The organism is Caballeronia sp. LP006 (assembly GCF_031450995.1).
In the GTDB taxonomy this organism is placed as follows: domain Bacteria; phylum Pseudomonadota; class Gammaproteobacteria; order Burkholderiales; family Burkholderiaceae; genus Caballeronia.
Window position 1 is genome coordinate 2,286,113 of sequence record NZ_JARTVW010000005.1, and the last position, 57,671, is coordinate 2,343,783.

Sequence of the window (57,671 nt, forward strand, 5' to 3'; positions counted from 1 at the left end):
TCACGCCATCGCTCACGACGCCGAAGACACTCGCATGCACGACGTCGTCTTCATTCAATATCTTAGCCGCCGCCGACCGACACGCAAGCCCATGCGCCAGAGGCATCGACGCTATGACTTTGAGCGCAACTCTTCTGCTTATCATGATCGTTCTCAAGCGTTCTGCGTTGTTCCATACACCGCAACGGTCCGCTCGATCACGATCCTTTCGTCGAACTCTGCGAGCGCGCGAACGCGCGCATTGGCACCGATCGTTTCGCGCAACACCGGGTCGTCATGAAGACGCGCGATTGCATCTGTCAGCGCGACGCCGTCCTTCACCGAAACGCGCAAGCCATCGACGCCATCTTGACTCACGACCTCGCGACAACCCGGCGCGTCCGTCGTCACCAGCGCGATGCCGCATGCTGCGGCTTCGATCATCGCCTTTGGCAATCCTTCTCTATAACTGGGCAACACCATGATGTCGATGTCGCGTAGCAACGCCGGCATGTCACCGACATGACCGAGCCAAGTCAGCGTGCCCTCCTCGACCCAGGCCTCAACCGTTTTTGTCGGGACCGAAGCAGGATTGCCCTCGTCGGGATCGCCGGCGAGCAGGAATTCGAACGAGCGCTGGCTGTTTCGCAGCGCGCGAGCTGCTTCCACGTATTCCGCGATTCCCTTGTCCCAAAGCAGGCGCGCAGCCAGCAAAACGCGAATCGGTCGTGGCGTGCCGCTCGTGTCCTTCGCGCGTTGGGCGAACTTCTGTACGTTCACGCCCGATCCGGGAATGAGGTGGATGCAAGACTTGTCGACGATACCGGCGTTGATGAACATCGCGACATCGTCGGGATTCTGGAGAATCAGCGATGCGCCGCGGCCATTCAACGTCGCGCGCATCAATATTTTGACCAGCGGTCGTAAGACGCGCGCCTTCAACGAATCGTTCGTAAACACGAAGCCGAGACCTGCCACAGCGTTGACGCGCTGCCTGACGCGCGCGAGACGCGCCGCAAGCGAACCGTACACCGCGCATTTAATGGTGAAGCCATGCACGACATCTGGCCGCTCTTTGCGAAACAGGCGGCATAGGTGCAAGACCAGCAAGAGTTCCCGCAAGGGGTTCAGACTGCGTCGTTGCATCGGCACGGGAAGCCAGCGGAATCCGGCGTCCTCTAACCCCGCGACATAAGGCCCCGGCGGCGACATGAGCAACACCGACCAGCCATTGTCCCGAAGATTCTTCGCGAGCGACAAACGAAAATTGAAAAGGTACCAATCCGTATTGGCAAAGAGAACGACTTTTTTCATGACCTACCGACCTAACTCACGTCGAAACTTGAACCGCCAGTACAAATAAAGCGCTGATCCGAATGGCAGATTCAACAGCACCTGCAAGCGATGCCCGGACGCCATCGCGATCTGGTACACAGAACGTCGCGCCAAAAACTCGTAAGCAATGAGCCGCCACGTCATCACGATCCGCGTGCGCATGTTGACCGGCGGCGCGATTGCCCAGCGAATGCCGTGTGCGGACCCGACCGGGCACAGGACCGTCAGCGCCGCGCCGCCTCGCGTCAGACCATCGGACAGATACTCGCAAACATAGAAGCCGATGTTCACGTGCAGCATCCGATACCGCCGCCCGATCATTCCCCATACGGCGGACTCCATCATGAAGCGCTCGCCTTCGACTTCCGGAAAAGGAAACTGCTTCAAGATGTCTGCGCGCCAGACTTCGGCCTTGTCGCCACGCACCCCGCGATTGATGCGCATATCGATGTATGTCGCCCACTCGCGGTCCGGCTCGAAACGGTCACCGATCACGCGTCCATCCGCGCGCAGTCTGAGAAAGCTCATGCCGCATACGTCGGGAATGGTTCGACACGACGACCAGTTTTCGCGAATCGTCGCGATGGCATCGAGCGTGAGCGTGTCATCGCTATCGACCGTGATGATCAATTCGCCCTTCGCAAGTGCGAAGCCCCGATTCAGCGCGGTATGCTTCCCGCCGTTCGGTTTCTGAATGTAGCGCAGCGGCCAATCGACCTGGTCAGCCCAGCGCTCGCAAAGCGCGCGCGTGTTGTCGACGCTGCCATCATCGACGACTATCCATTCGAAATCTCTGTCGCTTTGTTTTTCGAGGCTGGCGAACAAGCTTGGCAACTGAGCCGCACGGTTATAGCTGGCGGTAATAACAGAGATGAACGTCATCGAGAAAACTTGACAATGCGTGGCATGCGGGTGAGGCGATTCCAAGTCGGCGATCGCGTCAGACAAGGCATCGGCGAGAAATCAGGCTCCATGCTCTTGCTCCATGTCCTCTTCCTCGTTCTCGTGGATGGAGAAAAGATAGAGAACGAACACGACGCCGGCCATGACAGCAGTGCCTACAGGAAGCGCGGCCAAACCGAGCATTGGTGTGAAGGCGAAGTTGGCCGCGACCTTGGCGACGAAGCCTGCGCATGTGATGAACGCGATCGACCGATAGCGCCCTTCGCTGGCAGCCATCTGCATCAACACTAATGTGGCAAATGCTGGCGCTAATTGCAGCGTGAACCAGCGAAGCAAGACCGCGACATGTTCAGTATCGACTGCCGTGAAAGCGCCTCGTTGAAACAGCACACGCACGATCAAAGGCGCGGCGAACGAAGCGACACATGCCGCCACGGCGCCGATTCCGAACATGACGTAGGCCCATTTGATCGCCATGGATCGAGCGCGCTCGCGTTCGCCATTGCGGATGGTCTGCGTCAACACGGGCAACGTCGCCCTTCCGATTGCCGATGCACCGAGACCCATCAGCAACGCAATCAGCCGATTGGCATAACCAAGCGTGGCGACCGCTCCAGCACCTTCACGGGTCGCCATGTATTGATCGATAGGCACGATACAAGCAAGGATGGCCTGACTGATGAGCATGACGCCGATCGAATGCGCCATGGCCCGCCACTGCGGCGAACTGAATCCGAAGCGAATGGGAGCGCGGACCTTATCCGCACGCCTTGCGAACATCGACAACAAATAAACTTGCAGCGCGAGTCCGAGCGTAACGGCCATGTAAAGCGGCTTGATCGACGAACCGGTACTGACGATCACCACGAAAAAGAGCACTGCAGCCGGCACGGCTTCGAGCAACGTGTTGATATGCCGCTCGCGTGCCTGCAAGCGCGCGGCATCGATACACATGAGCAAGGTGAGCGGCACGAGCGGCGACATGCCGACGATAAATTGCATCGCAAGCGATCTCGTATGCTCCGGCAGCGGTCCACCCACATAGGCGATCACCACGGGCGATGCGAAAACGAGCACGTTGGCGATGGCAAGACCGACGAGCCACGCCAAGCCACGCAATTCGCCGATGAAGTTGGCGAGCGTGTCCGTGTCGTCGTTGCGCATGCGCACGAGCACGGGAATCAGCACGGTACTGAGCACCGTGACGAGCATGGAAGGTATCCATGTGGCGAGCGTGAAGGACAACTGGTAGGCATCGACGATACCGCTCACGCCATAGCGATACGCGATCGCCATTTCCTTGAAGGCGCCGGCACTCTTGCCCATCAGCACGAAGAGTGACACCCATGCGGCGCCCTTCGCTATCCTGCGATGATCCGGATGCGCGTTCGCAAGCTTGGCCCGAAGCTTGGAGGCCAGTCCGAAGCTCATGTCCGCTTCTCTCTGCGACGCCGCGGAACGACCTTGCCCGCGCGCGCGGCGACTTCGCGCCAGGTCGACTCATACGCTTTCTGCATCCGCTCGAGACCGAAGTTACGCACAATGCGAGTGCGCGCGCGTTCCCTGCGCGCTTTACCTTCAGTCGTGCGGTTCATTGCAATTGCTGCACCAAGCGCCTTTGAAAGCGCGACTGAATGACCAGGCGGGACGACCCATCCTTCGCTACCGACTATCGTGGCAACGTCGCCTACATCGGTATTCACGCTCAACGTGCCGCAAGCCATCGCCTCGGCGACCACGTTCGGGAACGCTTCGCCAGCGCTCGGCAGCACGTGGATATCGAGCGCGTTCATGACGCCTGAGATATCGTCCGACGGTCCCGCCAGAAGCACGCGTTCGCGCAAACCGACAGCATCGAGCGATGCGAGAAGATCGGCGTTCGCGCATGTCATGTCGGCGCCGACGAGCACCAGCTTGAAAGCGACGCCATCATCGGCGAGCATCGCCGCGGCGCGAAACAGGTTCGGATGGTCTTTCTGAGGATTCCAACGCGCCACGCATCCGATAAGCGGCATATCGTCCGAGACTTGCCAGAGCTGTCGTTGCGCGGCCCTTGCATGAGGATCCGGCGAGAAGCGTTCGATGTCGTAGCCGTTCGGGATCCACGAGAACTTGCTGCCGTCATAGCCGATCTGTTGATGCGCGGCCTGGCCTCGTTTCGAGCAGCACACGATGCGGTCCGGCACGAAGCGCGAGAGCAATCCGCACATCTTCGCAATCCGGACCGTCATGCGTGTGTTCTTGTCGGAATCGAGATTCGCGTGGTGAACCGCCCAGCAAATCGGCTTGAAGCGCGTCAGATAGGCAAGCACGCCGCCGATGAGATCAGCGTGATACATCCAGGTCTGCACGACGTCCGGGCCGAATGCGCGCATGACCGACCAGAGACGAAGCAACGCGCGCGGCGTGATTCGGCCTTTCGAACAATTCAGCGCTTCGACTTCGATGCCTTGTTCGAGCAACTTCGCCGTGTAGTACCCTTCTCCGCGCATACAGACCACGCGATGCTCGATGCCGCTCGTGCGCCCGTGCGACACAACCTGGAACAACACCGCCTCTGCGCCACCGCGATCGAGGCTGCTGATGACATGCAGAACCTTCATCGTGATGTATTACCGTTGCTCGCATCGGAAGATTGGACGTGGTTTCGCTGCGTCTTCGTCGACGCGATATACCACGGCACGGCGGTCCGAATGCCTTCGTCGAGCCGCACGCCGTCGGCATATCCAAGCATCGACTTCGCCTTCTCTATACTGGCCTGCGAATTACGTACGTCCCCTGCGCGAAACGCGCGGTATGTCGGCGGCCGATCGTATCGAATGCCGTATTCTCCAAGCGTGTCACGCAGCAAGCCGAACAACTCGTTCAACGTCGTGCGATCTCCGAGTGCGACGTTGAAGACCTGTCCGCGCACATCATCGCTCGCCGTTGCTGCGAGCAGATTGACCTGTACCGCGTTATCGACGAAGCAGAAGTCGCGGCTCGTCTCGCCGTCGCCATTGATCTGCACGTCTTCGCCGCTCATCATCGTGGCGATCCAGCGCGGAATGACCGCCGCATACGCGCCGTTCGGGTCCTGGCGTTTGCCAAAGACGTTGAAGTAGCGCAAGCCCGTCGCCTTGAAGCCGTAGCAGCGCGCGAAGACTTCTGCATAGAGCTCATTCACATACTTCGTGACGGCGTAAGGCGAAAGCGGACGTCCGATATTCGCTTCCTCTTTGGGAAGCACCGGATGATCGCCGTATGTCGAACTGGACGCCGCGTAGGTGAAGCTGGATACGCCTGCATCGCGCGCGGCGACCAGCATGTTGAGGAAGCCACCGATGTTCACCTGATCGGTCGCGACCGGATCGTTCAGCGAACGCGGCACCGATCCCAAGGCGGCCTGATGCAGCACATGCTTCACGCCAGCGACAGCGGTCTCGCAATCTCGCGCATTGCGGATATCGCCTTTTATCAGCGTGAAGCGTGACCATTGCTCCGGCAACACCGAGGTCGCCACTTCGTCGAGATTGCGCCGATGACCGGTCGCGAAGTTATCGAGCCCGACGACTTCCTGATTCAGCCTGAGCAGCGTCTCGACGAGATTCGAACCGATGAATCCCGCCGCGCCCGTGACCAGCCATCGCACTGGATTCGCTCGCAACGCTTCGCAGATAACCTGATAGCGATTCATCGTGAGTATCCTTACAGGCGCAGATCCGAACCATCGGCCGGCAAGACATATTTGAGGTCGTAGAGAAGGTGCTCCTTCTTGCCGAAATCGCGCATGCCCTTTCCGAGCGTGACGAACTGCTCGTGAGCGACCGCGATAACGATCGCGTCATAAGCACCCGCCTCAGGCGACTCGACGAGATCGATGCCGTATTCGTCCTTGACCTCGTGCACAAGCGCCCACGGATCGCAGACATCGACATGCGCCTGATACTCTGCAAGCTCGCTGACGATGTCGATGACACGCGTGTTGCGAATATCCGGGCAGTTTTCCTTGAACGTGAGACCGAGAATGAGCACGCGCGCATCGGCGATAGCAATGCGCTTCTGCGCCAGCGCCTTGACGAGTTGCGCGACGACATACTGCCCCATGTTGTCGTTGAGGCGACGACCCGCGAGAATGATCTCCGGGTGATATCCGATCTCTTCGGCCTTATGCGTCAGATAGTAAGGATCGACGCCGATGCAGTGACCACCAACCAGACCCGGCTTGAACGGCAGGAAGTTCCACTTTGTACCCGCCGCGCGCAGCACGGACTCGGTATCGATATTCATGCGATTGAAGATGATCGCGAGTTCGTTGATCAACGCGATATTCACGTCACGCTGCGTGTTCTCGATGACCTTCGCGGCTTCGGCCACGCGGATGCTCTCCGCCATGTGCGTTCCCGCCGTGATGATCTCGCGATAAACGGCATCGACCTTGCGCGCGGTTTGCGGCGTCGAACCGGACGTCACCTTGCGAATGTCCACTACGCGATGCGTTTTGTCGCCGGGATTGATGCGCTCGGGACTGTAGCCGACGAAGAAGTCGACGTTCATCTTGAGACCAGAGACGCGCTCGAGCACGGGCACGCAGACTTCTTCGGTGGCGCCCGGATAGACCGTCGATTCGAACACGACGATGTCGTTTTTCTTCAGCACCTTGCCGACGGTCTGGCTTGCCGAAATGAGCGCGCCGAGGTCGGGCCGGTTGTACGCGTCGATTGGCGTCGGCACCGTGACGATGAAGAAGTTGCACTTGGCAAGATCCGCCGCATCGGCGCTGAAACTTAGCTGACTTGCGCGGGCGAGTTCCTCGGTACTTACTTCGAGCGTCGAATCGATACCCTGCTTCAGCGCATCGATACGCGTCGTGTTGATATCGAAGCCGACTACGGGACGCCCGCGACCAAACTCGACGGCAAGAGGCAAACCTACATAGCCCAGACCGATGATTGCAATACGGAGATTTTCTAACATTTCGTTTAACCAACCTTCAGTGTTTCTCGATGCTTTGCTTGAAACATCGACGCCGAATTCGTCACGGCGTGCTTTTAGCGAGTGCTGCGATCAGGAGCGGTCCTGGTAGTAACCGTCTCCGGTATAGCGATAGCTTTGGTATCGGCCGCCGTAGCCATAGATTCTTCCGCGCGGCTTGATTGCGTTGAACAGCAAGCCGGTGACTTGCGTGCCGGTCTGCGTCAGACGCTTGATGGATTCGCTGACCTCTCCGCCGCGGGTCACGCCAGAGCGCGTGACGAGGAAGACGCTGCCCGCCGAGCCAACGATGGTTTCCGCGTCGGAAACGACGAGTACTGGCGGCGCGTCGACGATGACGACGTCATAGGCACGGGATGCCGCCGAGATGAAATCGCCCCAGTTTTTATGCGAGAGCACTTCCGCAGGGTTCTGCGGATAATTGCCCGACGAGACGAAATCGAGATTGGGAAGAACGTCCCGATGCACGACAGAATCGACCGACCTGGCTTCGGATATCGCGTCGGACAGCCCGGCATCGCGCCCCAGACCGAAGTACCGGTTGAGATAACCCTTGCGCATGTCCGCATCGATGAGCAACACGCGGGCGCCGCTCGACGCCAGCACCGTCGCGAAGTTGACGGACACGAACGACTTGCCGATTCCCGGTGTCGGACCCGCGATCAACACGACGTTATTTTTTCCACCCGATGCGACGAACTTGAACGCGGTCCGAAGACTGCGCAGGCTCTCCACGGCTGGATCGTTCGGATACAGATTCGCGAGCACCAGCGGGCGCGAACCGTCGCTTCGCAGGTTACGGATGAGTTCGGCCTGCTTGTCGCTAACGGGAATCGTGGCGTAGACGCTGAGACCGGTGTGCTCTTCCAGCGAAATCGGATCGGTGACGCCCGTGAACAAGCGGTCCTTCACGAGTGCGAGCAAAGTTCCGAGGAACAGACCGACGATCGCCGCAGCGGCCATGACGATCAGCTTGCGCGGCTTGACCGGGCGCTCGGGAATATCGGCGGTATCGACGATCCGCACATTGCCGATCTTGCCCGCCTTCACCAGACGCAACTGCTCGACGTTGCTGCGCATGGCGACATACAGGTCCGTCGAAACACGCACATCCCGCTGAAGCTTGAGCATGTCCTGCTCGGTCAGCGGCATCTGGCGAATCTGCGCGGCGATGCTATCGATCTGCTTCTGGTTCGTCGCAATTTGTTCGTCGATAGCGAGCAACGACGGATGCATCGGACCGAAACGCGTCGCCAAGTCCTGGCGCTTTTGCTTCATCGCGATGAGGCGTGTCTCCGCGTCGGCCGATTGCTGCAAGCTGACCTTGCCGGCCTCGGACAAGTCCACGATCGTGTGACTGTTTTGATATTCGCTCAACTTCGCTTCAGCGTCTTCGAGTTGCTGCTTCATGACGGGAAGCTGAGCGTCGAGGAACGAGATGGAATGTTCCGCCTGAGCCGCTTTGCGGTCGGCATTTTGCTTGACGTATTGGCGGCCGAGTTCATTCAGCGTGTCGCTCAAAAGCACGGGGTCCGTGCTTTCGAGCGTCGCGGAAATCACGCCCGAGTGCTTGCCCTGCTCGATGATCTGCAACGACTTGATGAGGTCATCGGTCGTGAGTTGGCTCGAACGAGATTTCAGGACGAAGCTGGCGCCCGGTCTTCCGGACAGCTTGGTGACCTTCAGGGTGAGCGCGCCGAAGCTCGAGTTGAACTTCTCTTCGGTGCCGATAGAACCCGTCACTGGAGATTCCAGTCCGTAACCGCTCAGGCTGTACCGGTTGTCCTTCAGCACTGTCAGGTCGTAGCTGCGTCCCTGAAGCTTGCGGGGAACCTCGAAGGCGGCAAGCTCGATCGATTCGCTGCCCCAATCGAAACCGCCCCAACCGAATACCCCAGGATTCGACAGTCCGTCGTTGTGAGATGCCATCCATTTACCGAACACGGGAAAATAGCGTGGCTTCGCTTCGACATTGAGTTTCAGCGCGTCGACCGTTCCGGACGCGACGAGCCGCGAACCAAGAATCTGGATTTCGCCATCCGCTGACGATTTGACATCGAACATGGCGGAAACATCGCTAAGTAAGTTCTTAGCGCTGGCCGCATCGGAAGAATCTTCGACGGCTACCAGAATGCGCGAGCTATAAACCGGCGTCGCGAGAAACGCATACATTGCGCCGACGATCACGAACAGCGCAGCGACGATGGCAATCAGCTTTCTGTGATCCAACAGGGCGTCCAGCAACTCGACGATACTTAGTTGATCGCTGCTCTCGCCATGCGACATAACCGGTAGATTCTCTTGTTTCATAACTTCCAACGCGTTGATTCAATTCGCCCGACCCAGTCCGAAAGTCCTCTTTCGATCAAGTCAAAACAGTCTTCGAAAACATTCCGTTCTTTTCGGTACGGGTCCGGTACTTCAAAGTTACTGAATTGACCTAGCCTGAAGACGCGACCTTTTACAAACGGATATCGCTTCTCCAGATAGCGCTTTTGCTGTTCCTGCATTACGAGGATCAACTCGGCGCGCTTGCAGTCGAAGCCGCTCAACTGCGCGCCACGATGAGACGAGATGTCGATGCCGTGATCCATCATCACGCCTTGTGCGTATGGATCGGCCGGCTGTCCGGCAAGCGCGCTGATTCCGGCGGACCAGACTTCCAGCGACGGCACTTTCGACTGCAACCAACCCGCTGCCATCGGACTGCGGCAGATATTTCCCTCGCACACGAGGAGAACGGAGTCGATCATCCCGAGACTCCTGTGCGATCGTTCATGCGAGTCGTGCGTGAGGACATGATCAATAGCCCGCGACCTGGCGCCCGATGTTCGCGCCTTGCGCGCTCGGCAAGAGCAGATTGACAATGCGGTTCCAGCGAGCAAGACCAGTGGCGTCCACATAGACGACATCCTTTGGCTGCAGCTCGAAGTGCTCCGCGAGCGCCAGTGCCACCGGCGATGTGCTGTCGAGATGAAAGACCTGCGGCGCGGCCGGGTCTTCGGTCGGACGTACGACGTAAACTCCTGCCGCTTCGGCCGTCGAAGGATTCACGCCGGCAGCCGAGGCCAGTGCGTCATTCAAGGTAAGCCGACCGTCGTGCATCGACAGCGTCATCGGGCGCATTACTTCGCCGGTGACGAACACCTGGTTATAGGTCTGCGGCAAGACACGGACGACATCGCGGTCTTTCAGGAAGATCATCGATGCATCGAGTTTCTGTTCCGCGAGTTGCGGCAAGCTAATCTGGAAGGTCCGGCCGTTACGCAAGATCTGAATCCGGCTCGTGTCGCCCACGCCGGCGGTGACGCCATTGGCCTCGCTGAGCGCTTCCGACAGGGACATCGGGACATTCGTGATCGGCTTGATGCCAGGCTGATTGACTTGGCCCTCCACGAACACGCGCTGACTGCGATAGGCGACTACGCTTACCGTCAGTTGCGGATTTCTCAGATAAGGCGTGAGAAGGCGCTTCAACGTCGCTTGTAATTGAGCGACGGTTCCGCCAGAAGCCTTCACTTTTCCAACATATGGAAACTGAATGTCGCCGTTATCCCCGACGACGAAGCCGGGGACCGTCTGTGTGCTGAGACCCGGCCCATTGGGCAGCGTGCCGGCTGTATCGCCGATGCTGTAGGTCAGATTTGGAACGACCAGTTCGGGGTGATCCCAAACGATGATGGAAAGCACATCGGCCGGCCCGATGACGTAATGATTGGGATAGCCGATGAGCTGGCGATAATCGCCTTGGGACGTGGCATCGCGCTCAGCCTTTTGCTGCCTGACCAGTTGCGGCGTGATGGTCGCGATGTCGGGTGTTGAGGCTGGGTCGGAAGAGTCGACTGGTGCTTTGGGATCGAGTCGCATGCCGGGGGCAAGCGCGCATGCGCCAAGCAGGGCGGGCAGCATTGCGATAGCGAGAGCCAACTTGAGACGGCCGGAAAATTTCAAATCAACCATTGCTTGCGGGTGTTCAATTCAATTCGGTTCAAACACTGGCTTGACGCTGAATCGGCGTCGGCCTTAGTCCGTGTTCTCAATCAAAATTTCAGGGTTAAAAACAGAGACCTTTTTATTGTTCAGCGTGCACGACAATAGGTTGCTCCTTGACAGGCGCTGGCCGAAGCCAAGCCGGCACGTGAAATCTCACGATTGCGGCATACAACCAGACATAGGTGGCAATAAAGAGGAGTGCCGACGCGCCGAGAAGAACTGGAGATTCTGAAAACAAGGTTGCCGGAACGACCGCGCAAAGCGTCAGTGTCCACAAATAAGGAGATGCCCGGGAATTTCTGAGACTTAAGGCGCGTGAATCGCATCGATTCAATTCTCCGCCAAGCACGCGACGATAAACCAGTGTATGCAAATGAACCGCATCAGGCGCACCGGCAGGCAAACCACGCACGAGTTTTCTCCGGTAGATCGAGAAGACGGTTTCGAAGACTGGGTAGATCGTAACCAGAATTGCGTAAAGCGGCGAAATGCTGGGATTGCGCATGGTGAGCAAGATCAGCAACTCGGCGATTAGAAAACCGATGAAATACGCGCCGCCGTCTCCGAGAAAGACTCGGGAGATCGGAAAATTCCAGGCAAGAAAACCGGTAATCGCACCAATCAGCGTCAACGAGACAATAACAATTGTCGAGTCGCCCACATGAAACGCCACCAGGCCGATCGACGCTAAAATGATGATCGCAACAACCGATGCAAGCCCATTCAAACCGTCGATGATGTTAATCGCATGCACCACGCCAGATACTGAAAATACTGTCAGAGCAATCGCGATGGGCGAGAAAACAAGCACTGCATCGACGTAAGAAAGGTTCACTCGTGTAACCACCGCCCGGAGTGCGAAGCAAGCAAGCAGTGCCGCAATCATCGATGCGATCAAACGCGTTCTCGGGCTGATTTTCTTGGTCAGATCCTCCGCGAAACCTGACAGGAACGCGGGCAAGGAACAGCCAAGCAAAATCAGAGCTTCGCTACTGTTATGCGAAGGATTCAGAAAGGCATTCAAGAGTAACGAAGCAGCGACTGCGACGATGACCCCCGCGCCACCGATTCGTGGCACCGCAACCGCATGGACTTTTTGAATCCCATCCAGATCGCGGTCCATTGAGAAGGAACCATGCCAGCGCTCGAAGCGAACAATGAACAGTACCGAAACAAAGGAAACCAGAAGCGCGATCAACACAACCAACATCGAAATCACCACCAAGTCCTCAACCTAAAAATCGAAAGCCTTTCTGCGCAAGATCAAAATAAGCGTGAATATTGGCTTCTTCTTTCCTGCCAAACATGCGAGATAGTCCGCTTGTTTATGCTTTTCATTATCACCGCTTTCAGGCCCTAATGACCTATCAACTTCTAAAGCACTTTGTTTCACGCTGACCTTTCAAGGCGCTCCGCCATTTCCAGTAACGGCCTTTGAATCTATATCAACGGACGAGCCGCAAGCGTTATTGGGAAATGTCTTAAGAGGATGAACCATAGGGTGGCGGCTGCCCAATCGCCGTTACTAAAATTCACGGGCTTTGATGTAAATGCTAACAACGAGCAAGTGTACTAGCAGTTGTAAAAAGTCTGGCAGCGATCAGGACATAAACTGTGCAATTTCATCGCATTCTTAGGCTTAATCGACGTACGCGTAAGCTCTTTTACAGACATGTCTTAGTCTTCCAAGAAATTCCGAGACAAAATGTGCAAACCGTTAGGATAATTCCGTTTGTATCGAGGGATAAACATCGAGTTTCGGAGAGACGTGCGAAAGAAAGCGAGATGGCGCGATCCGGATGAGAGGTCCGGCTTCACGCGTTTTAGAGGTTAGATTTCTGCGCGGCGGACGTTTCGCGCGCTTACTGTTCGTGCGCGGCGGCTAAGGGTTCCGACAGCGCCGCCGGAGCATACTGCGATCAACGTGTGGATCGAATGGAGCGTGTGCGTGTGCGCGTTTTCGATGTTTGACTACGCGATCTCATCATGCCAGACGCGCGATTGCTCGAATTCAAGACGCGAACAACCCCGCGCTTGAAAAAGAGGGAGACAGTTCCGCGCGAGCACTGCTCTGGCAAGCGACATAGCGAATCGCCATGCATGGCTGCTAGAAGTTGTCAACGCAAGCCAAGATTGAATCTCACGCGACCGGGCCCGATCACCGCCCAAAAACAAAAAGCCCCGCAAGTTTTTAACCTTGCGGGGCTTTTCTACTACTACTGGCGGAGACGGAGGGATTCGAACCCTCGATCCAGTTTTTAGCCAGATGCTCCCTTAGCAGGGGAGTGCCTTCGACCACTCGGCCACGTCTCCCAAACTGTTCGTCGCACCGGGAGTGCAGTGCAACGAGATCGAGATAATAGCGTGTTCGCTCGCGCCGGTCAAATTCGCATAACGATTTTTTCCAATCGATTACGCATCGGCTCATGGCTTACGCGAACCGCAACAGTGCATGAGCCCTCGAACCCGTCGCAACGCTCAACGCCACACTCAAACAAGACTCAAGCAACACTCAAGCGCGATCGAGCTCGAACGCCTTATGCAGCGCGCGCACCGCGAGTTCGGTGTACTTCTCGTCGATCAGCACGGAGATCTTGATTTCGGAAGTCGAGATCATCTGGATGTTGATGCCCTCTTCCGACAACGTGCGGAACATGGTGCTCGCGATACCCACGTGCGAACGCATGCCGACACCCACCACCGACACTTTCGACACCTTCGGGTCGCCCAGCACGGTCTCGGCCTGCACGTGGCCCTTCACTTGGCCATTAAGGATCTCGAGCGCGCGCTGATAGTCGCCGCGGCCCACCGTGAACGTGAAGTCGGTCTTGCCGTTCACGCTCTGGTTCTGAATGATCATGTCGATGTCGATGTTCGCATCGGCGACAGGTCCGAGAATCTGATACGCGACGCCCGGCTTGTCCGGCACGCCCATCACGGCGATGCGCGCTTCGTCGCGCTGAAACGCGATGCCAGAAATCACTGCTTTTTCCATGTTCTCGTCTTCTTCAAAAGTAATCAGGGTGCCCGAGTGCATTTCCTTTTCGAGCGGCATAAGCGGGTCGGTCAGGCTCGAGAGCACACGCGTCTTCACCTGATACTTGCCGGCAAATTCCACCGAACGGATCTGCAGCACCTTCGAGCCCAGGCTCGCCATCTCCAGCATCTCTTCGAAAGTCACGCGGTCGAGCCGGCGCGCTTCTTCGACGACGCGTGGATCGGTCGTATAGACGCCGTCGACATCGGTATAGATCAGGCACTCGTCGGCCTTGAGCGCCGCGGCGATCGCGACCGCCGAGGTGTCCGAGCCGCCGCGCCCGAGCGTGGCAATGTGACCTTCCGGATCGACGCCCTGAAAGCCCGTGATGACCACGACCTTGCCCGCATCGAGATCCTTGAGCACGCGCTCGCCGTCGATTTCGCTGATGCGCGCCTTGGTGAACGCGCTGTCCGTCTTGATCGGCACTTGCCAGCCGGCGTAGCTCACGGCTTCGAGGCCTTCGGCGTGCAGCGCGATGGCGAGCAAGCCCACGCTGACCTGTTCGCCGGTGGAGGCGATCATGTCGAGTTCGCGCGGGTCCGGATTGGGCGTGATGTCTTTCGCGAGGCCGAGCAGGCGGTTGGTTTCGCCGGACATCGCCGAGGGCACGACGACCAGCTTGTGGCCTGCCTTGTGCCATTTGGCGACGCGCTTGGCGACGTTCTTGATGCGCTCGACCGAGCCCATCGAAGTGCCGCCGTATTTGTGTACGATGAGTGCCATTGTCGTTTTGAACTGGAAGGAAAACCGCGCTTCATGCGCTCGTTGCAATGCGCTTTAAGCGTTGTGGCCGATCACTTCGGGGATGATTTGAAGCTGGCGACGCGACGCGTTGGCGCATATGCCGCCGCGTGCTTGGGGTACCGGATTGCAATACCAGGCAGCAGTTGCGTTAGCCAATCGCGCATGAAAGTCGCGCGGTTGGTACGCAGCGAATTCGCGCGATGGCTGGCGATTTAACGTTGAATATCACGTCTTTTGGACGGAGATGACGAGCAAAACGCCAAGCGGACAAACGAGCTACGGTACCGGATCGAAGCCGAAATTACAAGATGAAGCGGCTGGGCGTCTATTTTAACGGGTTTGCGGCGGACCATCCCGAAAAGAGGCATGCGCAAGTTGCTGCCCTCCTGTACTGGAAACTCGTTGCCAGCCGGACACCGCAGCCCTCAGGCGATCAACAAATCCGGCCGCCAGATCAACCGCCGCCACGGCCCCTTCGCGTTTTCGACTTCGCGATTCACGCCGACGAGCGGCACGAACATCAGCAACGCGCCGATGAAGATGAGCGGCACATCGCGCTTCCACGCTGGCACGCCGCGCTCCTGAAAGAGATTCTTGAGCGTGCGGCTAGGTGCATCGGATGCAACGCGCAAACGCTCGCCGCCCGCGCGTGAACGCGCGCTCAACGGCGCGGCGCGCAACACGCTTTCGGCGATGACGTCATCGCCCGGTTCGGCGGCAGGCTCGAACACCAGCGACCCGCGCCACTGCGGCAAGCGCCAGACTTCCTCGCCCTGCCAGCGCAGTTCGACCAACGCTCTCGCTTGACTCGGACCGTCGTCGAGATCGGGTGCATCGGCGCTGTCGGCCTTCTCCCAGAACAACGCATTGCGATAAACCCGCAGCGCGTGTCCCACATGATCGATACGAAGCGCGTGCCCGTCGCGCGCGTCGGCGGCTGCGTGCAGTTGACGCAAAATGTCCGCGACACGCGCGGTGGATGCCGCCTGCAAGCCGCGATCTCGCATCCAATAACGCAGCAGATTGGTCGCGCGCTCGTCGTCGAGTGCGAGCAGCGCATTGAGCGCGAGCGCGCCTTCTTCCGCGTGCCGCGCCTTTTCCATGTCGATGCCCGCCAGCTCGTCGAGCAAGCGTTGCGCCGAAGCGGCATGCGACGCCGTGCGCGCGAGCGCATCGCGAAAGCCGGGGAAATGCACGGCGAGCACCGGCAGCACGTCATGCCGCAGCGCGTTGCGCGCATAACGCGTGTCGGCGTTGGATTCGTCCTCGATCCAGCTCAGGTCGCGCTCATGCGCGTATTGCTCGAGTTGCGCGCGCAGCAGCCGCAACAACGGACGCAGACGCATCACCTCGCTTGCGTGAAGACGCTGCGGCGCCATCGCCGCGAGGCCCGCGACGCCCGCGCCGCGCAGCAATTGCAGCAGCACGGTTTCGGCCTGATCGTCGGCGTGATGCGCGATCAGAAGCGCCGCCGCGCCTTGCTCGTCGCAGAGATCGTCGAGCGCGCGATACCGCGCATCGCGCGCGGCGGCTTCGAGACTCTCGCCGCCCATGCGAACGACATCGACATGACGCGACGCATATCGCACATCGAGCGAGGCCGCCAGCGCCTCGCAATGCGATACCCACGCATCCGCGTTAGGGCTCAGGCCGTGATGGATATGCAGCGCGATCACGCGCGATGCGCCGAAGCAGCGCACGGCGGCATCGAGAAGAACCGTGGAGTCGAGACCGCCGCTGAGCGCGACGGCCAGTAGCGAGTCGGCGGGCAGCGCCGCCTCCGACAAAGCGCCGCGCAACGCCTCGATAACGAGGCGGCCGGCCGGGGTTTCAGTGTCGAAGTTCGCCATGAGGAACGCGGATCACGCGCCCGGCAGCGTTTCCTTGAACTTGCCGTACGCCATCAGCTTGTCGAAGCGGCGCTCGCGCAGATCCTGCACGCTCATGCCCTGGAACTGGCGCAGGGAATCGGCAAGTGCGCGACGCAAAAGCGCCGCCATGCCCTTGGGGTCGCGATGCGCGCCGCCGAGCGGTTCGTTCACGATCTTGTCGATGAGACCCAGCGCCTTCAACCGATGCGCCGTGAGCCCGAGCGCTTCCGCGGCTTCCGGCGCCTTGGCCGCGCTCTTCCACAAGATCGACGCGCAGCCTTCCGGCGAGATGACCGAGTACGTGGAGAATTGCAGCATCATGACGGTGTCGGCCACGGCGATGGCAAGCGCGCCGCCCGAACCGCCCTCGCCGATGATCGTCGTGATGATCGGCGTCTTTAACTCCGCCATGACGTAGAGATTGCGCCCGATGGCTTCCGACTGCCCGCGTTCCTCCGCGCCGATGCCGGGATACGCGCCGGGTGTATCGACGAAAGTGAAGATGGGCAGATTGAACTTCTCGGCGAGACGCATGAGGCGCTCGGCCTTGCGATACCCTTCCGGGCGCGGCATGCCGAAGTTGCGCAACGCGCGCTCCTTGGTGTCGCGACCCTTCTGATGGCCGATCACCATGCACGGCTGACCATTGAAACGCGCAAAACCGCCGACGATGGCGAGATCGTCCGCATAGGAACGATCGCCATGCAGTTCATGGAAGTCCGTGAACAGCTCGTTCACGTAGTCGAGCGTGTACGGACGCTGCGGATGCCGCGCGATTTGCGATACCTGCCACGGCGACAGATTCGCGTACAGATCTTTGGTGAGCTGCTGGCTCTTTTTCGACAGCCGCTCGATTTCTTCCGAAATATCGACAGCGGAATCGTCCTGAACGAAGCGGAGTTCTTCGATCTTCGCTTCGAGTTCAGCGATCGGCTGCTCGAAATCCAGAAACGTGGTCTTCATGTGTTCGAGTCCTAGAACATCGGGCAGGGCGTATTTTAACCGCGTCCGTCCCTGATAAATGCGCGCGGGAACTATCGATTATAAATCAACGATAGTTCGCCAATCTTTTAGTCGGTTCTTAATGGTCCGCGGGAATCGGATTGAGACTGCGCCACATGTACCACGTTGCAACCGTGCGCCACGGCTCCCAGTTAGCAGCCACTTCGCGCGCTTCACTGCGCGTGACAGGTTCGCCGCTGAAGTAGTTGACGCTGATCGCCTGAATAAGACCGAGGTCGTCGAGCGGCAAAACGTCCGGGCGCGCCAGGTTGAAGATGAGGAACATCTCCGCCGTCCACCGCCCGATACCGCGAATCTGCGTCAGTTCGGCGATCACGGCTTCGTCGTCCATCGACGCCCAGGTATCCACGTGCAACGCGCCCGATACGAAGTGCTGCGCGAGATCGAGAATGTACTCCGTCTTGCGTTTGGACAAGCCGCACGCCTGAAGCTTCTCCGGGCCGAGCTTGATGAAACGCGCCGGCACGACATCCGGACAAGCGCCCTTCACGCGCTCCCAAATGGCTTGCGCGGCCTTCACCGAGATCTGCTGGCCAGCAACCGAACGCGCGAGCGTCGAGAAGGGATCGCCCAGATTCACGAGATGCATCTGGCCGAACTTCGGAATGAGTTTCTTGAGGATGCGGTCGCGCTTCATCAGGTCGGCGCACGCTTTGTCCCAGTAATCGGGACGCACGACTTCGCGCGTGAGTCCGCCGATCTGCACGGGCACCTCGGCATCCGCCGTGACGACGCGCGACTTGCGCACGACTTCACCGCGCTCCTTGTCGGCGACGAGCGCTTGCGCGTTCGTGGCATCGCCGGCATGCGCGCGTCCGTTCGCCTTGACGGGCGACGCTTCCGCTTCCTCGCTGCGCGTTTTTGTCACGCGCGCGGATGCGCGGATCGCTTTCGTGTCCGTTTTTGCATCCGCTTTTACGTCCTCACGGCTTACGCCGTTCAGACGCGTGCCGTCGCTACGTTTGAGTGCCGCGCGCTTGACTGCCTTCTGAGCCGAAGCTCTTGCACCATCACTCTTGAGCGTGCTTGTCGTCGCTTGCTCGGCGCGCGTTCGCTTCGTCGCGGGCGATGCATTCCTGACAGACGCGGGTCGCTTGACCGGCGTCTTCCTGGCCGTTGCCATCGTGCCTCCTGCCTGATGAGTCGATCAGAGGGTTTGAAGGGCTGCGTTCACACGCGGCGCCATTCGGTCGACCCACCCGGTTTGTCTTCAAGCGCAATACCGGCTTCGAGCAATTCGGCCCGAATACGGTCTGCTTCGGCATAGTTCCTTGCCTGCTTCGCGGCAACGCGTTCGGCGATCTTCGCTTCGATCTCTTGCGGCGCGAGGCCTTCGGTCGAAGCCGCGCCGCCTGCTTGCTGCAGGAAAGCGCGCGGCTCACGGCCGAGCAGACCCAGCACGCCGGCGAGACCCTTGAGCTGGCGCGCGAGAGAAGTGTCGCGTGTGCGGTTCACTTCGCTCGCGAGATCGAACAGCACCGAGACCGCCACGGGCGTGTTGAAGTCGTCGTTCATCGCAGACTGGAAACGCTGCGCGTTCGCCTCGTTCCAGTCAAGTTGCCGATTGTCCGGCTCGACATCTTTCAACGCCGTATAGAGGCGAGTCAATGCGTTCTTGGCATCGTCGATATGCACGTCGCTGTAGTTCAGCGGCGACCGATAGTGTGCCCGTGCAATAAAGAAACGCACCACTTCGGCATCAAATTTTTCAAGGACTTCGCGAATGGTGAAGAAGTTGCCAAGCGACTTCGACATCTTCTCGTTGTCGATCTGCACATAGCCGTTGTGCATCCAGTAGTTCACGAACGTCTGCCCGGTCGCGCCTTCGCTCTGCGCGATCTCGTTCTCGTGGTGCGGGAACTGCAAGTCCTGGCCGCCGCCATGAATGTCGAACCGGTCGCCAAGCAAGCTGCAGCCCATGGCCGAACACTCGATGTGCCAGCCTGGACGCCCGCGTCCCCACTTCGAGTCCCAGCCCGAGTCCTGTGGCTCGCCGGCCTTTGCCTGCTTCCACAACACGAAGTCGAGCGGATCTTCCTTCGCGTCGTTGGTGGCGACGCGCTCGCCCGCGCGCAAGTCTTCGATGGACTTGCCCGACAGCTTGCCGTAGTCAGCGAACTTGCGCACGGCGTAGTTCACGTCGCCGTCTTTCGCGTGATAGGCATAGCCGTTCGCCTGCAATGCATCGATCATGCCGAGCATCTGCGCAATGAAGTCGGTTGCGCGCGGCTCGAGGTCCGGACGCGCGACGCCGAGCGCATCGGCATCTTCGTGCATGGCCGCGATGAAGCGCGTGGTGAGCGCCTTGATGGGCTCGCCGTTGTCCACCGCGCGACGAATGATCTTGTCGTCGATGTCCGTGATGTTGCGCACGTACGTGACTTTATAGCCGAGCGTGCGCAGCCAGCGCTGCACGATGTCGAACACCACCATCACGCGCGCATGGCCGATGTGACAATAGTCATACACCGTCATTCCGCAGACGTACATGCGTACCTCGCCAGCGCGAAGCGGCGTGAAGGATTGCTTGTCACGCGCGAGCGTGTTGTAGATGCGCAGCGAATTCATAGAGAGACAGTGCGTGAACCCGGAACATTCGTGCATGGCATTGCATGCGGCGTGTCGATGCGGGCTTTACGGCCAAGGCGCACTCGCGAAAGCGACACGACGGTCATGCGACCAGAACGAAGACGGCCACGAGTGGCTGAAAAGGAAAGTCCAACAAGAAAGTCCAACGAGTCCGATGCCTCGCAACGCTGCTTCGATACACCGGGCAACACATGCACTTGCAAAGGATAGCTGCAAGCAGCCGGCGCGTGCGCGAAACGTACGGACCTTTTGTTAGAATGGGTCGGAGTATAACACCGGGGCCTGTGCCCATGAAGTGCCCGGCGTGCCGCGCGACGGACTTCGCGCGTGACGCTCGAGCCATGCCCGAGGCCTTTTGCGGCGGGCTTGTCGGCCAAGTTGCCGCATGCTTCGCTGACTTGCTTCGACACCTGGTTGTCCGCTTGCCGGCCGCTTGCCGGCCGCTCATCCATCAAGCCCGGTTATGATCCCTTCGCTGCCTCATTCCTTGAATCGATTCCAAGTGACTCACGCTCGCGCGCGCATGCCTTCGCACCTTTTCTCTCTTTCCCGCAACATCGCGAGGAACACGCTCATGCGTGCCGGCGCGATCGCGGTCATCGGCATGGCGGCTTCGGTCGGCATCTCGACCACGGCGTTCGCGCAGCTCGCGAAATCCACCACCGACGGCACGCCGCAAATCGACTCGACCATCGCCGGACAAGACTGGAACGCCGCGCTCAAGCAACTCGATGCGCGCATCGCCACCAATCCGACCGACGTGCAGGCGAAGTTCAAGCGCGGCACCGTGCTTGCGCGCCTGAACCGCGACGACGACGCCATCGTGGCCTTCACCGAACTCACGCAGGCGTATCCCGAACTGCCCGAGCCGTATAACAACCTCGCCGCGCTCTACGCCAAGAAAGGCCGCTACGAAGAAGCGCGCGCCGCGCTCGAAACGGCGGTCAAGGCGAACCCGGGCTACGCGCTCGCATACGACAATCTCGGCGATCTTTATCTGCGGCTCGCGAGCGAAGCGTACAAACGCGCGCAATCGCTCGGCTCGACGAGTCCGCTCACGCGTCAGCGCGTGACGGCCATTCAGAACATCATCACGCCGCCACCGGTTCGTCGCGGCGTTGCGGCGAATGGCGCCTCGGGCACGCGCGCCACGACGGCGCCGCAATCGCCATCGGGTGAATGGGCGCCCGCGCAAGGCTCGGGCAGCACCGACAGCGGCACCGGCCTGTCGACCATGCCCTCACCCGATTCGTACTCGCCGTACGGCGGCGCAACCGGGCCGTTCCCGACCGCGCCTTACGTCGCGCCGCAGACGCAGCCTTGAGACACGCGACCACGGCGCGGCGTCGGACAATGCCAATTGGCGCACTCGCGCGTGCAGGCGGTAAGCTGTCGGTCGGCCGCGATTGCGGCTGCTTATCTGCATTCGTTTGCATTCATCACCCGAGGACCGATCCTTCATGAAATTGCTGATGCTGGGGCTTACCAGCGCTGCCCTGATCGCTACCGCGCCCGCCTACGCACAGGCGGCGCAATCCGCAACGGGCGCGCATCCGACCGTGCTGTTCCATACCTCGCAAGGTGACTTCAAGGTCGAGCTGTATCCGGAGAAGGCGCCGAAGACGGTCGCGAACTTCCTGGACTATGTGAAGTCCGGTCAATACTCGGGCACGATCTTTCATCGCGTGATTCCGGGTTTCATGATCCAGGGCGGCGGCTATAGCACGAGTTTCGCCGAGAAGCCCACGCGCGCGCCCATCGCGCTCGAAAGCAAGAACGGCCTGAAGAACACGACGGGCACGCTCGCCATGGCGCGCACCAGCGACCCGAATTCCGCCACGGCGCAGTTCTTCATCAATACGGTCGATAATGCAGGACTCGACTTCCCGAATCCCGACGGCAACGGTTATGCCGTCTTCGGCAAGATCGTCTCGGGCATGGATGTCGTGAAGAAGATCGAAGCGAGCCCGACCACCACGCGCGGCCCAATGCAGGACGTGCCGCAAAAGCCGACCGTGATCGAGTCGGCTACCGTGGTCTCGCAATAAACGCACAACCCGGCAGCGTTCGTTCGGTGAACGCCGCTCATCGTCAATCATCAACATACCGGAGAAATCATCATGGTCGAACTGCATACGAACCACGGCGTCATCAAGATCGAACTGGACGCTGAAAAGGCGCCGAAGTCGGTTGAGAACTTCCTCAACTACGTGAAGAAGGGTCATTACGACAACACCGTGTTCCACCGTGTAATCGACGGCTTCATGATTCAGGGCGGCGGCTTCGAGCCGGGCATGAAGCAAAAGCCGACCGATGCCCCCATCGACAACGAAGCCAACAACGGCCTCACGAACGACAACGGCACGGTTGCCATGGCGCGCACGAACGACCCGCATTCGGCAACCGCGCAGTTCTTCATCAACGTGAAGGACAACGACTTCCTGAACCATTCGTCGCCGACGCCGCAGGGCTGGGGCTACACCGTGTTCGGCCGCGTGGTCGAAGGTCTCGACGTGGTGGAGAAGATCAAGAAGGTCAAGACCGGCTCGAAGGGCTTTCATCAGGACGTGCCGGTGGACGACGTCGTGATCGAAAAGGCCGTGGTGGTCTGAACACGGCACGCATGATCGACACGAAGTCTTTCAGGCAAGAGGTCGCGCAAAAAGCAGCGGGCGCAGCGCACAACGCGCGCCCGCTGTTTTTCATTTCCGACCTGCACTTGAGCGAGGCGATTCCAAAGACGGTCGCCGCGTTCGAGCATTTCATCGAAGTCACGGCGAGCGGCGCGGACTCGGTTTTCATCCTCGGCGACTTGTTCGAATTTTGGGTCGGCGACGATATCCTGGATGACGCCGTCGCCGACGAGCGCGCCCGCTTCGCGCGCCGCATGACGAAGCTTTTGCATACGCTCACCGAGCGCGGCATCGCGTTATATGTCATGCATGGCAATCGCGATTTTCTGCTCGGCAAGCGCTTCATGAAGGAAGCCGGCGCACTTCCGTTGCCCGATCCGTTCACCATGACCGCGTTCGGCACGCGTATCGTCCTCGCGCATGGCGACGCGCTCTGCACCGCCGATCCCGGTTATCAGCGCTTTCGGCGCTTTGCGCGCAATCCGTTCGCACAGCGCGCGTTTCTCGCGTTGCCGCTGAAGACGCGGCTCGGCATCGGGCAGCGCATGCGCACGAACAGCGAGGGCGCGCGCATGCAGGGCGAATCGCCGAAATACGACGTGACGCGCAAGGCGGTGTCGGAGCTTTTCATCCGCAGCCGCACGCATACGATGATCCACGGACATACGCATCGTCCGGCGATGCATTGGGAAGTGGAAGGCGCGCGCTGGGTGTTGCCGGATTGGGAACTGGATATGGATGAACCGCGCGGCGGGTATCTGCGGATCGACGAGGAAGGGATTCGCGCGCTGCCGTTGTAGTTCTGGTGCATGACTCTTGGGTTCGCCACGCAGCCGTTGCCGTGCGAGCGCGAAATTCGAACTGCACTCACGCTTTCACGCGCCGCAACGGCACAAAAAATTACCGCTGCGCGAGTTCGCTTTCCACCTTCCCTTCCATCGACGCGCACAAGCGCTTCAAGTCCACGAGCCCCGCTCCGCCGGCACCATTGAGCGCTTCCACGCGCGCGCCCAGACGTTCGAGCGCGGCGACGATTTCATCGACACGCTGCGTTTGCGTCGATGCGTGATCGATCAAACCGTGAATGGCCAGCGACACCGGATCGTCCGCGTTCGGCGTGATGCCGTACGCGCAAAAGCCTCCACGCGCGGTTTCCTTTGGCCGCTGCACCGCCGGCATCACGATGCGCGCCGGATTGCCCACCGCCGTGCCGCCCGCCGGAACCGGCTTCACGACGACCGCGTTCGAACCGATCTTCGCCTCCGCGCCGACCGTAAAGCCGCCGAGCACCTTTGCGCCCGCGCCGACGATCACGCCGCGCCCCAGCGTGGGATGCCGTTTCGCGCCGCGCGTGAGCGACGTGCCGCCAAGCGTCACGCCCTGATAGATCGTGCAGTCGTCGCCAATCTCGGCCGTCTCGCCGATCACCACGCCCATGCCGTGATCGATGAACACGCGCCTGCCGAGCGTCGCGCCCGGATGAATCTCGATGCCGGTGAGAAAGCGCGCCATCTGCGAGACGAAACGCGCGAGCCAGCGCCACTGCGCGCGCCAGCAAGCATGCGCGAAACGATGCAGCACGATGGCATGCAGGCCGGGATAGCACGTCACGACTTCAACGGCGCTGCGAGCGGCGGGATCGCGCTCACGGATGGCGGCGATATCTTCGCGAAGTCGTTGGAACATGTCGTGATCTCGATGGGGTCAGGCGCGAAGCCCAAATGACCGCGCGCGCAAAGCTTATATTTTTGGCGATTGTAGAGTCACTCGGACGAACTCTGCACGATTGTCCCCGCTGCAAGCACGGTTGCTTGCAGCCACATCGCGTTCAGGGTTTTTTGACGCGCGCGAGAATATGTTTGGCGATGCCGCGCAGGATATTCACTTCCTCGTGTTCGAGTCCCGAGCGCGCGAAGAGCCGCCGCACCCGCGACATCAGCTTCTTCGGATTGGCGGGATCCAGAAAGTCGAGCGCGACGAGCGCTTCTTCGAAATGCGCGTACATGCCTTCGATCTCATCGCTCGATGCACCCGCGACGTGCGCGGCCGGCTCGACGAGCGTGAGTTCGGACGCGGGCTCCTGAAACGCGACGCGCAATTCGTAGGCGAGGACCTGCACCGCCTGCGCCAGATTGAGCGAGCTATACGCCGGATTCGCCGGGATATGGGCAAGCGCGCTGCAACGCTCGACATCCGCGTTGGACAAGCCCGTGCGCTCGTTGCCAAACACGAGCGCGATGTCGCCATGCCGCACGAGTTCGTGCGCGCGTTCGGCGAGTGCGCGTGGCGGCATCTGCGGCGGACCGTACTCGCGCATGCGCGCCGTGAGCGCGACGGACCAGCGCACGCCGACGAGCGCATCGGCGAGCGTATCGACGACATGGGCGCTCGCGAGCACGTCGTCGGCGCCGCTTGCCATCGCGATGGCTTCGGGTTCGTTCTTGACGTCGGCCACTCGCGGCGCGACCAGCACGAGGCGCGCGAAGCCCATGGTCTTGAGCGCGCGCGCCGCCGCGCCGACATTGCCAGGATGACTCGGCTCGACGAGGATGAAACGGGTCGACGTGAAGCCGCCCGCGGGCGCGATGAATTGGTTGGTGTCCAAGGATGAATGGTGCTTTGCGTGTTGCTGAATGGTTCGTGCGCGTCGGTATTGCGTCTCGTCGCGCATCAATGGCGTACGGGTACACACAGTCCGCTATGTTAGCGATTGTCGGCGATGTTGGCGGCTTTTTGGTTCGCGCGCGCGGCCAAAAGGCGCGTTTCGGGTAAAATAGCGCGCTTGCGTTTCGCCTCTTCAACTTTGCCTGGCGCCGCGCCCCGCCCCGCTCTTATCCAATTCGTCTTTCGTCGACAAAGTCGTTGTCGCTCATTTAATTCGCCTGCTCGCGGTTCTTGCCCGTGCACGGCGGTCAAAGGATTTCGCTCATGCATCCGATGCTCAATATCGCTGTCAAGGCCGCGCGCCGCGCCGGACAGATCATAAACCGCGCATCGCTGGACCTGGACCGTATCCAGATCAGCAAGAAGCAGCACAACGACTTCGTGACGGAAGTCGACAAGGCGTCCGAAGCCGCCATCATCGAGACGCTGCACACCGCTTATCCCGATCACTCCATTCTTGCCGAAGAATCCGGCAAGGACGATCGCGACTCCGAGTTCCAGTGGATCATCGACCCGCTCGACGGCACCACGAACTTTATCCACGGTTTCCAGTATTACTGCGTGTCGATCGCGCTCGTGCACAAGGGCATCGTGACGCAGTCCGTAATCTACGACCCGACGCGTAACGACCTCTTCACGGCATCGCGCGGCCGTGGCGCGTATCTGAACGAGCGTCGCATTCGCGTGGGCAAGCTGGATCGTCTTTCGGATGCGCTCATCGGCACGGGCTTTCCGTTCCGTGACGGCCAGGGCCTGAACGGCTATATGCGCCTTTTCAGCGAAATGACCTTGTCGTGCGCGGGCCTGCGTCGTCCGGGCGCGGCGGCGCTCGATCTCGCCAATGTCGCGGCGGGCCGTCTCGACGGCTTCTTCGAGCAAGGCATTCATCCGTGGGACGTGGCTGCGGGCAGTCTGCTCGTCACGGAGGCGGGCGGTCTCGTCGGCAACTACACGGGCGAATCGGATTTCCTGTTCCAGAACGAGATCGTCGCGGCCAATCCGAAGGTGTACGCGCAGATGATCAAGGTGCTCGATCCGCATTCGCGCACGCGGTTGACGGGAGAGTAAGGGGCGGCTGGGTTGGCGGGCACGCGCGAGCGGCCCGCCGAGCGTTTTCCTCGTTCTTCGATCGCCACGCTGCATCACTTCCTGCATCGAATCCGCCGCTCCGATACAGTGCAATCTTTCGCGCACGCGGCAAGGTTCAAGCGCCACAGCACGCTCCTTGGCTGTCCGTTTCCCCCGAACACACCCCGGCGCGCGCCGCACGACGCGCGCCAACTCTCGTTTTGCCATGAAAAAAGGCTTCTACACGATCATTGCCGCGCAGTTCGTCTCGTCGCTTGCGGACAACGCGCTTTTGATCGCCGCGATCGCCATGCTTGCCGTCGTGCAATCGGCGCCGTGGGTCACGCCGCTGCTTCAGATCTTCTTCACGGTGTCGTACGTGGTGCTCGCGCCTTTCGTCGGTGCATTCGCCGATGCCCTGCAAAAGCGCCACGTGATGTTCATCTCCAATGCGCTCAAAGCCGCGGGCTGCGCGCTGATGATCGCGGGCGTGCATCCGATGATTGCATACGGCGTGGTCGGCCTCGGCGCGGCCGCGTATTCGCCCGCGAAGTACGGCATCCTGACCGAACTGCTGCCGCCGCAAAAGCTCATCGCGGCGAACGCGTGGCTCGAATCGGCGACGGTCGGATCGACCATCCTCGGCACGGTGATCGGCGGCGCGCTCGTGAGCCAAGTCGTGGCGCGCTGGGTCGAGAACGCGCACGTGCCGTTGATGCACACCGCCGCGCACGCCGCGATGTTCACGGTCATGCTGATCTACGCGTCGGCGGCTGCGATCAACGCGTTCATTCCCGATACCGGCGCGCGCTACCCGAATTTGCTGAACCAGCCGACGCGCCTCGTCGGCGACTTCTCGCACAGTTTCAAGGTGCTCTGGACCGACAAGCTCGCGCAGATCGCGCTCTGGGTCACGACGCTCCTGTGGGGCGCGGCCGTTACGCTGCAACTGCTCGTGCTCAAGTGGGCCGACGCCAATCTCGGCCTTTCGCTCTCGAAAGCGGCCGTGTTGCAGGGCGTGACGGGCGTGGGCATTGCGCTGGGCGCGGCGGCGGCATCGGCATGGATCGTCTTGCGGCAGTCGCTCAAGGTTCTGCCGGTGGGCGTGCTGATCGGCGCGGTATCGGTGGCCATGGCCTTCTACAACAAGGACATCTTCCCTGCCAATGCAGGCGTGCATATCGGGCCGCTCTTCGCGCCCGCTTATATTCTGATGGCGTATCCGCTGATGATCGCGCTCGGCGGCCTCGCGGGCTTTTTCATCGTGCCGATGAACGCGATTCTTCAGCACCGGGGCGCCACGCTTTTGTCCGCGGGCGCGTCGATCGCCGTGCAGAACTTCAATCAGAACATCGCCGTGCTGGCCATGCTCGGCTCCTACGCGCTGCTCCTCACGATCAAGGTTCCGGTGCAATGGATCATCGTGATATTCGGCGTGTTCGTCGGCGTGATGATGGCGCTCGCCATGCGCCGCCATTCGCAAAACGAACGCGATGTGGATCTCGGCGCGCTCGTCGAGGAATGAAGCTTGCTACCGAGTGTATCCTGGGTTCGTACCAGGCCGCAAAGCCCAGTGGCCTGTGCAATCGGTCGCGGGCAACCGCGAAAAACCTGGTAGACAGAGCATCAGACGCGGCACGCTGCAATACATGCGGGTTCGCGTCGTGCGACTCTTTTCGGCACGTCAATAAGGAGCAAGGAAATGGGATTGTTCACACGTTCGACGCTCGACAGCAAAATCAATGGCGCAGCCAACGTGGGCCAGCGCGCCGTGCGCGGTGCGAGCGATGCGGTCGATTCGGCCAGCAGCCAGTTGCGCAGTTTGCTCGATGACCTCGAAAGCTCGATCCAGAGCGGCAAGGATATCGACGGCGACAAGTTGCGCCGTGACTTGCAATCGAAGCTCAAGACCGCTCGTTCGCAAATCGACGGCGCGAGTACGGCACTGACAGGCAAGCTCGGCGATGCCGCAGGCTACGCCGACGAATTCGTGCACGACAAGCCGTGGCATACGCTGGGCGCGGTGGCAGGTCTCGCGCTGCTGGTCGGATTTCTGGCCGGACGCGCATAAGGATCAGCGCTTTTAGCGTTGCGTGGTTCTGACGAAGGCGCCGGCGAGTCCGGCGCCTTCGTTCTTTCATCGGCTACTGGAGCACGTACTCGACCCTAGCCCGTTCGGCCGACTCCTCTCGCACGTGCCCGACAGGTTAAACTCATGCCCTATCAGTTGGCGCGCGGCTGAACGCACGCTGCGCCCGGCGTCTTTGCACTTACCGCACGCAAGATGGGCAATCAAACGGCAACTCCCGAACCTTTCTCCAATGCAGCGGCCGCGCTTCCGGCGGATATCGCGCAGCACACTCCCATGATGCAGCAGTACTTGCGCATCAAGTCGGAGCACCCCGGCACGCTCGTCTTTTATCGTATGGGCGACTTCTACGAGCTCTTTTTCGACGATGCCGAGAAAGCCGCGCGCCTGCTCGACCTCACGCTCACGCAACGCGGCACGTCGAACGGCAATCCAATCCGCATGGCGGGCGTGCCGCATCACGCATGCGAGCAATATCTCGCCAAGCTGGTGAAGCTCGGCGAATCGGTGGCGATCTGCGAGCAAATTGGCGACCCGGCGACATCGAAAGGTCCGGTCGAACGCAAGGTCATGCGCGTGGTCACGCCCGGCACGCTGACCGACGCGGCGCTCCTCGCCGATAAAAGCGACGTCTATCTGCTTGCGCTCTGCCCCATGCATAATCGGCGCGGCGTGGTGACGAGCGTCGGCCTCGCGTGGCTCAATCTCGCGAGCGGCGCGCTGCGGCTCGCGGAAGTCGCGCCCGAGCAAGTGAGCACGGCGCTCGAACGCATCCGTCCGGCGGAAACGCTTATCGCGGATACCGTCACCGACACGCGCGCTTCCTTCGGCGTGACGAATCTCACGGCGACCACGCGCGTGCCCGCATGGCATTTCGACGTTAGCTCCGGCACCAAGCGTCTCGGCGAACAACTGGATGTAGCGAGCCTCGACGGCTTCGGCGCGCAGACCCTTACCTGCGCGTGCGGCGCGGCGGGTGCGCTGCTCATCTACGCGGCCGCCACGCAAGGCCAGCAGTTGCGCCACGTGCGCAGCCTGAAGGTGGAATACGAGTCGGAGTACATCGGGCTCGATCCTTCCACGCGCCGCAATCTCGAACTCACCGAGACGTTGCGCGGCACGGAATCGCCCACACTGTTCTCGCTTCTCGATACCTGCTGCACGACCATGGGCAGCCGTCTGTTGCGTCATTGGCTGCATCATCCGCCGCGCGATACGTCGATTGCGCAGGCGCGTCAGCATGCCATCGGCGCATTGCTCGATGCGCCCGCCGCGAGCGGTCTCGACGCGTTGCGAAGCGCGTTGCGCAAGATCTCGGACATCGAACGCATCACGGGGCGTCTTGCGCTGTTGTCGGCGCGTCCGCGCGATCTGTCGAGCCTGCGCGATACCTTCGCCGCCCTGCCCGATCTGCGCGCCTTGGTGGCAGCCGTGCCCGCGCAGACGGCGGCGCTCGTGCGCATTGGCGAAGCGCTCGAACCGCCGCGCGAGTGTCTCGATTTGCTCACGGCCGCCATCGCGCCCGAGCCTGCCGCGCTGATCCGGGACGGCGGCGTAATCGCGCGCGGCTACGACACGGACCTCGACGAGTTGCGCGACATTTCGGAGAACTGCGATCAATTCCTGATCGATCTCGAAACCCGCGAACGCGCGCGTACGGGCATCACCAATTTGCGCGTCGAGTTCAACAAGGTGCATGGCTTCTATATTGAAGTCACGCGCGGACAGACTGACAAAGTGCCCGACGACTACCGGCGCCGGCAGACGCTCAAGAACGCCGAGCGCTACATCACGCCCGAACTCAAGACTTTCGAGGACAAAGCGCTTTCGGCGCAAGAGCGGGCGCTCGCGCGTGAACGCTTGCTTTACGACGCGCTCTTGCAAAATCTGCTGCCATTCATTGCAGATTGTCAGCGCGTCGCGGCAGCGCTCGCCGAACTGGATCTGCTCGGCGCTTTCGCCGAACGCGCGCATGCGCTCGACTGGGTCGCGCCCGAGTTCGCCGCGCGTGCGGGCATCGATATCGAACAAGGGCGGCATCCCGTGGTCGAGGCGCAGGTCGAGCAATTCATCGCCAACGACTGTTGCCTGTCGCAAGAGCGCAAGCTCTTGCTCATCACCGGTCCGAACATGGGCGGCAAGTCCACCTTCATGCGGCAAACGGCGTTGATCGCGCTCATGGCTCACGTCGGCAGCTACGTGCCGGCGAAGCGAGCACGCTTCGGCGCGCTGGACCGCATCTTCACGCGAATCGGTGCGGCGGACGATCTCGCGGGCGGGCGCTCGACGTTCATGGTGGAGATGACCGAAGCGGCCGCCATTCTCAACGACGCGAGCGCATCCAGCCTCGTGCTGATGGATGAAATCGGGCGCGGCACGTCCACGTTCGATGGCCTCGCGCTGGCATGGGCCATCGCGCGCCATCTGCTCACGCATAACGGCTGCTACACGCTCTTCGCCACGCACTACTTCGAGCTCACGCAACTGCCCACGGAGTTCACGCAGGCGGCCAACGTGCATCTTTCGGCCGTCGAGCACGATCATGGCATCGTGTTCCTGCATTCGGTCAATGAAGGTCCGGCCAATCAGAGTTATGGTCTGCAAGTCGCGCAACTGGCTGGCGTGCCGTCCGCGGTGATCCGCGCGGCGCGCAAGCATCTCGCGCATCTGGAGCAGCAGTCCATCGGCCAGCCGACGCCGCAATACGATCTCTTCGCGAGCCCGGCTTACCATTATGAAGACGAGCCGGAAGCATCGCCGGTTCACGCGCCGCCCGAGCATCCCGCACTCGACAAGCTGCGTTCACTCGATCCGAACGAGTTGCGTCCGCGCGATGCGCTCGAACTGCTGTTCGAATTGCACGACATGGCGAAGTCCGCGGCGGATGACGCGCGTTGAGCGCCTCTCGGCGGGCGGTCTGATGCGCGCGTTCTGCGCGGCGGCACTGCTTGGTGCCGCGCTCACGCACGCCCACGCTCAAGGCGAAGACAACGGGCCGCTGACCTTCGCCGTCATTGCCGATTCTCTTTCGCGTCCCGCCGACGAAGCGCCCGTGCGGCAAATGCTCGATGCCATCGGCCGCGATCGGAATCTGGCGTTCATCGTCTATGACGGAAATCTGAAGGGACCGGCCGAAGCATGCCGCGACAGCGTGTATCAGTCGCGTCACGATCTTCTCGATGCATCGCGCACGCCGCTCATCATGCTGCTCGGCGAACACGACTGGGCCGATTGCGGCTCGGCGCGCTCAGGCGCATATGATCCGGTCGAACGGCTCGATTTCGTGCGTCAGCAATTTTTCGGCGATGCAGGCTCACTTGGACAGAACCCGCTCACGCTCGCACGCGAAAGCGATGTCGCGCGCTTTCGCTCATTCCGCGAGATCGTGCGTTGGCAAGCGAACGGCGTCGCGTTCATCGGACTCAATGCGCCGAGCCCGAACAATCACTACCTGACGGCCGGCGGGCGCAACGGAGAGTTCGAGGATCGCGCGGTGGCGACCACGTTCTGGCTCGAACATGCGGCGGAATCGGCGCGACGTTCGGGCATGCGCGCGCTCGTCGTGCTTATGCAGGGCGATCCGGATTTCGCGCGCTATGAAAAGCGCGATCGTTTTGCATGGCTGCGCTTTTCGCGCACGAACCCGGTACGCGACGGCTTTCTCGAACTGAAGCGCAGCCTCGTGAAAGCGGCGGAGACGTTTCGCGGACCGGTGATCGTCATTCATGGCGGCGACGCCAGCGAGCCGAGCGGCTTTCATATCGATCAGCCCTTGCACAACGACAAGGGATTGGTGGTGACGAATCTCACGCGGGTTGCGATCGCGTTGAAGAAACCGCAGACGCAGTGGCTCGAAGTTCAGAGCGATGCTTCTTGGCATCCGCCATTCCGGCTGCGCGTGCGCAACGTGAGCGATGTCCGTAAGCGCGACAGCAGCGATCAGCAAAACGAAGCACCTGCGCAATCGAGCGGTTCGTCTGCACCACTGGGTGCGTCTTCTTATGCGGCGCCCATCGTGCCGCCAACCACGCCGCCCGCCTTGCCGCGCGATGACCTCCCCGCTCCGTTGCCCGCGCCACCTTCCTTACCGCAGCCGCCTGCATCGGACCTGCCACCGGTCTTTACGCCGCAATCCATGCCGCCATTGTTTCCATTGCCGGCATCGGGCGTACAGAACGGTGCAGCGCCTCAAGGCTCGAACGAAAGCAATCGATATTAAAAAAAAAGCGCAGCAAGCGCTGCGCTTTTCGGACTGCATCAAACAAGATGATCAGTGCAGCGTGGGGCCCGCGTCTTTCGGCGGCTCTTCGTCATCGTCTTCGTCGTCGGCCACTTGAAGGCCGTCCGCGCCATGCGCGTGCTGATGCACGATTTCGTCTTCCGTGGCCGTGCGCACTTCCTGCACCGACAATGCGAAGCGCAGCGCCATGCCTGCGAGCGGATGATTGCCGTCGAGCACGACCTTGTCTTCGGCAACGTCGGTCACCGTATAAATGAGCGAGTCGAGTTCGTCGTCGGCGTCTTCGGGCGTGCCTTCGAACTGCATGCCCACTTCGAGCGGTTCGGGGAAACGGCTGCGTTCCTCGATCTTCACGAGTTCAGGGTCGTACTCGCCGAATGCATCTTGCGGCTCCAGTTGAATGGACGTTTCATAGCCGGGTTCGCGACCATCGAGCGCTTCCTCGATCTTGGGGAACGTGCCATCATAGCCGCCGTGCAGATAGACCATCGGCTCGTCGCTTTCCTCGATCAGATTGCCTTGTGCATCCGATAGCTTGTAAGCGACCAGAACGACAGTGTCTTTCGCAATTTTCATTGGATCCTCCAAGATACAAGCCTCGATTATACGATGCCCAAGCGGCCACCTGAAGCAACACCCATCCCCGATTCCAGCCTGCGTCCCAACATGCACAAGCCTGGCGCACCGTTACCCGACGAGCCTACGCCTCTGTTGGGCAACCGCACGCCGCGACAGTTCATGCGGCGTTACTGGCAGAAGAAGCCGCTCCTGATTCGCCAGGCGTTCCCCGGCATGAAGGCGCCGCTGTCGCGCGACGAACTCTTCGAACTCGCCGATCTCGACGACGTCGAATCGCGCCTCATCACGCATTTTCGCAATACGTGGAACATGGAGCACGGACCGTTCGCATCCGACGAACTGCCGGCCATCAAGAAGCGCGAATGGACGCTGCTCGTGCAAGGCGTGAACCTGCATGACGATCGCGCCGCCGCGTTGATGAACTGCTTTCGCTTCATCCCCGATGCGCGTCTGGACGATCTCATGATCTCCTATGCGACGGATGGCGGCGGCGTCGGCCCGCACTTCGACTCTTACGATGTGTTCCTGCTTCAAGTGCATGGCAAGCGCCGCTGGCGCTTCGGCGCACAGCGCGATCTCTCGCTAAAACCCGACATGCCGTTGAAAGTTTTACAGCACTTCGAGCCCGAGGAAGAATGGGTGCTGGAGCCGGGAGATATGCTGTATCTGCCACCTCATATCGCGCATGACGGCATCGCCGAAGGCGAGTGCATGACTTGCTCTATCGGCTTTCGCGCGCCTTCCACGCGAGAACTCACGGCGCAGTTCCTCTATCACCTAGCCGAACGCATGGGCGATACACCGGCGAACGCAAAAGCGCAGGCGCGCTATCGCGATCCGCAACAGGAGCCGGTTACGAAACCCGCGCTTTTGCCGCAGCTTCTGCTCGACCGGGTTGGCTCGATCCTTGCGGATATCAAATGGACCGAAAAGGATATCGCGGCGTTTTTAGGCAGTTATTTGAGTGAGCCGAAAGCGAATGTCGTTTTTGATCCGCCGGAGCGTGCGCTTAATCAGCAAAAGTTTGTAGAGCGCGCGAAGAAGGCAGGTTTAACGCTCGACCGTAAGACTATTCTGCTCTATGACAAGACGTCTTATTTTGTTAATGGCGAGGCTGAAGCGTTAACTGCAAGGGCTAAAAAGTGGCTTCCCGAACTGGCCGATGCACGTTGCCTTGAAGGGAAACGCTTTGTAACACTTACAGATGATTCTTCAATGACATCGCTGCTGCACGAATGGTATTGTGCGGGCTGGATTAAGCTGGACTCTTTGATCTGAATTGCTTGACAGCCAATGCGCCGCCAAGTATTTGCGGAACTAATTGTTTTGCTGTCCCGCAATATGAAAATTTGTATGAGAAAGACAACGTATCGGCCCCCGATTTATCGACGGTCGCGTCGAAAGTGCCTATAATTTCCGGCCAAGCCGTAGGATGTCTCACAACAAAAAAATATTGTGGGGCTCCACAGCGGCCCAGGTCGGTGTTGGAGCACACATTACCGGTACTTTGCGCTGTTGCTTACCTTTAACCATAAAAGGACGTGATCATGAAGAAATCCCTCCTCGTAGCATCCCTGTTGGCTGCTGTTGCTCTTGCTGCATGCAACAAGTCTAGCGATTCGGCTGCTCCGAGCGCTGCAAGCGATACGTCGGCTGCTTCGGCACCGGCGGCTGCTGCTTCGGACGCAAACGCTGCAGCATCGAGCGCTTCGGCCGCTGCAAGCGACGCAGCTTCGGCTGCTGGCGCAGCATCGGACGCTGCCGCTTCGTCGGCTGCCCCGGCTTCGGGCGCAAGCCAGTAAGGTTGAGTCCTTACTTAGTGCGGGCTGCTTCATCGCAGCTTGCATGCAAAAAAACCGGCTTTTGGGCCGGTTTTTTTGTGTCTGCGTTTTCTGTGCGAGTTGCTTAGATAATCAAAGCGCGAGCCAATCGAACCCTTCGGTCTGCGTTGCAACGACGACATCCACCGCCGACGCACCCACTACGCCAGCGAGCGCAGCCTGCGCCAGATGCGGCAGATTGTTTTGCTGACTGAGATGCGCGGCAACCAGATGACGCAACTTCGAACGGTCGAGCGCCGCGAGAATCGCAGCAGCGGCGTCATTATTCAGGTGTCCGTGCGTTCCGCCGATGCGCGCCTTCAACGAAGCCGGATAGCGGCTTCCCGCGAGCATTTCGATATCGTGATTGGACTCGAGCACAAGCGCATCGCACCCGCTCAACACGTTCAGAATGTGCGGCGTCGACACACCCACGTCGGTTAGCACGCCGAGACGGCTTGCGCCGTCCGAAAACACGTACTGCAAGGGCTCTCGTGCGTCGTGCGGCACCGTGTAAGGCAAGAGGCTGATATCGCCGATGGCGACGCTCTCATCGCCCCACAACACGTTGAGCTGAACGTTCGCTTCGTCGGCGCCGCATGCGCGAGCCGTGCCCCAACTCATATGCAATGGAATGGACCACTTGCGCGCAAGCGTCAGCGCGCTGCCGATATGATCCGTGTGTTCATGCGTGATGACGATGGCATCGAGCTCGTCCGCGCGGCAGCCGAGCCGCGCGAGCCGGCGCTCGGCTTCCTTCGCGGAGAACCCGCAGTCGAGCAGCACGCGCGTGGTGGTCGTGCCGCTCGTCGCCTCGACGAGCAATGCATTGCCTTCGCTACCGCTGCCGAGGCTCGCAAATCTCACAATGTGTCCATGTCGATGCGCGAATATTCAGTTCAACTGCGCGTGCAGCAAGGACACGATACGCTGCGCATCCGACGAATTGTCCGGCTGGCCGTTGGCGTCGACCACGGCGATCTGCGTAAGCGCATCCGCCTTCGGCTTCACGTTGACGAAGAACTGGCGTGTAGGCATGGGCGTGTTGCTCGAAAACAGCTTGCCGAAGAAACCTTCCTTCTTCAGCTCCGCCATGGAGTCCGAATAATGCACGTAGTAGAGACCCTTCGCGCGGTCGCGATTGTCCACCGTGAAGTTGGTGCGATCGAGCGCGAGGCCCACGCGCAGCCACGCGCGATCGAACGGTTCCGCCAGATCGAGTGTCGAGCCGCCCGCGGCTGAATCGACCGCGACTTTCGCGCCCGCCGGACGCGCCTGCGTCACGAGCTTCTTGCCCTGGTCTTCGGTCAGGCCGAACTTCTGCATGATCTTCACGAGAATCGCGGCTTCGAGCGCCGGATTGCGCGGACGCGTTTCCCAGCGCGACGAAGTCTTGTCCTGACCCGTCAGCACTTCTTCCATCGCGCTATGCGTGACGTTGATGTCGGTCGAGCCGTCCGCCGCGCGATCCACTTGCGTGCGGAACATGTCGCGCGTACCCGACGAATACGCGAAGTCGATCAGCTTGCCGACGCTCTTTCTGAACCAGTCGTCCGGAATGTTCGCGCGATTCTCGGCCCAGTCGGTCGCCATGATGCCGGTCTGCGGCGAGTCGGTCTTGAGCGTAAAGCCGTTCTCCGTCCAGAACTCCTGCAGTTGCGGCCAGACTTGGTCGGGCACACGGCCGTCGACGACGAGCCAGCGACGGTCGCCATCGCTTTCCACGTGCATGCCGTACGGATCTTGCGCTGTCGGCACGCCGAGCGTGGTGTTGCCGGCCGGTGTGACCGAACGCGCGGCGGTGCCGCCGAGCGTGTTTTCCTTCGGCGGCGCGGCGTAACGCTGGCTGATGTCGGCGGTGGAAAGATCGGACGGCACGGCCAACGCGGGCGCGGTCTCAGCAGCCTTGTAGTTGACGCGGTCCGGCGCGAGCCAGTCGTTGAGCGTATCGCAGCCGGCAAGCGCGAAGACGGCGCTGACGCCGAGTGACAACACGCTCAGGCGTTTGGCTTGAGTAAGAAGAGCGGAACGGTTCATGAGGTCCTTCTTTGCTGCTGATGACGCATTGCCTCGCGTCGTTCCCGCGTTATTCGTGCGGGCCGACGGGGCCAATGAACGGCGGTTGATGACTGATGAAGTGGCTCATTTCGATCACTTGTGGCGGTGCTGGCGTCTCGATGATTTCGATAAGGTCGCCCGCCGCGCCCGATCAGGCGAGCAGCCCGGTTTCGCGCAACGCGTCGCGCACCACGTCGTGGTAGCGCTCGTCGAGCGGCGTGAGCGGCAGACGAATGCCGCCTTCCATGCGGCCGAGCGCTTGCAGCGCCCACTTGGCCGGAATCGGATTCGCTTCGCAGAAGAGTTGCTTGTGCAGCGACAGCAAGCCGAGATGGATACGGCGTGCGGTGATGGCGTCGCCTTCGAGCGCGGCGCGGCACAACTGGCTCATGGCCTTCGGCGCGACGTTGGCCGTCACCGAGATGTTGCCGTGGCCGCCGAGCAGCATCAGCGCGATGGCGGTGGGATCGTCGCCGCTATAGATCGAGAAATGCGCCGGCGCGTGCTTGATGAGATGCGCCGCACGATCGATATTGCCGGTGGCTTCCTTCACGCCGATGATGCCCGGCACTTCGGCAAGACGCAGGATGGTCTCGTTGCTCATGTCGGCCACGGTGCGGCCCGGCACGTTGTAGAGAATCACCGGCAGGTCGACCGCTTCCGCAATCGCGCGGAAGTGGCGGTACATGCCCTCTTGCGTCGGCTTGTTGTAATACGGAACGACTTGTAGCGTGGCATCGGCGCCGACCTTTCTGGCCTGCTTCGACAGCTCGATGGCCTCTGCCGTCGAATTGCCCCCCGCGCCCGCGATGATCGGGAAGCGCTTGGCCGTATGCTCGACGGCCGTCTGCACCATCAGCACGTGTTCTTCCACCGACAAGGTGGCGGACTCGCCGCTCGTTCCGACTACGACCAGTCCATTCGAGCCTTCCGCGACGTGCCAGTCGATCAGCTTTCGAAACGCCGGCAAATCGAGACTACCGTCCTCGTGCATCGGTGTGACGATGGCAGGAATGCTGCCGCGGATCTGGATGCCGCCAAGTGTTCCGTTTGTCATGAAACTCTATGAATTTAATCGAAAATTTAGTCGCAAAAAGCGCGATACCGCGATTGTAGCGGATTAGCCGGTCAATTCGTAACGTGGCCAACCCGAGGGTGTGTTACCGGTTGTGTCTTGAATCGCGCCGGCTTTTGCGGGCTCTGGAACGAGTACAGCGCAGATTCGTTGCACGAAGGCAGGATGCGGAGCATCGACGAAACCGTCTTCATACGCGATCACGCGCAGACGGCCGCGCACGGCTTCGAGCAACTCGCCAGGTTCGAGCAGAAACGCAGGATTGGACGGTTTACCGACGGTTTGGTTGCCGGCCGCGAAGGTTTCGTAGATAAGCGCGCCGCCCGGCGCGAGCGCGTGAATCAGACGCGTGAAAAGCGGACGATGCAGGTAGCGCGTAACGACGACCGCCCCGAACGTCCGGCCGCCAGCCAGCGGCCACGGCGCGCCTTCGAGATCGGCGCACAACGTCGCGATGTCGGGAAGCGCGGACATGGAGGCGAGTGCATCGGCGTCACGGTCGACGGCCAGTACCGCGTGCCCGCGCGCCGCGAGCCAGCGCGCGTGGCGGCCGCTTCCGGATGCGACATCGAGCACCGAAGCGCCGGGCGCAATGAGATGCGCCCAGCGCGTGACCCAACCGCTCGGCGTGCCAGCGTCCATCAGTTGTAGGACAGGCCCATTGCCTCGCGTACGTCGCGCATGGTTTCGACGGCGAACTTGCGTGCCTTGTCGCAACCGTCCGCGACGATGGCGCGCAACAGCGAAGGATCGTCCATGTACTTCTGCGCGCGTTCGAGCATGGGCTGCTGCTCGCGCAAGATGCCTTCGATCACCGGTTGCTTGCAGTCGAGGCAACCGATTCCCGCGCTGCGGCAGCCCTTTTGCACCCACTCGTGCGTGGCTTCGTCGGTATAGACCTGATGCAGTTGCCAGACCGGGCACTTGTCCGGATCGCCCGGATCGGTGCGGCGCACGCGAGCCGGATCGGTCGGCATGGTGCGCACTTTCTTCGCGATGGTCTCTGCGTCCTCCCGCAAGCCGATGGTGTTGCCATATGACTTCGACATCTTCTGGCCGTCGAGACCCGGCATGCGCGACGCTTCCGTCAACATCACTTGCGGCTCGACGAGAATCAGCTTGCGCGCGCCTTCCAGATAGCCGAACAGGCGCTCGCGATCGCTCATCGACAGGCTCTGCGATTCCTGCAGCATCGCGCGGGCTTGTTCGAGCGCTTCGTCATCGCCTTCCTGTTGATACGCCACGCGCAATTCGTGATACAGCTTCGCGCGCTTGCCGCCCAACTTCTTCGCGGCTTCGAGCGCCTTCTCCTCGAAATCCGGTTCCTTGCCGTACAGGTAGTTGAAGCGGCGCGCGATCTCGCGCGTCATCTCCACGTGCGGCACCTGATCTTCGCCGACCGGCACGAGCGAGGCGCGATACAGCAGAATGTCCGCCGCCATCAGCACCGGATAGCCGAGAAAGCCGTAAGTGGAGAGATCTTTCTCGCGCAGCTTTTCGATCTGTTCCTTGTAGGTCGGCACGCGTTCCAGCCAGCCGAGCGGCGTGCCCATGCCGAGCAGGAGCGACAGTTCCGCATGCTCCGGCACGCGGCTCTGAATGAAGAGCGTGGCCTGCGCCGGGTCGATACCCGACGCGAGCCAGTCGATCAGCACTTCCCAGACGTTTTTCTCGATGACCTCGGGCGTCTCGTAGTGCGTCGTGAGCGCGTGCCAGTCGACCACGGCGAAGAAGCACGGGTATTCGGACTGCAGCCGCACCCAGTTTTTCAGCACGCCGTGATAGTGGCCGAGATGCAGCGAGCCGGTCGGCCGCATGCCGGAGAAGATACGGTCAGGGAACATGGTTTTATGGGAATAGTGAAGCGAAGGGATTCAGTATGGCCGATACCGCCGCGTAACCGACGCCGACGAGCGGACTCAGCCAGTAGCGTGTGAGCACGCCCGTCACGACCAGCGCCATCACGATGAAGAAACCGTAAGGTTCGAGCTTCGAAAACGCGATCGACGCGCGTACCGGCAATAGCGCCATGAGCACGCGGCCGCCATCGAGCGGCGGCAGCGGAAAGAGATTGAGCACGCCGAGCACGAGATTCACGCCGACGCCAGCGGCCGCCATGCGCGTGAAGAACGGTTCGTCGACATTGAAAGCCGCGAGCAGCACCGCGATCACGCCCCACAGGAGCGCCTGCACGAAGTTGCTACCGGGACCCGCCGCTGCGACCCAGAGGCTGCCCCAGCGCGGATTGCGCAGATTGCCGAAGGCCACCGGCACCGGTTTCGCGTAGCCGAACATGAACGCGCCGCTCGTCACGAAATAAAGCACGATGGGAATCACGATAGTGCCGATGGGATCGATATGCCGCATCGGGTTCATCGAGACACGGCCGAGCACGTAGGCCGTGTTGTCGCCGAGCAGACGCGCGGCGTAGCCATGCGCGGCCTCGTGCAGGGTGATCGCGAAGATCACCGGGAGCGCGTAGACCGCGATGGTTTGTATCAGGGAAGCATCCATAGGGCGGTATTGTATCAAGCAGGCAGGCGAGAGCAGACGAAGGCGGCGCGATGCCAAGCGCCGCGCCGGCGGTTTGTGCAGGATTTAAGCGCGTGGACGAAAAACTTACGCGGCGAGACCGAACGGTTCCAGACTACCGCGTCCCGCGCGCACGAGCACGGGTTCGCCGCCGGAAAGATCGATGACCGTCGAGGGTTCGGCCGGGCAAGCGCCCGCATCGATCACGAGTTCGATCTGCTTTTCGAGCCGTTCGCGGATCTCCTCCGCGTCGTTGAGCGGTTCCGTGTCGGGCGGCAGGATCAGCGTGGAGCCAAGCAGCGGCTGCCCCAACGCTTCGAGCAGCGCCAGCGTGATGGCGTGATCCGGCACGCGCAGCCCGATTGTCTTGCGCGACGGATGCGACAGCCTGCGCGGCACTTCCTTGGTCGCCTGCAGCACGAACACATAAGGGCCCGGCGTCACGGACTTGATGAGCCGGTACTGCGTGTTGTCGACCATCGCGAAATTCGACAGCTCCGAGAGGTCGCGCACGAGCAGCGACAGCAACTGCTTGTCGTCTATCCCACGAATCCGGCGCAGACGCTCGACCGCCGTCTTGTCGTCGAGATGGCAGGCAAGCGCGTAGCTCGAATCGGTCGGCGACGCGACGATCCCGCCATCGCGAATGATCTGCACAGCCTGATTGATGAGCCGCGGCTGCGGATTGTCGGGGTGAATCCGAAAGAATTGAGACATGACGATGCCTTCTTGTTCGCTCGTGCCCGCAACGCCACGCGAGCGCCCAGGCGTGCCGCGCGTACGGAAATTCGGATGACGCAGGGAGCACGAGCCGTGCGGACGCCTTACAGCCAACGCTCCCAAACCGGCGTGAGATCGTCCGGCAACGGCGGCAACTGACCGAGATCGACGCGCCCTTCCCCCGCGCCGTGGAAGTCGGAACCGCGCGAGGCTTCGAAGCCGTAACGACGCGCGACATCCGCATATTCGCGATACTGATCCGGCGTGTGGCTGCCGGTGACGACCTCGATGGCGCGGCCGCCGAGCTGGATGAATTCGTCGAAGAGCGCGGCGAATTCGAGCGGGCTGTAATCGTAACGCCCCGGATGCGCGATGATCGGCTCGCCGCCCGCGTTGCGAATCCATTTCACCGTGTCGGCGAGTTTCGCCCAGCAGTGGCCGACGTAACCCGGCTTGCCCTCGCCGAGATAGCGCGCGAACACGTCGGACGTGGTCTTGGCGTAGCCTTCTTCCACCAGGAAGCGCGCGAAATGTACGCGCGAAATCATGTCGGGGTCCTCGGCATGGCGCAGCGCGCCTTCGTGCGCGTTCGGAATACCGACTGCCGCCAACGCTTCGCCGATCGCCACGCCGCGCGCCGCGCGGCCGTTACGCGTGGCTTCGAGCCCGCGCTGCAGTTCCGCGTTTTCCGGATCGACATTCATGCCGACGATGTGAACCGTGCGCCCGGCCCACGTCACCGAAATCTCGACGCCCGGCAAATAGCCCATGCCGAGCGCCTCGGCCGTCTCGCGCGCTTCGCGCTGGCCGCCGAGCTGATCGTGATCGGTGAGCGACCATAATCCGACGCCGCCGGCGTGCGCGCGCGCCGCGACCTGCGCAGGCGCGTACTGGCCGTCGGAGACGGTGGAATGGCAGTGCAAATCGGCGTTGATCGTCGGCTTCATGATTTTTAACATTTTACTGTAACGGCATGACGTGCTGGTGATGCCGTTGCGCCTGGCCGCGCGTTAGCGTGCACATTCACGCGCAGAACGCTTCGATGAGCGCGGCGACTCGCTCGGGTTGATCGTGATGAACCATATGCCCCGCTTCATCGATGATTTCCTCGCGCCAGTCGGCAAACGCCTCGAAGCGCGTCTTGAACTCGGCAATCGGCATTTTTCCGGCAAAACCCGCAAGTGTGGGCGAATCCTTCGCCTCGACATGCAGCACGGGCGCCTGGACCCGCTTCCAGACCGCCGACACCTCATCGAGCCGATACAACGTAGGACCACGCAGCTTGTGTGCCGGGTCGGCGAGCAAATGAAATTGCCCGTCGGCTTCCTGCCGTGACCAGTGCTGCGCAAGAAAACGCGCGCGAGCAGGCGCCAAGCGCGGATTGGTGCGGATCAGCCGATCGGCGACTTCATCGAGCGTCGCATAGCTGCGCAGTTGTGGCGGCGCGCGCAGGTCGTCGAGCCATGTAGCGATACGTCCGGGCGCCTGCGCCGGATGCGCCGCGGGCAGCCCAAAGCCTTCGAGATCGACGACGCGGCGTACCCGCGCCGGCCGCACGCCCGCATAGAGCAGCGCGAAGTTCGCGCCCATGCTGTGGCCGATCAGGTTCACTTTGCCGACGGGATCGAAATGGTCGATGAGCGCTTCGAGGTCCGCGAGATAGTCCGGAAAATAGTAATGGCCGCCGCCCTTCTCGGCCACCGGCCAATCCGACAGCCCGAAGCCGCGTGCGTCGGGCGCGAGCACTTGCCAGTCGTCCTTGAGCGCATCGACGACGAACTGGAACGATGCCGCGACGTCCATCCAGCCGTGCAGCATGAAAAGCATGGGCGCGTCGGGCGAGCCCCAGCGGCGCACGTGCAGACGCACGCCGCGCGCATCGACGAATTCGGAGCGCGATTCTTTCATGGTCGGTGTCGCATTCGAAAAAGATGATCGTTCGATTATAGCGACGGGTTCTCGTCTAGCCCGGCGAGCGCGCGCAGCTCGGCCTCGTCGAAGCCCGCGTCGCGACGCGCCTCGAAGTTGAACGGGCCACGCAATTTCGGCGCGTGATACTGCTTCGCAAGACGCTCGTAAGTAGGATGCGGATCGAGACTCGCCGCGTCGCAGAGAAAACGGAACCAGTGGTTGCCAATCAGCACATGACCGATTTCATCGCGCAGGATTACATCGAGAATCGCTGCCGACGCTTCGTCGCCCGCCTGCGCGAGACGCTTGCGAATGGGCGGCGAGGCATCGAGACCGCGCGCTTCGAGCGTGCGCGGCACGAGCGCCATGCGCGCCAGCACGTCGCCGCGGGTGCGCTCGGCCATTTCCCACAAGCCGTCGTGAGCGGGAAAATCGCCGTAGACGTGGCCGAATTGCGCCAGACGCGCGGTTAGCAGCGAGAAGTGAAGCGCCTCGTCCGCCGCGACCTTCAGCCAGTCGATGTAGAACGCCGTGGGCATCGAAGGAAAGCGCCACACGGCATCGAGCGCCAGATTGATCGCGTTGAATTCGATGTGCGCAAGCGCGTGCAGCAGCACCGCGCGCCCCGCGTCGGATTGCATGCTGCGGCGCTTGAGCGATGACGGCTCGACGAGTTCCGGCGCCTCGGGACGGCCGGGCAAGTCGTCCGGTTCGTCGAGCGCGACCTCCGGGTCAATGCGCGCCGCACCGCTCAGCAAGCGCTCGTACAGCGTGCGGGCGTCGCGCGCTTTCGTCACCGGATCGCGCTCGCGGAGAATGGCGAGCGCCGCGCGGCGCATGCAGGCATCGTCGGTGAAGGAAGTCGGAACGTTTTGCATGATGCTCGGTTAAGCGAAAGACGCCAGGAAGCGAATGCGGCCGGCGCGAAGGACGTTTCAGCGCAACCGGCTAAAATGGTAATCCCGGCGCACGCACGACACGCCGAAAGCAATAATCCGCGCGGTCAACCAATTGGACAAGGCGCGAAACGACATACGACAAAGGCGCGCATTGTAGCCCTCGCGCAACCCGACGCGGCAACGAGCGCATCCCACCCTTCGAAGACAACGCCCAGGAGACACAGTGGCCATCTACAAACTCGGCGACGACGCCCCCACCATCCACGAAAGCGTCTTTCTCGCGGATACCGCGACGATCATCGGTCAGGTGACGCTCGAGGAAAATGCCAGCGTGTGGTTCGGCGCGACGCTGCGCGGCGACAACGAACCGATCGTCGTCGGTCACGGCAGCAACGTGCAGGAAGGCGCGGTGCTGCACGCGGACCCGGGCTTTCCTCTGACGATCGAAAACGACGTGACCGTCGGACATCAGGCCATGCTGCACGGCTGCACCGTAAAGGAAGGCTCGCTGATCGGAATTCAGGCGGTGGTCTTGAATGGTGCGGTAATCGGCCGCAACTGTCTGGTTGGCGCGGGCGCCATCGTCACCGAAGGCAAGGTTTTTCCGGATAACACGCTGATTCTCGGCGCACCCGCCAAAGCGGTGCGGGAAATCGGCGAAGCGGATATCGCCCGCATGCGCGGAGCCACGGCGAGCTACGCGGACCGGCGCGAATTCTACAAGGCGCAGCTCGTGCGCATCGGTTGAGCGGCTCATCCGCTTATCGAAGACGGCGCGTCTCGCCTCATCACCCAAGGAAGAGTTGTGAACGACCAGTTGCAAAAATTCATGTTCAATGCGGCGCCCGTGCGCGGCGAGATCGTCTCGCTGCGCAATACGTGGCAAGAAGTGCTCGCGCGCCGTTCGTATCCGCAAGCGGTGCGCAATGTGCTCGGCGAGATGATGGCCGCGTGCGCGCTTCTGTCGGCGAACCTCAAGTTTGACGGCACGCTCATCATGCAGATATATGGCGACGGCCCCGTGAAAATGCTGGTCGTGCAGTGCAATTCGAATCTGTCGCTGCGCGCCACGGCCAAGCTTTCCGATGACGCGAACGAACAGCAGCTCGACGGCGACATGTCGCTTGCCGATTTGCTCAACCGCAATGGCCAGGGGCGCTGCGTCATCACGCTCGACCCGAACGACAAGAGGCCGGGACAGCAGCCGTATCAGGGCATCGTGCCGTTGTCGGGCGAGCACGGGCCGCTCACGTCGATGTCGGAAGTGCTCGAACACTACATGCATCACTCCGAGCAGCTGGACACGCGTATCTGGCTCGCGGCCAACACCGACCGCGCCGTCGGCGTGCTGCTGCAGAAGCTGCCGGGCGATGGCGGAATCGTGCCGCATCCGGGCGAACACGACGCCGATACTTGGCAGCGCGTGTGTCATCTCGGCAGCACGCTTTCCGCCGAGGAATTGCTGAAGGAAGAGCCCGAGACGGTGTTCCGGCGACTTTTCTGGCAAGAGAACGTGCAGCACTTCGAGCCTGCGCCCGCGCGCTTCCAGTGCAGCTGCTCGCGCGAAAAGGTCGGCGGCATGCTGAAGATGCTCGGCCGCGAAGAGGTGGACAGCGTTATTAAGGAGCGCGGCAGCGTCGAGGTTCACTGCGAGTTCTGCAATCAACGCTACGAGTTCGACCCGGTGGACGTTGCGCAACTTTTTGTCGCAAAAGAGCTCTCACAAGGGGTGAGCCCGGCGCCCGGTCAGCGGCACTGAGCCTTGCGGCGCCTGGGTTTGCGCGGGATTGGCGAGGGCATCTGCCGATCCGGCGCGGCTTTTGCATCGGTTGATGCATCAAGCTTGCCGCACGGTATGATTTTCACCCCGCAGAACTCAGTACCGGCCCGCTGGAGGTCGCAAATGAAAACCGCAACGCTCAACTGGAAACTTTCGTCGTGCCTCTTGGGCTTGGCGCTCGTCGCTGGCTGCACGATGGACCCGCCCGGCCCTTCGCCAATCTACAGCCGCTTGCCCAACACGCCGCTGCCCCCGCAAGAGACGCTCACGCCCGAGCAGCAGATGGCGCGCTATAACGCCATCGACAAACAGGCGCTGAACGAATCGCAGAAGGCTGCGAGCATAGGCAACGACGCCAAGATGATGTCCAATTACTACACGCCCCCCGTCACGGTCTACGGCGGCTATTCCAGCGGCGGCTGGGGTGGCGGTCCTTACTGGGGCTCGGGAATAGGCATCGGCACCGGCTATTCCTGGTAACGGCGAATCCCGCGCAAACCAGGCGCACATGAAAAATGGCGCGGTCGAAATATCGACTGCGCCATTTTTTTGTCCTGCCGGGAAAAACGAAAAGCCGCTCAGTTAGCCGCGCCCTGCTTCTTCTTCGCTTCGGCGGCCTTTTCCTTCTGCATTTTCTTGTCCGCGTCGCGCATTTCCTGCTTCGAGCGCGAAACCGGATTCGGCACCACACGCAACGGCGCCGCCGAAACTTGCCCGCGCGTCGAACCGTTCATGCCGGGCACGTTCGCCGAGTTGACAGGCGCGTTGGAGTTCGGCGCCACGAATTGCACGAACACCTCGCTGTCCTTCACCATGCCCATCTCATAGCGCGCGCGCTCTTCGACAGCCGCGGTGCCGCTTTGCAGATCCTGCACTTCACCCTGAACGCGCTCGTTGCGCAGCTTCAGATTCGTGTTCTTGTCGCTTTGCTGCGCGAGCTGCTGCTGCAATTCATGCACGCGAAGCCAGCCGCCGTGTCCCCACCACAACGGGTATTGGATCAGCGCCAGTAACAAGACCAGAACGACAGTTACGAGCCGCATTCGAGTAGCCGAAATAAGCGCCGCCCGGCAACCTCTATTGACGTCGAGGCCGTGGGCGGCGGGCTGAAAATAAGACTAACGTTCTTATCGACTAAAGCGGCAAAAGCTTTAGCGGAGGTTATAGAACGCCGACTTGCCGGGGTAGCTTGCGATATCGCCGAGGTCTTCCTCGATACGCAGCAACTGGTTGTACTTCGAGATGCGATCGCTGCGCGACAGCGAGCCGGTCTTGATCTGGCCGGCGTTCAGACCGACGGCGATATCCGCGATGGTCGAATCTTCCGTCTCGCCCGAACGGTGCGAGATGACCGCCGTGTACGACGCGCGCTTCGCCATTTCGATCGCCGCGAAGGTTTCGGTGAGCGTGCCGATCTGGTTGATCTTGATGAGGATCGAGTTGGCGATACCCTTGTCGATGCCTTCCTTCAGGATGCGCGTGTTGGTGACGAAGAGGTCGTCGCCGACGAGCTGAATCTTCTTGCCGAGGCGATCGGTCAGCGTCTTCCAGCCGTCCCAGTCGCTTTCGTGCATGCCGTCTTCAATGGAGACGATCGGGAACTTGTCGGCGAGCGTTGCCAGATAGTCCGAAAATTCGCCGGACGACAGTTGCAGACCTTCGCCGGCCAACTGGTATTTGCCGTCGTGGTAGAACTCACTTGCCGCGCAGTCGAGCGCAAGCAGCACGTCTTCACCGGCGCGATACCCCGCTTTTTCGATAGCCTGCAGGACGGTCGAGAGACACTCGTCGTTGCTGCCGAAGTTCGGCGCAAAGCCGCCTTCGTCGCCCACTGCCGTGCTCATGCCGCGATCGGCCAGAATCTTCTTCAACGCGTGGAACACTTCGGCGCCGCAACGCAGGGCTTCGCGAAAGGTCGGCTGGCTTACCGGCACGATCATGAATTCCTGGATGTCCAGGCTGTTGTTCGCGTGCGCGCCGCCGTTGACGATGTTCATCATCGGCACCGGCAGTTGCATGGCGCCCGAGCCGCCGAAGTAGCGATACAGCGGCAGTCCCGCTTCCTCGGCTGCGGCCTTCGCAACCGCCATGGAAACGGCGAGCATTGCGTTCGCGCCGAGTCGCGACTTGTTTTCGGTGCCGTCGAGTTCGAGCAGCGTCTTGTCGAGGAATGCCTGCTCCGAGGCGTCGAGACCCATGATGGCTTCGGAGATCTCGGTGTTGATGTGTTCGACTGCCTTCAGGACGCCCTTGCCGCCATAGCGGCCGGCTTCGCCGTCGCGTAGTTCGATGGCTTCGCGCGAGCCCGTCGATGCACCCGACGGCACCGCTGCGCGGCCCATCGTGCCCGACTCGAGCAATACGTCGCATTCGACGGTCGGATTGCCTCGCGAATCGAGAATCTCGCGGCCGATGATATCTACGATAGCACTCATGGTTTCCTCAAATTGACGATGAATTCTGTCAGTCACAGCGATGCTTCGCGCGTCCAGGTTCGCGCGCGACGGCTTCGCTTGAGACACCTTCCACGGCCATCAGGTTCATTCCGTGGCGCTTGCCCGCGTGTTGCCGCGCGAGCCTGGCGCCAGCGACGATCGAACCGTCTGGCACTGTCGAAATCGATGGTCCGCACATGAAACCGGCTGCATGCGTTTTGCTGCGGCCGCGGCGCGTTTGACAAGCCCTCGTGCCGCCAGGCCTTGCACGCCCATCTCCTCTTATGTTGTCACTCCGCGTGACTATTTTTAAGACACGGACGCCGTGAAGGCGACGCCCGCTTTCCTGCCTGAAGCGATTTGACGATCAGCTGAAGTCGTTTTCGAGAAAAGGACCGCTCTTGACCGCGCGATCCAGCGCGACGAGCGTTTCGAGCAACGCTTCCATGCGATGCAGCGGCACCGCGTTCGGGCCGTCCGACTTTGCGCACGCGGGATCGGGATGCGTCTCCATGAAAAGCCCGGACACGCCCACGGCCACCGCCGCGCGCGCCAACACCGGCACGAACTCACGCTGGCCGCCCGAACTCGTGCCTTGCCCGCCCGGCAACTGCACCGAATGAGTTGCGTCGAACACGATAGGCGCGTTGGTCTCGCGCATGATGGCGAGCGAGCGCATATCGGACACGAGGTTGTTATAGCCGAACGACACGCCGCGCTCGCACGCCATGAAGCGGTCTTCGGAAAGACCGGCTTCACGCGCCGCGTCGCGCGCCTTGTCGATCACGTTCTTCATGTCGTGCGGCGCGAGGAACTGGCCTTTCTTGATGTTGACCGGTTTGCCCGAACGCGCGCACGCATGAATGAAGTCGGTCTGACGGCACAGGAACGCAGGCGTCTGCAGCACGTCCACGACTGATGCCACCGCTTCGATCTCGTGCTCGGCGTGCACGTCCGTCAGGACCGGCAAGCCGAGTTGCTTCTTCACTTCGCCGAGAATACGCAAGCCTTCGTCCATGCCGAGGCCGCGAAACGACTTGCCCGAGCTGCGGTTCGCCTTGTCGTAGGACGACTTGTAGATGAACGGCACGCCAAGCTTGTCGGTGATTTCCTTGAGACGCCCGGCGACGTCGATAGTCATCTGCTCCGACTCCACCACGCAGGTTCCCGCGATCAGGAAGAACGGCTTGTCGAGTCCCGCTTCGAAGTGACACAGCTTCATGCTTGCGCTCCTGCCGTGGCCGCGGCCTGCGTGGTGCTCGCGCCGCCAGCCGTGAGACTATGCGCGCGCGCCGCTTCGACGAATGCCTTGAAGAGCGGATGCCCGTCGCGCGGCGTGGACGTGAATTCCGGGTGGAACTGGACGCCGACGAACCACGGATGCTGTGCTTGCGGCAACTCCATCATTTCGGGCAGATCCTCGCTCGGCGTACGGGCGCTGATGATAAGCCCGCCGGCTTCGAGCTGGGGCACGAAACGGTTATTGACCTCATAACGGTGACGATGACGCTCGTTCACATCCGTGCCGTAAATACGCTCGGCCATCGTACCGGGCTTGATCGGGCACTTTTGTGAACCAAGACGCATGGTGCCGCCGAGATCCGATTCCTCGCTGCGCTTTTCGACGCGGCCCGCACGGTCGTACCACTCGGTGATGAGCGCGACGACAGGATTGGTCGTGTCGGCATTGAACTCGGTGCTGTTGGCGTCGGCGAGACCGGCGACGTCGCGCGCGAACTCGATGACTGCGAGCTGCATGCCGAGACAGATGCCGAGATACGGCGTCTTCGACTCGCGCGCATAGCGGATTGCCTTGATCTTGCCTTCCGTGCCGCGACGCCCGAAACCGCCCGGCACCAGCACGGCGTCGAGATGCTTGAGACCTTCCGCGCCTTCGGCTTCGATCTGCTCGGAGTCGATATATTCGATGTTGACCTTGGTCGACGTATGAATGGCGGCGTGACGCAGCGCTTCGATCAGCGACTTGTACGACTCCGTCAGTTCGACGTACTTGCCCACCATGCCGATGGTCACTTCGTTCTTCGGATGCTCGAGTTTTTCGACGAGATCCGACCACATTTTCAGGTTGGCCGGCGGCGGCGAGAGCTTCAACTCGTTGCAGACGATTTCGTCGAGGCCCTGATCGTTCAGCATCTGCGGAATCTTGTAGATGCTGTCGACGTCCCACACCGAGATGACCGCTTCCTCATGCACGTTCGAGAAGAGCGAGATCTTCTGGCGCTCGTCGTCGGGGATCGGGCGGTCGGCGCGGCAAAGAAGCACGTTCGGATAGATACCGATTTCACGCAGCTTCTGCACGCTGTGCTGCGTGGGCTTGGTCTTCAGCTCGCCCGCGGTGGCGATGAACGGAACCAGCGTGAGGTGGATGAAGCACGCGCTGTTGCGGCCCATGCGCAGGCTCATCTGACGCGCGGCTTCGAGGAACGGCAGCGATTCGATGTCGCCCACCGTGCCGCCCACTTCGACGATTGCCACGTCAGGCTGCCCGCACGTCGCCGCGGCGGCGCCGCGTTCGACGAAAGCCTGAATCTCGTTGGTGATGTGCGGAATGACCTGCACCGTCTTGCCGAGATACTCGCCGCGACGTTCCTTGCGGATCACCGATTCGTAGATCTGGCCCGTGGTGAAGTTGTTGGCCTTGCGCATCTTCGTGCTGATGAAGCGCTCGTAATGGCCGAGGTCGAGATCGGTCTCGGCGCCGTCTTCGGTCACGAACACTTCCCCGTGCTGGAACGGGCTCATCGTGCCGGGGTCGACGTTGATGTAGGGATCGAGCTTGAGGAGGGTGACTTTCAGACCGCGCGATTCGAGGATCGCGGCGAGGGAGGCGGCGGCAATACCCTTGCCAAGGGAAGAAACTACGCCGCCGGTGACGAATACATATTTGGTCATCGCTAGATGCTCGCGGGAAAAACGGATTATACCGTAAAGGCACGCACCCACCCAGAGGATCGGCGGTGCAAATGCCCTGCATCGGTGCGCGCCTCGGCGATGCTCGCGATGTCTGTCGCGGGCGGTGCGAACGCCCGTTTCAAGACAAACATACGACATGCGCCGCACCGCGCGATACGTGCATGCGCGCGGACGATGTTCTGAGAACGGCGCCTCGTTCAGCGATTCATCCAGTAGCGCAAGTGAGTGTGCCGGAAGCGTTCGAGCACGATCTCTTGCCCGAAGTCGATCCGCGCCGCGCCGTCTTCATCGCTTCGCGACAGCGCGATCTCGCGCAACTGATAGCGCGCATAAACGGTCGGGTTCGGATGATGAAAACGGTTGAGATAGCCCATCTGAAATATCGCGGCGAGCGGCTTCACGGAGTCGAGAAACGGTTCGGTCGATGACGTGCGGCTGCCGTGATGCGGCGCGATCAGCACGTCCGCGTGCAACGCCGCGCGATCTCGCGCGATGAGCGTGCGTTCGTCGCCTGCCTCGATATCGGCGGTGAAAAGCGCGCTGCGGCCTTCCGCGTTCGTCACCTTCATCACGCAAACTTGATGATTCGGCTTGCCGGTAAGCGGCCCGGCATCCGGCCAGAGCATGCTGAAGTCCACGCCGTCCCACGTCCAGTGCTGACCTGCCGCGCAGCGCAGCCTCTCGGCGCCGCGCGCGCGTGCAAGCGACCAGAGCAGGTCGCTTGCGGGCAGCGACGCGAGCAGTTGCTCGACCGCGATGCCTTGCAGCACCGCGGGCGCGCCGCCTGCGTGGTCCGAATCGGAGTGACTGATGACGAGCGTATCGAGCGAGCGGATGCCCGCCGCGAGCAGATACGGCGCGACGATACGTTCGCCAGCGTGCGTCGATTCGGGGCCGGGACCGGCATCGAAAACGAGCGTATGACGACGGGTTTCGACGACGAGCGACGAGCCTTGCCCGATGTCGAGCGCGGTCACGCGAAACTCGCCATGCGGCGTCACGTGATTCGCGGATGCGAGAAGCGGCAGCCACGTGAGCGGCGCGGCAAAGCGCAACGGCCAGCCGCGCGGCGCGAGCGCCCACGCGACGCCCACGCATGCGGCGACGAGCGCAAACGCGCCGGGTTGCGGCAAGTGCCAGAGCGGTGAATTCGTCGTGGCCGCGAGGCGGGCGAGCCCATCGATCATGATGCTCAACGATGCATGCGCGAAATGGAGCGCGGGGGCGTCCAACGGCGCGGGAAGGATCAGTCCCGCGAGCGTCGCGGGCGTCACGAGCACGCTGACCCAGGGAATCGCGAACAAGTTGGCCAACGGGCCGATGAGCGGTATCTGCGAGAACCAGTAGATGGTCAGAGGCGCGAGCGCGAGTGTCACGGCGTATTGCACGCGCAGGCTCGACAAGGCGTGACGACGTCCATTCGATGCGGCACGGCGGCAAGTTCCGGTGAGCTTTTGGAAAGCACCGGGGCTTGGGTTGATCACGCGCCGCGCCTCTTCGAGCGGCGTAATATGTGCCGGGGACGCGATCGGCACGCGAGCGCTGTCGTTACTCTCGTCACGCACGAGCGCGGCGGGCTGGCCGCGCGCCGCTTTCGAGCTCGTCCTTAAATTCGCTTGCTGCCGGCCAGCGTCGGGATCCGGCGGCTCCCGCGCCTCCATCTCCCGCGCGATCGTCTCTGCATCTTCCACCACCCTCACCGCTTGCCGCCCCACCGACGCGATGCCATGCAGAATCGCCGCGACCGCGCCGAACGAAAGCCAAAATCCGGGTGACGTCACGGCCCACGGATCGGCAAGCAGCACGAACGCGAGCGCCCAGCAGAACACCAGCGAAGAAGCCGGCCTTCGCCCGCCGATAAATCCGATGCCGAACACGACCAGCATCCACAGCACGCGTTGCGCGGGCACGTTGAAACCGGCGAGCGCCGCATAGCAGGAAGCGAAGATTGCCGCGCCCAAGGCCGCGATTTTCGGCGCGGATACCCACAGCGGCGCCGCCATGCCACGCAGCCGCATGCGCTTCCATGCGAAGCCGCACAACCACGCCGCGAGCCCCGCCACGAAGCCGATATGCAGCCCCGAAATCGCAACGAGATGGCTCGTGCCGGTCGCGCGCATGATGGCCCAGTCGCTATCGCTTACCGATGACTGCGCGCCCACCGCCAACGCCACGACGATCCCCCGATGTGGCGCATCGGCGAGCACGGTCTCGATGCGTCCGCGCAAACGTGCACGCATGCGCTCTATCGCGAGCAGCGGCCCGCGCGCATCGACACGCAAACGCCGTGGCGCCCGCACGTTCGACATCGCGCCCGTTGCGCGAATATTGCGTTCGAGCAAAGCGACTTCGCTGTCGCGCAGCCCGAAGTTCGCGTTGCCGTGCGCACGCTTCAAACGCGCGTAAAGCGTCCAGCGCTGACCCGGCACGAGCGTCGGCGGCGCGTTGGCGTGGCCTCGCTCGGCGGGCATCCACAGCAATCTGACGATGCGCGGAAAGTCTCGCAACCCCGCGCCATTCGATTCGACTTCGAACAGGAACCGCACGCCGTCCGTCTGAGCCTCGGGCAGACCGCGCACGAAGCCGGTCAACGCGATATCGCGTTGTTCGTAAGCAACCGGCAGATGCGCCCGTAGTCGCACGTCGGCACGCAACGCGGCATAGGCGAAACCGAATGCGAACGCGGCCAGGACGAATGCCAAACGCCGCCGGGGCCCACGCGCGCCGATGCCGCAAAGGCACAGCGAAGCGCAGAACCACGCCAACCACGACGGCAATTGCGCCTGCTGTTGTAACCACCAGACGCCCGCCGCGAAACCGAGCAATATCGCGCGCACCTATCCTCACCCACACGTTCGATCGAAGCGAACGCATCCGCATCGGAAAACCGAGTCATCCGAAGCAATGCGAAACCTGCGAACGATTATGCAGAGGCAAGCGCGAGCCGGGGCAATGCGCGATGCGCGTTAGCCGTTGTGCCGATGGCAAGTGCGTTTTCATCGATGCCGCGCAACTCGGCCAGCACCTTCGCGATACCCGGAACCTGGTCCGGCGAATTGCGCCCCTTGTAGCGCCAGGAAGGCGCGATATCGGGCGAATCGGTTTCGAGAACGATGGCTTCGAGCGGCAAGTCGCTGGCCAGACGGCGGATCTGTCGCGCGCGCTCGAACGTCAGATTGCCGCCGAAACCGAGATGCATGCCTTGCGCGATGAACGCCTCGGCTTGCTGAAAACTGCCGTTGAACGCATGCGCGATTCCGCATCGGATGGCATGCACGCGCAAGCCCTTCAGCACCTTGTCCTGCGACTTGCGTACATGGCAGATCACCGCGAGATCGAACTCGCGCGCGAGCTTGAGTTGCTCGTTGTAGAAAAACTGCTGGCGCGCGTCGTCGAGCGTGGGCACGAAGTAATCCAGCCCGATTTCGCCGATGCCGACGAACAACGGATCGTCGAGACTCGCCTCGATCTTCTCGCGCAGAACGCGCAGATCGTCCTCCCGCGCGCCCGGCGTGAAAAGCGGATGGATGCCGAGCGCGTACGCCCCGCCCGCGATGCCATGCGCCAGATCGCGCACGGTGTCGAAGTTCCCGCGATCCACACCCGGAATCACGATGCGCGACACGCCCGCGCCGAGCGCGGCATCCGCGACGGCGGCGCGGTCCGCGTCGAACTCCGAGGCATCGAGATGGCAGTGCGTATCGATCCACATGGCGTCCTCCGCGGCGCGCGTGATTACACCGGCACGGACGGCTCTTCGTGCAGCACGCCGTCGCGCAGGCGCATGATGCGGTCGCATCGCGCGGCCAGATCGGGGTCGTGCGTGACGATCACGAAGCTCGTCGAAAGCGTCTGCGACAGTTCCAGCATCAGATTGAAGACCGTGTCGGCGGTGCCGCCGTCGAGATTGCCGGTCGGTTCATCGGCGAGCACGCACGCCGGATGCGTGACGAGCGCCCGCGCAATGGCCACGCGCTGGCGCTCGCCGCCCGACAGTTCGCCCGGCCGATGCTTCGCGCGATGCCCGATGCCCACGCGCTCCAGCATGACCATCGCTTCGCGGCGCGCCTCGTCTTCCGGCATGCGGCGAATGCGCAGCGGCATCGCCACGTTATCGAGCGCGGTGAATTCCGGCAGCAGATGATGGAACTGATACACGAAGCCAAGCGCGCGATTGCGCAACTCATTGCGCTCCTTTTCCTTCAACTGCGTGAACGGCTTGCCGAGCAGCGAGACTTTGCCCGCGCTAGGTTCGTCGAGGCCGCCGAGCACATGCAGCAAGGTGCTCTTGCCCGATCCCGACGCGCCCACGATGGCGAGCTTCTCGCCGCGCCGCACTTCCAGTTGCGCGTTGTCGAGCACCTGCACGTTGAAGCCGCCCTGCACGAAAGTCTTCGAGATGGAAGACGCGTGCAACACGATCTCGTTCTGGTTCAAGTCACTCATAGCGCAGCGCCTCCGCCGGACGAACCTTGGAACCGCGCCAACTCGGATACAGCGTAGCCAGCGACGACAACAGGAACGCGATGACGCCGATCTTCATGACATCGCCCGGGACGAGTTCGGACGGCAGTTCGCTGATGAAATAAACCGAAGGCGGCAGAAACTGCACGTTGAAGAGATGCTCGATCATCGGCACGAGCCACGGAATGCTCCATGCGACGAGACAGCCGAACGTCACGCCGAGCGCCGTACCGATGAAGCCGATCGTCACGCCCTGCACCACGAAGATCTTCATGATCGATCCTGGCTGCGCGCCGAGCGTGCGCAGGATGGCGATATCGGCTTGCTTGTCGGTGACGGTCATCACGAGCGACGAGACCAGATTGAACGCCGCCACCGCGATGATCAGCGTGAGGATGATGAACATCATCCGCTTTTCGATCTGCACGGCGGAGAACCACGTCTTGTTCTGCTGCGTCCAGTCGCGAATATACAAGTCGCCCGAGAGCGTGTGCGCGAGTTGCCGCGCGACTTCGGGCGCGCGCTGCATGTCCTTCAGCCGCAGCCGCACGCCGGTTGGCGCAGGCAGGCGGAATAGCGCCTCGGCATCGCGAATGGAGATGAGCGCGAGCGTCGAATCGTATTCGTAGTGGCCCGACTCGAAGATGCCGACCACTGTGAATTGCTTGAGTCGAGGCATCATGCCGGCCGGCGTGATCGTGCCTTCGGGCGCGACGAGCGTGATCTTGTCGCCGGTCATCACGCCGAGATTGGTCGCGAGATCGCGCCCGAGCACGATGCCGAATTCGCCCGGCCTCAAGTCCGCGAGCGCGCCCGAGCGCATTTCCTTGCCGATGTCCGACACTTCCGGTTCCAGCGACGGCTCCACGCCACGCAACGCCACGCCGCTCACCGCGCCTTGACGCGTGAGCAGCGCCTGGGCTTCGACATAGGGCGCCGCGCCGAGCACTTCCGGATTGCGGCGCGCTTCCTGCGCGGTCACTTGCCAGTTGGGCATGGAACCGGTCGGCGAGAAGATCTCCACGTGCGCGAGCACGGAGAGCATGCGGTCGCGCACCTCTTTCTGGAAGCCGTTCATGACCGAGAGCACGACGATCAGCGCGGCGACACCGAGCGCGATGCCCGCCATCGACACGAGCGCGATGAAGGAGATGAAGCCGTTGCCTGTGGTGCGTTTGCTGGCGCGCGTGTAGCGCCAGCCTATCTGCCATTCATACGGGAGTTTCAAGCGAATCCTTTCTTCTACGGTTGCTGCGTTGCCGTCGTTGCTTGCGGCTTCGGTTTTGCGCTTCTCTCTTGATTACGCACATGCGCGACTA

General features: G+C 61.5%; 51 protein-coding genes and 1 tRNA gene (1 of these 52 cut by a window edge). 14 read left to right on the top strand and 38 right to left on the bottom strand.

The features are described from left to right. From P9250_RS27265 to cysS, 17 genes are all read right to left on the bottom strand, one after another. Positions 1-157: the 5' portion of a right-handed parallel beta-helix repeat-containing protein gene (locus P9250_RS27265; protein WP_310396192.1), read on the bottom strand. 875 nt of this gene lie to the left of the window's left edge; only the first 157 of its 1,032 coding nucleotides appear in the window; it begins with the start codon at positions 155-157; its stop codon lies off the left edge, out of view. After that, positions 154-1,293, bottom strand: coding sequence for a glycosyltransferase family 4 protein (locus tag P9250_RS27270; protein WP_310396194.1), 1,140 nt, complete (start codon positions 1,291-1,293; stop codon positions 154-156). The genes P9250_RS27265 and P9250_RS27270 overlap by 4 nt, the downstream gene beginning before the upstream one ends. 3 nt (positions 1,294-1,296) lie before the next feature. Further along, entirely contained in the window at positions 1,297-2,196 is a 900-nt protein-coding gene (locus P9250_RS27275) for a glycosyltransferase family A protein (RefSeq protein ID WP_250465156.1), read from the bottom strand. An 81-nt stretch (positions 2,197-2,277) separates the two neighbouring features. Further along, complete coding sequence (gene murJ, locus P9250_RS27280; protein ID WP_309962929.1) at positions 2,278-3,648, bottom strand: lipid II flippase MurJ; 1,371 nt, start codon at positions 3,646-3,648, stop codon at positions 2,278-2,280. Beyond that, positions 3,645-4,820, bottom strand: coding sequence for a glycosyltransferase (locus P9250_RS27285; protein WP_310396196.1), 1,176 nt, complete (start codon positions 4,818-4,820; stop codon positions 3,645-3,647). Before P9250_RS27285 ends, murJ begins: the two co-directional genes overlap by 4 nt. Next, the gene (locus tag P9250_RS27290) at positions 4,817-5,893 is read right to left on the bottom strand and encodes an SDR family oxidoreductase (protein ID WP_310396198.1); all 1,077 of its coding nucleotides are present in this window, start codon (positions 5,891-5,893) and stop codon (positions 4,817-4,819) included. Before P9250_RS27290 ends, P9250_RS27285 begins: the two co-directional genes overlap by 4 nt. Before the next feature lie 11 nt (positions 5,894-5,904). Continuing rightward, the gene (gene tviB / locus P9250_RS27295) at positions 5,905-7,173 is read right to left on the bottom strand and encodes a Vi polysaccharide biosynthesis UDP-N-acetylglucosamine C-6 dehydrogenase TviB (protein ID WP_250509216.1); all 1,269 of its coding nucleotides are present in this window, start codon (positions 7,171-7,173) and stop codon (positions 5,905-5,907) included. 90 nt (positions 7,174-7,263) lie between these two features. Next, positions 7,264-9,501, bottom strand: coding sequence for a polysaccharide biosynthesis tyrosine autokinase (locus tag P9250_RS27300; protein WP_250465161.1), 2,238 nt, complete (start codon positions 9,499-9,501; stop codon positions 7,264-7,266). Beyond that, positions 9,498-9,944: a low molecular weight protein-tyrosine-phosphatase gene (locus P9250_RS27305; protein WP_250465162.1), complete on the bottom strand. Its 447-nt coding sequence runs from the start codon at positions 9,942-9,944 to the stop codon at positions 9,498-9,500. The genes P9250_RS27300 and P9250_RS27305 overlap by 4 nt, the downstream gene beginning before the upstream one ends. Before the next feature lie 49 nt (positions 9,945-9,993). Beyond that, positions 9,994-11,151 carry a polysaccharide biosynthesis/export family protein gene (locus tag P9250_RS27310; protein ID WP_250465163.1) on the bottom strand — a complete coding sequence of 386 codons (1,158 nt, stop codon included), beginning with the start codon at positions 11,149-11,151 and terminating at the stop codon, positions 9,994-9,996. Positions 11,152-11,263: 112 nt separating this feature from the next. Next, complete coding sequence (locus tag P9250_RS27315; RefSeq protein WP_310396907.1) at positions 11,264-12,394, bottom strand: glycosyltransferase; 1,131 nt, start codon at positions 12,392-12,394, stop codon at positions 11,264-11,266. A 1,010-nt stretch (positions 12,395-13,404) separates the two neighbouring features. After that, a tRNA-Ser gene (locus tag P9250_RS27320) sits at positions 13,405-13,497 on the bottom strand. Between the two features lie 199 nt (positions 13,498-13,696). Further along, positions 13,697-14,947 carry an aspartate kinase gene (locus P9250_RS27325; RefSeq protein WP_244825543.1) on the bottom strand — a complete coding sequence of 417 codons (1,251 nt, stop codon included), beginning with the start codon at positions 14,945-14,947 and terminating at the stop codon, positions 13,697-13,699. 446 nt (positions 14,948-15,393) lie between these two features. Beyond that, positions 15,394-16,818 carry a tRNA lysidine(34) synthetase TilS gene (tilS, locus tag P9250_RS27330; RefSeq protein WP_310396202.1) on the bottom strand — a complete coding sequence of 475 codons (1,425 nt, stop codon included), beginning with the start codon at positions 16,816-16,818 and terminating at the stop codon, positions 15,394-15,396. Between the two features lie 12 nt (positions 16,819-16,830). After that, positions 16,831-17,802, bottom strand: a complete 972-nt coding sequence (locus P9250_RS27335; protein WP_244825547.1) for an acetyl-CoA carboxylase carboxyltransferase subunit alpha — start codon at positions 17,800-17,802, stop codon at positions 16,831-16,833. Between the two features lie 118 nt (positions 17,803-17,920). Then, on the bottom strand, positions 17,921-18,985 hold the full coding sequence (locus P9250_RS27340; RefSeq protein WP_250465165.1) for a DNA-3-methyladenine glycosylase: 1,065 nt from the start codon (positions 18,983-18,985) through the stop codon (positions 17,921-17,923). A 47-nt stretch (positions 18,986-19,032) separates the two neighbouring features. Continuing rightward, a complete protein-coding gene (cysS, locus tag P9250_RS27345; RefSeq protein WP_250465166.1) occupies positions 19,033-20,430 on the bottom strand; it encodes a cysteine--tRNA ligase in 1,398 nt (465 codons plus the stop codon). A gap of 595 nt (positions 20,431-21,025) precedes the next feature. Here cysS and P9250_RS27350 point away from each other — a divergent pair. From P9250_RS27350 to P9250_RS27365, 4 genes are all read left to right on the top strand, one after another. Next, a complete protein-coding gene (locus P9250_RS27350; protein ID WP_310396205.1) occupies positions 21,026-21,775 on the top strand; it encodes a tetratricopeptide repeat protein in 750 nt (249 codons plus the stop codon). 136 nt (positions 21,776-21,911) lie between these two features. After that, positions 21,912-22,499 carry a peptidylprolyl isomerase gene (locus P9250_RS27355; RefSeq protein ID WP_244825554.1) on the top strand — a complete coding sequence of 196 codons (588 nt, stop codon included), beginning with the start codon at positions 21,912-21,914 and terminating at the stop codon, positions 22,497-22,499. 72 nt (positions 22,500-22,571) lie between these two features. Next, a complete protein-coding gene (locus P9250_RS27360) occupies positions 22,572-23,063 on the top strand; it encodes a peptidylprolyl isomerase (RefSeq protein WP_244825556.1) in 492 nt (163 codons plus the stop codon). 11 nt (positions 23,064-23,074) lie between these two features. Further along, positions 23,075-23,884, top strand: coding sequence for a UDP-2,3-diacylglucosamine diphosphatase (locus P9250_RS27365; protein WP_310396209.1), 810 nt, complete (start codon positions 23,075-23,077; stop codon positions 23,882-23,884). A 100-nt stretch (positions 23,885-23,984) separates the two neighbouring features. On the opposite strand, the gene cysE is transcribed toward P9250_RS27365, so the two are convergent. Together cysE and P9250_RS27375 are read right to left on the bottom strand one after the other, a co-directional pair. Beyond that, a complete protein-coding gene (gene cysE, locus P9250_RS27370) occupies positions 23,985-24,770 on the bottom strand; it encodes a serine O-acetyltransferase (protein WP_310396211.1) in 786 nt (261 codons plus the stop codon). A gap of 142 nt (positions 24,771-24,912) precedes the next feature. After that, positions 24,913-25,689 (bottom strand): RNA methyltransferase, encoded by a 777-nt coding sequence (locus P9250_RS27375; protein WP_284503802.1) that lies wholly within the window; start codon positions 25,687-25,689, stop codon positions 24,913-24,915. Between the two features lie 323 nt (positions 25,690-26,012). Here P9250_RS27375 and P9250_RS27380 point away from each other — a divergent pair, with 323 nt between their 5' ends. From P9250_RS27380 to P9250_RS27400, 5 genes are all read left to right on the top strand, one after another. Continuing rightward, positions 26,013-26,816 (top strand): inositol monophosphatase family protein, encoded by an 804-nt coding sequence (locus P9250_RS27380; RefSeq protein WP_244825561.1) that lies wholly within the window; start codon positions 26,013-26,015, stop codon positions 26,814-26,816. A gap of 226 nt (positions 26,817-27,042) precedes the next feature. Continuing rightward, a complete protein-coding gene (lplT, locus tag P9250_RS27385) occupies positions 27,043-28,341 on the top strand; it encodes a lysophospholipid transporter LplT (protein ID WP_310396213.1) in 1,299 nt (432 codons plus the stop codon). Positions 28,342-28,518: 177 nt separating this feature from the next. Next, positions 28,519-28,887 (top strand): YqjD family protein, encoded by a 369-nt coding sequence (locus tag P9250_RS27390; protein WP_244825565.1) that lies wholly within the window; start codon positions 28,519-28,521, stop codon positions 28,885-28,887. 213 nt (positions 28,888-29,100) lie between these two features. Beyond that, on the top strand, positions 29,101-31,803 hold the full coding sequence (gene mutS, locus P9250_RS27395; protein WP_250465171.1) for a DNA mismatch repair protein MutS: 2,703 nt from the start codon (positions 29,101-29,103) through the stop codon (positions 31,801-31,803). After that, entirely contained in the window at positions 31,790-33,124 is a 1,335-nt protein-coding gene (locus tag P9250_RS27400; RefSeq protein ID WP_250509227.1) for a hypothetical protein, read from the top strand. Before mutS ends, P9250_RS27400 begins: the two co-directional genes overlap by 14 nt. Before the next feature lie 51 nt (positions 33,125-33,175). Here P9250_RS27400 and P9250_RS27405 read toward each other — a convergent pair whose 3' ends face one another. Continuing rightward, positions 33,176-33,721 (bottom strand): peptidylprolyl isomerase, encoded by a 546-nt coding sequence (locus tag P9250_RS27405; RefSeq protein WP_244825571.1) that lies wholly within the window; start codon positions 33,719-33,721, stop codon positions 33,176-33,178. A gap of 33 nt (positions 33,722-33,754) precedes the next feature. Here P9250_RS27405 and P9250_RS27410 point away from each other — a divergent pair, with 33 nt between their 5' ends. After that, positions 33,755-35,002, top strand: coding sequence for a cupin domain-containing protein (locus P9250_RS27410; protein WP_244825573.1), 1,248 nt, complete (start codon positions 33,755-33,757; stop codon positions 35,000-35,002). Positions 35,003-35,271: 269 nt separating this feature from the next. Continuing rightward, complete coding sequence (locus P9250_RS27415) at positions 35,272-35,526, top strand: hypothetical protein (RefSeq protein WP_244825575.1); 255 nt, start codon at positions 35,272-35,274, stop codon at positions 35,524-35,526. A gap of 111 nt (positions 35,527-35,637) precedes the next feature. Here P9250_RS27415 and P9250_RS27420 read toward each other — a convergent pair whose 3' ends face one another. From P9250_RS27420 to P9250_RS27465, 10 genes are all read right to left on the bottom strand, one after another. Further along, positions 35,638-36,411, bottom strand: coding sequence for an MBL fold metallo-hydrolase (locus P9250_RS27420; RefSeq protein ID WP_250465174.1), 774 nt, complete (start codon positions 36,409-36,411; stop codon positions 35,638-35,640). A gap of 27 nt (positions 36,412-36,438) precedes the next feature. Next, the gene (bamC, locus tag P9250_RS27425) at positions 36,439-37,581 is read right to left on the bottom strand and encodes an outer membrane protein assembly factor BamC (protein ID WP_244825578.1); all 1,143 of its coding nucleotides are present in this window, start codon (positions 37,579-37,581) and stop codon (positions 36,439-36,441) included. 172 nt (positions 37,582-37,753) lie between these two features. Continuing rightward, positions 37,754-38,659: a 4-hydroxy-tetrahydrodipicolinate synthase gene (dapA, locus tag P9250_RS27430; RefSeq protein WP_250509232.1), complete on the bottom strand. Its 906-nt coding sequence runs from the start codon at positions 38,657-38,659 to the stop codon at positions 37,754-37,756. Positions 38,660-38,722: 63 nt separating this feature from the next. Beyond that, the gene (locus P9250_RS27435; RefSeq protein ID WP_310396218.1) at positions 38,723-39,319 is read right to left on the bottom strand and encodes a class I SAM-dependent methyltransferase; all 597 of its coding nucleotides are present in this window, start codon (positions 39,317-39,319) and stop codon (positions 38,723-38,725) included. Next, the gene (locus P9250_RS27440) at positions 39,319-40,521 is read right to left on the bottom strand and encodes a tryptophan--tRNA ligase (protein ID WP_244825581.1); all 1,203 of its coding nucleotides are present in this window, start codon (positions 40,519-40,521) and stop codon (positions 39,319-39,321) included. Before P9250_RS27440 ends, P9250_RS27435 begins: the two co-directional genes overlap by 1 nt. A 4-nt stretch (positions 40,522-40,525) precedes the next feature. Continuing rightward, positions 40,526-41,191 carry a site-2 protease family protein gene (locus P9250_RS27445; RefSeq protein ID WP_244825582.1) on the bottom strand — a complete coding sequence of 222 codons (666 nt, stop codon included), beginning with the start codon at positions 41,189-41,191 and terminating at the stop codon, positions 40,526-40,528. Positions 41,192-41,296: 105 nt separating this feature from the next. Next, complete coding sequence (locus tag P9250_RS27450; RefSeq protein ID WP_310396221.1) at positions 41,297-41,926, bottom strand: L-threonylcarbamoyladenylate synthase; 630 nt, start codon at positions 41,924-41,926, stop codon at positions 41,297-41,299. A 107-nt stretch (positions 41,927-42,033) separates the two neighbouring features. Further along, on the bottom strand, positions 42,034-42,876 hold the full coding sequence (locus P9250_RS27455; protein ID WP_244825586.1) for a 3',5'-nucleoside bisphosphate phosphatase: 843 nt from the start codon (positions 42,874-42,876) through the stop codon (positions 42,034-42,036). A 76-nt stretch (positions 42,877-42,952) separates the two neighbouring features. Further along, positions 42,953-43,837, bottom strand: a complete 885-nt coding sequence (locus tag P9250_RS27460) for an alpha/beta hydrolase (RefSeq protein WP_310396223.1) — start codon at positions 43,835-43,837, stop codon at positions 42,953-42,955. A gap of 35 nt (positions 43,838-43,872) precedes the next feature. Next, positions 43,873-44,718 carry a ferritin-like domain-containing protein gene (locus P9250_RS27465; RefSeq protein WP_310396225.1) on the bottom strand — a complete coding sequence of 282 codons (846 nt, stop codon included), beginning with the start codon at positions 44,716-44,718 and terminating at the stop codon, positions 43,873-43,875. 244 nt (positions 44,719-44,962) lie between these two features. On the opposite strand from P9250_RS27465, the gene P9250_RS27470 reads away from it, so the two are divergent. The 3 genes from P9250_RS27470 to P9250_RS27480 all read left to right on the top strand — a co-directional run bounded on the left by P9250_RS27470 (position 44,963) and on the right by P9250_RS27480 (position 46,999). Continuing rightward, a complete protein-coding gene (locus P9250_RS27470; protein WP_244825592.1) occupies positions 44,963-45,487 on the top strand; it encodes a gamma carbonic anhydrase family protein in 525 nt (174 codons plus the stop codon). Between the two features lie 57 nt (positions 45,488-45,544). Beyond that, positions 45,545-46,498, top strand: a complete 954-nt coding sequence (hslO, locus tag P9250_RS27475) for an Hsp33 family molecular chaperone HslO (RefSeq protein WP_244825594.1) — start codon at positions 45,545-45,547, stop codon at positions 46,496-46,498. Positions 46,499-46,642: 144 nt separating this feature from the next. Further along, the gene (locus P9250_RS27480) at positions 46,643-46,999 is read left to right on the top strand and encodes a hypothetical protein (RefSeq protein ID WP_244825596.1); all 357 of its coding nucleotides are present in this window, start codon (positions 46,643-46,645) and stop codon (positions 46,997-46,999) included. A gap of 98 nt (positions 47,000-47,097) precedes the next feature. Here the strand turns inward: P9250_RS27480 and ftsB are convergent, their stop codons facing one another. The 8 genes from ftsB to P9250_RS27520 form a co-directional block, all read right to left on the bottom strand. Beyond that, positions 47,098-47,562 (bottom strand): cell division protein FtsB, encoded by a 465-nt coding sequence (gene ftsB, locus P9250_RS27485; protein ID WP_244825598.1) that lies wholly within the window; start codon positions 47,560-47,562, stop codon positions 47,098-47,100. A gap of 108 nt (positions 47,563-47,670) precedes the next feature. Continuing rightward, positions 47,671-48,954 (bottom strand): phosphopyruvate hydratase, encoded by a 1,284-nt coding sequence (gene eno / locus P9250_RS27490; protein ID WP_244825600.1) that lies wholly within the window; start codon positions 48,952-48,954, stop codon positions 47,671-47,673. Between the two features lie 367 nt (positions 48,955-49,321). Next, positions 49,322-50,176, bottom strand: coding sequence for a 3-deoxy-8-phosphooctulonate synthase (gene kdsA, locus P9250_RS27495; protein WP_244825602.1), 855 nt, complete (start codon positions 50,174-50,176; stop codon positions 49,322-49,324). After that, positions 50,173-51,867 carry a CTP synthase gene (locus tag P9250_RS27500; RefSeq protein WP_310396229.1) on the bottom strand — a complete coding sequence of 565 codons (1,695 nt, stop codon included), beginning with the start codon at positions 51,865-51,867 and terminating at the stop codon, positions 50,173-50,175. The genes kdsA and P9250_RS27500 overlap by 4 nt, the downstream gene beginning before the upstream one ends. A 218-nt stretch (positions 51,868-52,085) precedes the next feature. Further along, entirely contained in the window at positions 52,086-54,725 is a 2,640-nt protein-coding gene (locus P9250_RS27505) for a DNA internalization-related competence protein ComEC/Rec2 (protein WP_250465186.1), read from the bottom strand. Positions 54,726-54,811: 86 nt separating this feature from the next. After that, positions 54,812-55,600, bottom strand: coding sequence for a TatD family hydrolase (locus P9250_RS27510; protein ID WP_250465187.1), 789 nt, complete (start codon positions 55,598-55,600; stop codon positions 54,812-54,814). A gap of 23 nt (positions 55,601-55,623) precedes the next feature. Beyond that, on the bottom strand, positions 55,624-56,334 hold the full coding sequence (gene lolD, locus P9250_RS27515; protein ID WP_250465188.1) for a lipoprotein-releasing ABC transporter ATP-binding protein LolD: 711 nt from the start codon (positions 56,332-56,334) through the stop codon (positions 55,624-55,626). Next, the gene (locus P9250_RS27520; protein WP_244825609.1) at positions 56,327-57,580 is read right to left on the bottom strand and encodes a lipoprotein-releasing ABC transporter permease subunit; all 1,254 of its coding nucleotides are present in this window, start codon (positions 57,578-57,580) and stop codon (positions 56,327-56,329) included. Before P9250_RS27520 ends, lolD begins: the two co-directional genes overlap by 8 nt. Between the last annotated feature and the right edge of the window lie 91 nt (positions 57,581-57,671).

What these genes read in the sequence shown, in the direction of transcription:
- P9250_RS27270 (WP_310396194.1), bottom strand. Translation starts at nt 1,293, where the DNA reads ATGAAAAAAGTCGTTCTCTTTGCCAATACGGATTGGTACCTTTTCAAT.
- P9250_RS27275 (WP_250465156.1), bottom strand. Translation starts at nt 2,196, where the DNA reads ATGACGTTCATCTCTGTTATTACCGCCAGCTATAACCGTGCGGCTCAG.
- murJ (WP_309962929.1), bottom strand. Translation starts at nt 3,648, where the DNA reads ATGAGCTTCGGACTGGCCTCCAAGCTTCGGGCCAAGCTTGCGAACGCG.
- P9250_RS27285 (WP_310396196.1), bottom strand. Translation starts at nt 4,820, where the DNA reads ATGAAGGTTCTGCATGTCATCAGCAGCCTCGATCGCGGTGGCGCAGAG.
- P9250_RS27290 (WP_310396198.1), bottom strand. Translation starts at nt 5,893, where the DNA reads ATGAATCGCTATCAGGTTATCTGCGAAGCGTTGCGAGCGAATCCAGTG.
- tviB (WP_250509216.1), bottom strand. Translation starts at nt 7,173, where the DNA reads ATGTTAGAAAATCTCCGTATTGCAATCATCGGTCTGGGCTATGTAGGT.
- P9250_RS27300 (WP_250465161.1), bottom strand. Translation starts at nt 9,501, where the DNA reads ATGAAACAAGAGAATCTACCGGTTATGTCGCATGGCGAGAGCAGCGAT.
- P9250_RS27305 (WP_250465162.1), bottom strand. Translation starts at nt 9,944, where the DNA reads ATGATCGACTCCGTTCTCCTCGTGTGCGAGGGAAATATCTGCCGCAGT.
- P9250_RS27310 (WP_250465163.1), bottom strand. Translation starts at nt 11,151, where the DNA reads ATGGTTGATTTGAAATTTTCCGGCCGTCTCAAGTTGGCTCTCGCTATC.
- P9250_RS27315 (WP_310396907.1), bottom strand. Translation starts at nt 12,394, where the DNA reads ATGTTGGTTGTGTTGATCGCGCTTCTGGTTTCCTTTGTTTCGGTACTG.
- P9250_RS27325 (WP_244825543.1), bottom strand. Translation starts at nt 14,947, where the DNA reads ATGGCACTCATCGTACACAAATACGGCGGCACTTCGATGGGCTCGGTC.
- tilS (WP_310396202.1), bottom strand. Translation starts at nt 16,818, where the DNA reads ATGGCGAACTTCGACACTGAAACCCCGGCCGGCCGCCTCGTTATCGAG.
- P9250_RS27335 (WP_244825547.1), bottom strand. Translation starts at nt 17,802, where the DNA reads ATGAAGACCACGTTTCTGGATTTCGAGCAGCCGATCGCTGAACTCGAA.
- P9250_RS27340 (WP_250465165.1), bottom strand. Translation starts at nt 18,985, where the DNA reads ATGGCAACGGCCAGGAAGACGCCGGTCAAGCGACCCGCGTCTGTCAGG.
- cysS (WP_250465166.1), bottom strand. Translation starts at nt 20,430, where the DNA reads ATGAATTCGCTGCGCATCTACAACACGCTCGCGCGTGACAAGCAATCC.
- P9250_RS27350 (WP_310396205.1), top strand. Translation starts at nt 21,026, where the DNA reads ATGCGTGCCGGCGCGATCGCGGTCATCGGCATGGCGGCTTCGGTCGGC.
- P9250_RS27355 (WP_244825554.1), top strand. Translation starts at nt 21,912, where the DNA reads ATGAAATTGCTGATGCTGGGGCTTACCAGCGCTGCCCTGATCGCTACC.
- P9250_RS27360 (WP_244825556.1), top strand. Translation starts at nt 22,572, where the DNA reads ATGGTCGAACTGCATACGAACCACGGCGTCATCAAGATCGAACTGGAC.
- P9250_RS27365 (WP_310396209.1), top strand. Translation starts at nt 23,075, where the DNA reads ATGATCGACACGAAGTCTTTCAGGCAAGAGGTCGCGCAAAAAGCAGCG.
- cysE (WP_310396211.1), bottom strand. Translation starts at nt 24,770, where the DNA reads ATGTTCCAACGACTTCGCGAAGATATCGCCGCCATCCGTGAGCGCGAT.
- P9250_RS27380 (WP_244825561.1), top strand. Translation starts at nt 26,013, where the DNA reads ATGCATCCGATGCTCAATATCGCTGTCAAGGCCGCGCGCCGCGCCGGA.
- lplT (WP_310396213.1), top strand. Translation starts at nt 27,043, where the DNA reads ATGAAAAAAGGCTTCTACACGATCATTGCCGCGCAGTTCGTCTCGTCG.
- P9250_RS27390 (WP_244825565.1), top strand. Translation starts at nt 28,519, where the DNA reads ATGGGATTGTTCACACGTTCGACGCTCGACAGCAAAATCAATGGCGCA.
- mutS (WP_250465171.1), top strand. Translation starts at nt 29,101, where the DNA reads ATGGGCAATCAAACGGCAACTCCCGAACCTTTCTCCAATGCAGCGGCC.
- P9250_RS27400 (WP_250509227.1), top strand. Translation starts at nt 31,790, where the DNA reads ATGACGCGCGTTGAGCGCCTCTCGGCGGGCGGTCTGATGCGCGCGTTC.
- P9250_RS27405 (WP_244825571.1), bottom strand. Translation starts at nt 33,721, where the DNA reads ATGAAAATTGCGAAAGACACTGTCGTTCTGGTCGCTTACAAGCTATCG.
- P9250_RS27410 (WP_244825573.1), top strand. Translation starts at nt 33,755, where the DNA reads ATGCCCAAGCGGCCACCTGAAGCAACACCCATCCCCGATTCCAGCCTG.
- P9250_RS27415 (WP_244825575.1), top strand. Translation starts at nt 35,272, where the DNA reads ATGAAGAAATCCCTCCTCGTAGCATCCCTGTTGGCTGCTGTTGCTCTT.
- bamC (WP_244825578.1), bottom strand. Translation starts at nt 37,581, where the DNA reads ATGAACCGTTCCGCTCTTCTTACTCAAGCCAAACGCCTGAGCGTGTTG.
- dapA (WP_250509232.1), bottom strand. Translation starts at nt 38,659, where the DNA reads ATGACAAACGGAACACTTGGCGGCATCCAGATCCGCGGCAGCATTCCT.
- P9250_RS27435 (WP_310396218.1), bottom strand. Translation starts at nt 39,319, where the DNA reads ATGGACGCTGGCACGCCGAGCGGTTGGGTCACGCGCTGGGCGCATCTC.
- P9250_RS27440 (WP_244825581.1), bottom strand. Translation starts at nt 40,521, where the DNA reads ATGTTCCCTGACCGTATCTTCTCCGGCATGCGGCCGACCGGCTCGCTG.
- P9250_RS27445 (WP_244825582.1), bottom strand. Translation starts at nt 41,191, where the DNA reads ATGGATGCTTCCCTGATACAAACCATCGCGGTCTACGCGCTCCCGGTG.
- P9250_RS27450 (WP_310396221.1), bottom strand. Translation starts at nt 41,926, where the DNA reads ATGTCTCAATTCTTTCGGATTCACCCCGACAATCCGCAGCCGCGGCTC.
- P9250_RS27455 (WP_244825586.1), bottom strand. Translation starts at nt 42,876, where the DNA reads ATGAAGCCGACGATCAACGCCGATTTGCACTGCCATTCCACCGTCTCC.
- P9250_RS27460 (WP_310396223.1), bottom strand. Translation starts at nt 43,837, where the DNA reads ATGAAAGAATCGCGCTCCGAATTCGTCGATGCGCGCGGCGTGCGTCTG.
- P9250_RS27465 (WP_310396225.1), bottom strand. Translation starts at nt 44,718, where the DNA reads ATGCAAAACGTTCCGACTTCCTTCACCGACGATGCCTGCATGCGCCGC.
- P9250_RS27480 (WP_244825596.1), top strand. Translation starts at nt 46,643, where the DNA reads ATGAAAACCGCAACGCTCAACTGGAAACTTTCGTCGTGCCTCTTGGGC.
- ftsB (WP_244825598.1), bottom strand. Translation starts at nt 47,562, where the DNA reads ATGCGGCTCGTAACTGTCGTTCTGGTCTTGTTACTGGCGCTGATCCAA.
- eno (WP_244825600.1), bottom strand. Translation starts at nt 48,954, where the DNA reads ATGAGTGCTATCGTAGATATCATCGGCCGCGAGATTCTCGATTCGCGA.
- kdsA (WP_244825602.1), bottom strand. Translation starts at nt 50,176, where the DNA reads ATGAAGCTGTGTCACTTCGAAGCGGGACTCGACAAGCCGTTCTTCCTG.
- P9250_RS27500 (WP_310396229.1), bottom strand. Translation starts at nt 51,867, where the DNA reads ATGACCAAATATGTATTCGTCACCGGCGGCGTAGTTTCTTCCCTTGGC.
- P9250_RS27510 (WP_250465187.1), bottom strand. Translation starts at nt 55,600, where the DNA reads ATGTGGATCGATACGCACTGCCATCTCGATGCCTCGGAGTTCGACGCG.
- lolD (WP_250465188.1), bottom strand. Translation starts at nt 56,334, where the DNA reads ATGAGTGACTTGAACCAGAACGAGATCGTGTTGCACGCGTCTTCCATC.